This is a genomic window from Polynucleobacter sp. AP-Feld-500C-C5 (assembly GCF_018882265.1).
Classification (GTDB): Bacteria; Pseudomonadota; Gammaproteobacteria; order Burkholderiales; family Burkholderiaceae; genus Polynucleobacter.
The window spans coordinates 57,672-114,963 of sequence record NZ_JACVOW010000022.1 but is presented as its reverse complement, the minus strand read 5'-3'; the positions used below and the strand labels follow the sequence as shown (position 1 = coordinate 114,963).

The window sequence follows — 57,292 nt, the reverse complement described above, 5'->3', positions numbered from 1 at the left end:
GCAAATCCATTGCATGTGCACCAGCCAAAAATTCCTCAAAGGTCTTAAAGCCATATTGCAAGGCAATGGGTAAGCCTACTGCTGACCAAACAGAGTAACGGCCGCCAACCCAATCCCAGAATGGAAAGATATGATCATCTGCTATACCAAACTCTTTGGCAGCAGGTACATTAGCAGTTACCGCAAATAAGGCTTTAGCAATCTGACCTTTTGTGCAGTTGTTATCTTTCAACCAAGCGACTACTGCCTTGGCATTCATGGTGGTCTCTAGGGTCGTAAAGGACTTTGAAACAATAATCACGCGAGTGCTATTGGGTTGTGCGCGATCCAGAATTCGGGCTAATTCAGCGGTATCAATATTGGCTAGAAAATGCATCCGCATGCCACGACTCTCAATGTCGGGCACATGGGCTAGTGCTTCAATGGCCAAGCGTGGTCCAAAGTCTGAACCACCAATACCAATGTGAATAACATCGGTAACACCAACCCATTTATTGCAGAGCGCTTCAATCCTTCGCCAAACATCCGTCACGGCAGGCATGACATCTTGTCCGTCTAAGATAACTGGCGATTTTGAAAAGTTGCGCAGTGCTGAATGCAGAGCGGGGCGATCTTCGCTTTGGTTGATATGCTTGCCAGCGAACATATCAGCGATAAATTCTGGAAGCTTAGACTTACGCGCTAGCTTAAATAGATCAGACCAATTATCAGAATCAATCCCTTGATAGGCCGTATCTAAAACAACATCGACTGCAGTGTGCGCTCCATTCGGTATGCTGCCGTGGAGGTTTTGAGCACTGTGCACGTTGTTCGAATCTGGCTTTGAAGACATATCTTGATTTTATCAATAAGGGGGTCAAGAACCCCTAAAACACTGAAAATGTTAGGATTTCGGTATATTGTGTGTCATCAAATAGTCATAAATAGAGATAAATAGATCAGCAAGTAAGTAAATAGACAAAACGAATATAGGCGGGGATGGATGGAGCAGGTTGATTGTGTTGTAGTGGGTGCTGGTGTTGTCGGACTCGCTGTCGCCCGTGAAATGGCACTTCAAGGTCGAGAGACCATCTTGCTTGAGCGCGAAAGTGCGTTTGGCACTATCAGCAGCGCCCGAAATAGCGAGGTGATTCATGCTGGCATCTACTATCCCAAAGACTCACTCAAAGCCAAACTTTGTGTAGAGGGGAATCGCCTGCTCTATGACTATTGCCGCAGTCATCAAGTAGCCACTCAGCCCTACGGCAAGCTCATTGTCGCTGCTGATGAAACACAGATTGATGACTTGCAAGCGATTCTCTACAAAGCCCAAAATAATGGCGTACCAGAGATCAAAATGATTTCAGGTAACGAGGCAATAGCGCTAGAGCCCAAGCTCAGATGTGTGGCAGCGATTTTGTCTGCAACTACGGGTATTGTCGATAGCCATGGTTATATGCTCTCGCTGCTGGGTGGCTTTGAAGATGCGGGTGGCATGGTCGCTTATCAATCACCATTAATAAGCGTTAAGCCTGTTGGCAAAAATGCGGAAGGTGGATATGAATTACTTGTTGGTGCTGCCGATGGCGCTGATAGTATGAGAATTCAGACAAAGTTACTCATCAATTGCGCCGGTATGAGTGCGCCAGCAGTAGCTCACAAAATTGAAGGACTCATGCAAGAGCAAATACCTAAAGCCTATTTTGCAAAAGGTAACTACTTTTCTTTATCTGGTAAATCGCCATTCACGCATTTGATTTATCCCATTCCTGAGCCTGGAGGTTTAGGAGTTCATCTGACTTTAGATATGGCTGGCCAAGCCAAGTTTGGGCCTGATGTGGAATGGTTGGATATTGATGCTGAAGAGCAAATTGATTACACCGTTAACCCAAAGCGAGGAGAGGGCTTCTATGAGGCTGTGAGACGCTATTGGCCAGACCTTAAAGATGGTTCCTTGCAACCTGATTACTCTGGGGTAAGAGCCAAAATTGTTCCTGCTAATACTCCAGCAGGAGACTTTTGCTTCAATAGTCCGCAAGACCATGGCCTGCATGGGCTCTACAACCTATATGGCTTTGAGTCCCCAGGGCTCACATCTAGCCTTGCTATTGCGAAGCATTTAGAAGAGCAAATCAAAAAGTCTTTATAATATGGGGCTTGAATCAAATCTGATTCCAGCGAATGGAAGAGTGGCAGAGCGGTTGAATGCACCAGTCTTGAAAACTGGCGAGGATGAAAGTCCTCCGTGAGTTCGAATCTCACCTCTTCCGCCAAAATATCAAATGAAAAGGGGCTCAGTAGCCCTTTTTTGATTTAGAAACTGGCTGCCAAGCCAATTGAAGTGCCTCTCACATTCAGGCCGAACTGGTAGCGGAATACAAGACGTATCCTGCTGAATATGGGATCTGATGCACTTCGATCCAGCTCAATACCAGTTCCGAGAGACGACAGCGAGCTAAATCCGAGTGTTCCACGTAAATCGCCTAAAAATTGAGTATTGGCTACTTCAAAAACTGCTCTGAGCGGTCTGTCTAGTGCCATAAAAGGCGTGGGAATTCTGCTGCGTGCCCAAAACGATAGACTTTGTGAATCGGCGGATCCTTGAACTGCGGTGGAGCTATCAAAAGTTTGGATGCCAATATTGGTGTAACGCAATTCGATATCAATTTCTTGATCAGGTTTGTAGTTCTCATAATCAAGCATTACCGATCCTCCTAGTCCATAGGAGTTCATCCGACCACTATTAATAAACTGTAAATTGATGTCACGATTATTATTTATATAACGTGTGGCAATAGAAGCATCACTTTCTAAATGTCCAAGCATGACATTAGCTATGGGCCTAAAACGTAATTGATCTGTAATAGGGAAGTCCCAGCCGATACCGCCTGTTCCAGTGATGCTATTCCAATACATGGGTATGTTCACAGAGCTATTGCCAACCCCGTCAGTAAATGTTGGGTTATAGCGATTGAATGCTATTGTTCCTTCTATATAGAGTGGGAAATTGGCGCCAATACGATCTCCTCCGCCTAGTGAAGTCATTTGTAAGTCAGATCTACCACTGCTGCTTGAATTGATTTTTAGATTTCCTGTGGTGACATCTGGTGTCAGCGAGTATCCAGTGATCGTCATCAAAGCATCTGCACGCTTTTTTAAATAGTTGGTGCCCGCATCCTGAAGGGGTGTCTGAGCATTCACGGGATGCGTGATGCACAAAAGATATAGGGCTAATAAATATAAATGTTTCACTGATGGGTAAATATAAAACACCACAATCTATGGTTTAAATGCCCCGCCAGCTTCGAGCACCTTGAGTTCATCACCAGTAATACCCAGCTCTGCTAATAATTCACTAGTATGTTCACCCAATAAAGGGGGATGCTTATGAACTTGTTGCGGCGTACCCATCAGCTTGACTGCAAAACCAATATTAGGAACCTTGCCTTCAATTGGGTGATCAATTTCCATGCGCATATTACGATGGCGACCATGCTCGCTATTAAAGGCCTGCGGATAAGTATTGATCGGACCCGCTGGAATGCCTGCAGCTAATAAAGCACCCACCCATTCATCACTCGTTTTACTGATAAATGTTTTTTCAAGTTCAGCAGCCAACTCAAGACGATTGGCTAAGCGTAGAGGATTGGTTTTAAAGCGCTCATCCTCAAAGAGTTCTGAGCGTCCAATCTTTTCACAAAGAAGCTTCCAGAGTTTTTGATTAGTGGCACCCATCACGAAGTAGCCATCAGAGGCTTTCATGGCTTGGTAAGGAGCACTCATATGATTGGCTGTGCCCAATTTATAGGGCTCAACACCCGTTCCCCAGTATTGCGCCGTATCCCAAATGGAAAACGCTAATGCAGAATCGAATAGGGAGGCGTCAATAAATTGCCCCTCACCCGATTTGGTTTTGCCAATATAGGCAGACAAAATTCCATAAACCGCAAACAGAGCGCAACCGATATCAGCTACTGGCACGCCCGCCTTAACCGGCGGACCATCGGGGTAGCCGGTAACACTCATTACGCCAGACATGGCTTGCGCCATCAAATCAAAACCAGGACGATCTGCCCAGGGTCCTGTTTGTCCAAAGCCAGAGATGCTGGCATAGACCAAGCCGGGATTCATCTTTTGCAGCGCGGGGTAGTCAATCCCGAGTTTTTTCATCACGCCGGGTCGATAGTTTTCTACTAAGATATCGGCAGTTTTAACAAGCTCAAAGAATACTTTTTTCCCTGCTTCTGTTTTGAGATTGAGGGTAAGACTGCGTTTATTACGATTCATGTTCAGAAAGCCCATGCTATCTGAGCCTTTCATCTTAAATCCCATGGCACCACGAGTTTGATCACCAGTGCCCGGTGGTTCAATCTTGATGACATCAGCGCCCAAGTCAGCCAAGAGCATGCAGCAGTAGGGGCCAGCCATCACTTGGCTCACATCCAGCACTCTCACTCCAGATAGGGGGAGGGGTTTAGTGCCTGCTTTCGTAGGTGTTTTCGTCATTGTCTCGATGGTTTATATATGTTTAGAATGAAGTTCTAATAGTATCAAACACATTAAAACAATATTGGAGGCATTATGTTCCTGAAACCCTTGGCGCTTCGTAGCTTAGTGGCATTAGCGCTAGGAGCTTATTCATGGCTCGCTCTTGCACAAGCATCCTTTCCAACAAAACCGATTCGCTTGATTGTCGGTTTTGCTCCTGGTGGCGGCACTGATATTGTCGCTCGTGCCATTGCCCCAAAAATGAGTGAGATCCTTGGTCAGAGTGTGATTGTGGAAAACAAATCAGGTGCTGCGGGAACGATTGCTGCAGACCAGATCGCTAAATCTACTCCGGATGGCTATACCTTGTTAGTGGGGCATTCCAATTCCAATGCAATCGCACCATTTGTATTGACTAATGTGCCATACAACCCAGCGACAGATTTCACGCCAATTACCTATCTCGGTTATGTACCAAACGTTTTAGTCGTGAAGTCTTCATTGCCGGTGAACTCAGTAGCGCAGCTCATCTCATTAGCTAAAGCCAACCCAGGTCAAATGACTTACGGCTCCTCTGGTATTGGCAGTACTCAGCACTTAGCTGGTGCTTTGTTTGGAAAGATTGCAGGTATTCAGATCAATCATGTGCCATACAAAGGCAGTGGCCAAGCCATTATTGATTTACTCGGCGGTCAAATCACGATGAACTTTGACACTTTACCGCCGAACTTACAGCAAATTAAAGACGGTAGCCTAAAAGCCTTGGCAATCTCAACACCCAAGCGTTTATCGTTTCTTCCCAATGTTCCAACTTTCAACGAGGTTGGCATCACTGGTTTTGATGTGACTAACTGGTATTCCATCATGGCGCCAAAAGGAATGGATCCAGTAGTTGTGAATAAGATTGACCAGGCTGTTAAAGCGGCGATGGCTGATCCTCAAATTAAGAAAACATTGGATTCGCAAGGCTTGCAACCTGAAGGCCCAGTAACACCGGCAGCATTTAGCCTCTTTTTAACAGCTGAGCTTGCTAAGTACCAACGTTTGGTCAAGAGCCTGAACATCAAGGCTGAATAAGTTTCACGCATGACACAAAAAGAGCTGGATGCTAAGGTCGCACAAGTCACTATCGAGTTGCGCGACAAGATTGCGTACATTACCTTTGATCATGTCGCTGCGCGCAATGCGATGACGGTTGAGATGTACCAAAGTCTCAAAACAATCTGTGGGGATCTTGCCATGAATCCAAGCATTCGTGTTGCTATCTTTCGGGGTGCAGGCGGTAAGTCTTTTGTCTCGGGTAGTGACATCGCTCAATTCACTAGCTTTAAAGATGGGGAAGATGGTATTCGATATGAAGAGGCAATACATGACTATCTCAACCCCTTAGCATTACTTCCGATCCCAACCATTGCTGTAATTGATGGCATGGCAGTCGGCGGTGGCCTAGCAATTGCGACTTGCTGTGATTTTAGGATCTCCACGCCAGATGCCAAGTTTGGTGTTCCCATTGCTAGAACTCTTGGTAATTGTCTTTATCCCGGCAATATCGCCTGGTTAGCCGCTCATATGGGTATGAATATTGTTAGGCGCATGCTTCTCTTGGCTGAGATGGTTTCGGCTAGGGAGTTGCATGCTCAGGGTTACTTGCTGGCTACGCATGATGCTGATCGGCTTGGCAATGAAGCAGACATTTTAGCTGAGCGCCTATCTAAACTCGCTCCGATTACGCAAAAAGCCAGCAAGCTCGCGATGGCCAGGATTATTGCCAATCATCTTCCAGACTGCCAAGACCTGATTCGTGAAACTTACGGCAGCGATGATTTCAAAAACGGCGTCGCTTCGTTTTTAAAGGGTGAGCCACCAATTTGGGTTGGCAAGTAATTAGAATGTAAGTCAGATGAGCAAATCAGCTCAATCTAAAAATACCTCTTGCAGATTATTTAAGTAGCGCAAGCCTAATGCTGTGGCTTTGAGCTTGCTGGGGTTCTCATCCAACAAGCCTTTTTTGCTTGCTTCGGCTAAGCCTTTGCTAATGACGCTTAAAGGCAGACCAGTGCGCTCACTAAAGGTATTGGTGTCAACACCATCGGTCAAGCGCAGGGTGTTGAGCATAAATTCAAAAGGTAGATCTTTAGTCTCAATCTCCTTGGATTCAATCAAGGCATTGCCTTTGTCTTCCATGGCAGACATATAGGTATCTGGATGACGCTCTCTTACTTGACGGGTAATTTTGCCTAGGAAAGAAATTTTTCCATGGGCGCCAGCACCAATGCCAATGTAGTCACCAAAGCGCCAATAATTGAGATTGTGTTTGCACTCTTGATCCTTCTTAGCATAAGCAGAAACTTCGTAGCGCTTGTAGCCAGCCTTCGTTAGTAGATCGAGATTCTGTTCAAAGATGGCATCAATTTCATCATCATTGGGTAGCTTTGGCGGAAAGCTAGCGAAGTAAGTATTAGGCTCTAGTGTGAGATTGTAAAAAGATAAATGAGGTGTCTTGAAGGATAGGGCAGTCTCTACGTCAGCCTTTGCAGCCTCGAGACTTTGATTGGGTAAGCCATACATCAGGTCTAGGTTGACCGATTTGAAGTTATCTAAAGCAATCTGAATAGCCCGTTTAGCTTCTTCGCCATTGTGTATGCGCCCCAAAGCCTTGAGTTGCTCATCTTGAAAACTTTGTATACCTATAGATACTCGGTTGATGCCACACTTCGCAAAAGCGGCAAACTTATTAGCCTCAATTGATCCAGGATTGGCCTCCATCGTGATCTCAGCATCTGCATCTAAATTGATGCGAGCACGAATGGCAGAGAGTAATTCGTCCATACCTTCGGGTGATAAGAGGCTGGGTGTACCACCACCAATAAAAATACTGTGTACTTGTCGACCCCATATATTGGGAAGCTCAGTTTCTAGATCAGCAATCAATGCTTTGATGTAGCGCTGCTCATCAAAGCCAGACTTATTACCGGTCGCTTCTTTAATCTGATGGGAGTTGAAATCACAATAAGGACACTTCTTTTCACACCAAGGGAAGTGGATATAGAGGGATAAAGGAGGAAGTGCTGTTAGCGAAACAGCATTGGCTTGCAACTTAGGCACGACTAGATCGAGTCTGCAATTGAATAATCAGCTCGCGCAAGGCTTGACCACGATGGCTAATGGCATTCTTCTTCTCGGGTTCCAACTCTGCGGCTGTAAGGCCTAATTCTGGCAGAAAGAAATACGGATCATAGCCAAAGCCATTAGTACCTTTTGGATCGTCAATTAATGTTCCATACCACCGCGTTTGTAAGATCATGGGTTCTGGATCATCAGCGCTGATGACAAATACTAAAGCGCAAACATAATGTGCGCCGCGATTGATTTGCCCCTTTAATTCCTGAATTAACTTTTGATTATTAGCAGCATCATTCGCTGGCTCTCCAGCGAAACGCGCTGATAAAACGCCAGGTTGACCATTTAATGCATGTGCGCAAATGCCAGAGTCATCAGCCAATGCCGGCAGACCGCTAGCTGCGCTAGCGTGACGTGCTTTAGCAAGCGCATTCTCTATAAAAGTGTGATGAGGTTCCTCTGCAGAGGGGATACCCAATTCGCCTTGGGGAATGACTTGGAAATTTAAGGGTGCAAGAAGTGCCTGAAACTCCCGTACCTTGCCAGCGTTATTGGACGCGAGAACCAGCTTTTGGATCATGCTTGTTTATTCTCTATTCATTTCAATGCATCAATCTGTAATTGAGTCAGCTCTTGAATGCCTTGCTCCGCTAAATCTAATAGGGCAGTCAGTTCACTTCTAGAGAATGCTGCGCCCTCTGCAGTACCTTGTACCTCAATCATGCCGCCTTTACCGGTCATGACCACATTCATATCGGTATCACAAGAAGAATCCTCTGGGTAATCTAAATCCAAGACGGGAACGCCTTGATAGATGCCAACGGAAATTGCGGCTACGCTATCGATGATGGGGTCTTGAGTGAGTGCACCACTTTTGAGTAATTGATTGACGGCATCACGCGCAGCTACATAAGCGCCAGTGATAGAAGCGGTACGGGTACCACCATCGGCTTGCAAAACATCGCAATCTAAATGGATGGTACGTTCACCCAAGATTTCTAAATTAAAGATACTGCGCATGGCGCGACCGATGAGACGCTGGATTTCTTGAGTACGACCCGATTGTTTGCCACGAGCTGCTTCACGATCGCTGCGAGTATGAGTGGATCGAGGCAGCATGCCGTACTCCGCAGTGACCCAGCCTTCACCTGAGCCACGTTTGTGGGGCGGCACTTTATCGAGAATGCTGGCAGTACACAAAACCTTGGTATCACCAAAGGCAATCAGCACAGAACCTTCAGCATGCTTGGTAAAGCTTCTAGAGATCGTGACAGGGCGCAAGTCTTTGGGCTTACGACCGCTGGGACGAGAGATATTGGCTGAATTTGGGCTGCTCATGGGTTTGTCCTAAAGTGGCTATAAAGAATCTACAATGTCCATATGATATCGAGCATGACTGGTTATGGTAGCGCTTCTCGCCAAGTCTCCTTAGGGGCTGGCGTTGTGGCTGATCTGCAGGTGGAATGTCGGGCTGTAAACAGCCGCTTTCTGGATTTAGGCTTTCGTCTTCCGGATGAGTGCCGAGGAGCTGAACCTGCCTTACGAGAAATGGCGACCCATAGTCTTTCTCGGGGCAAGGTAGAGTTTCGGGCAGCATGGCGAGTCAATAGCGGTGCTGCTGGTGCGGCTAAGAGTAATCCTCATGCGCTAGGGGCGCTTCAGCAAGATCGCCTGGATGCACTCTACACCCTCCAAGAGAAAGCCCAGGAAGCATTTCCGAAAGCCCAAGGGCTTAGTATTGCCGAAGTCCTGCGTTGGCCAGGCATTGTTTCAGAGCCACGAGGTGAAGAAGAAGGTTGGATTGCTGCAACGGTGGAGGCGGGTCGTGCTGCCTTAGAGGCGCTGATAGAAAGTCGCAACTCTGAAGGTAAAGCGCTGGTTGGTGTGCTAACCAATATCACTAGCAAGATGCGCGAGATCGTGAAGGTAATTGAACCCAAGGTTCCAGAATACGTTTCTCAGTATCAAAAAAAGCTAACCGAACGCCTATCTGAAGCATTAGCTGCCCAAGAACAAGCTAAGTCTGGTACTCAGCTCATGGAGCGTATTCGACAAGAGGTCGTTCTCTATGCGGTGCGAATTGATATTGCTGAAGAGTTTGCAAGACTCAAGACTCATCTGCAAGCAGTTGATACTGCTTTGGCTGGTAAAGGTCCGGTTGGTAAGCGTTTGGATTTTCTGATGCAAGAACTTAATCGTGAGGCCAATACCTTAAGCTCTAAGTCTGTTTCGGAGGAATGCACCCAAGCTGCTTTAGAGCTCAAACTGTTGATTGAGCAAATGCGCGAGCAAGTGCAAAACCTAGAATAGTGAATAATTCGTAATCTACTCCATTGATTGATGACTAATTCTATTTTGACCCCTTCTTATCAAGGCAGCATGTTGATGATTGTTGCGCCCTCTGGCGCAGGCAAGTCATCTTTAGTGAATGCCCTACTAAAAGAAGATGCAGGTCTCAAGCTTTCTTTATCCACTACAACCCGCGCACCAAGGTCTGGTGAAGTCGACGGTAAAGATTATCGATTTGCTACTAAAGAAGAGTTCATTGCTGAAAGAGATCAAGGTCACTTTTTAGAATGGGCAGAAGTGCATGGCCATTTTTATGGAACTTCAAAACCTTGGATTGAATCTCAAATGCAAGCTGGTAGCGATGTCATGCTGGAGATTGATTGGCAGGGGGCGCAACAGATTCGAAAACTGATTCCCTCTGTACAGTGGATCTTTATTTTCCCTCCCTCGATAGAAGCTTTAGAAGAGCGTTTACGCAAAAGAGGGCAAGATGATGAAGCGACGATTCAGAGACGTTTAGCAGCAGCGCATATAGAGCTGATGCATGCCCACGAGGCAGATTACATTGTGGTGAATGATTCTTTTGACCAGGCCCTGATGGACCTAAAGCATATTTTGGCCTCCAGTCGCCTTCGTTCTGGACCCAGTATGGCTCGAAATCCAGCTCTTTTAAGGCGCCTTGGGGTCTAATCAGTTATCCTATAGGTATTGAAGCTAAATTAAGTGAGTTCAGCATGGCCCGTATTACTGTAGAAGATTGCCTTAAAACCATTCCTAATCGTTTTGAACTGGTATTGGCTGCGACCTATCGCGCACGTCAATTAGTTCAAGGTCACTCCCCACGTGTTGAGTCCAGAGATAAAGCTACGGTTGTTGCTTTGCGTGAAGTAGCCGCTGGTGTAACTGACCGTGACATGTTGACCAAAGTTCCTTTGTAATAAAGGAGTTCCGGTGTGGAGCTCCCTTTAGGAACGACCAAGACATCGGAATTAGTAGGAGGGGTCTCGCCCAATGAGGTCTCCTTAGGGGTAGTGCAAACTGATCTTCCTGTAGATCTTTTAAGTACCCCATCAGATACACCCATTATTGCCAGCAATCAAAACGGTAAGAAGTCCGTTATAGCGAGTTTATTGGCGCAATCTAGCCGCCATTTATTCGGGCCTACTTCGGCACCGAGTCTTCCTCTAAAGCATCAAGTAGTATCGATTGAGGGTCTGCTCTCTAAGTTGAGTTATCTCAAGCCTGAAGAAATCACGCAAGTTAAAAAAGCCTTTCAGTTTTCTGATGCGGCTCACTTAGGTCAATACCGTCATAGTGGTGAGCCATACATTACTCATCCAGTAGCGGTAGCAGAGCTTTGTGCTACATGGCGTTTAGATGCGCCCTCGATCATGGCTGCGCTCTTGCATGATGTGATTGAAGATACGGGTAGTACTAAAGCAGATCTGGTGGAAAAGTTTGGCACCAAAGTTGCAGAGCTGGTTGAAGGTCTTACCAAACTCGATAAGCTCGAGTTTCAGAGTCATGCAGAAGCGCAAGCGGAGAGTTTCCGTAAAATGTTCATGGCGATGGCGCGCGATGTCCGTGTGATTTTGGTGAAGTTGGCCGACCGCACCCACAATATGCGCACCCTAGACGCTGTACCGATGGAAAAGCGCCGCAGGGTAGCCGCTGAGACCATTGAGATTTATGCGCCGATTGCTCACCGTCTTGGTTTAAATATTATCTATCGAGATTTGCAAGATCTTAGCTTTCGTTATTCCATGCCGATGCGCTTTCGTGTCATTGAGGGTGCTGTTAAACGTGCCCGAGGTAACCGTAAAGAAATGGTTGAAAAGATTTTGCAGACCTCTCGTATGGCTTTTGCAAAAGCAAACTTAGACGTTGATCTTCGAGGCCGTGAGAAGACTTTATATAGTATCTATAACAAGATGCGTAGTAAGCATGTGAGCTTCTCGCAAGTTTTAGATGTCTATGCATTCCGTGTCACTGTGAGCAGTATTGACGAGTGTTATCGCGCGCTCGGAATCCTACATTCGCTATATAAGCCCATGCCTGGCAAATTCAAGGATTACATTGCGATTCCAAAATTGAATGGCTATCAATCTTTGCATACCACCTTACTCGGCCCATCTGGTGTACCAGTAGAGTTTCAGATACGTACAACCGATATGCATGCTGTAGCAGAAGCAGGTGTCGCGGCTCACTGGGCTTATAAAGACGGCTCTCCCGATATGAGCGAGGTACAAAATCGCGCTCACCAATGGTTACAGTCCTTGATTGATATTCAGGATAGTAGCGGCGACTCTCAAGAATTCTTAGAACACGTCAAGATTGATTTATTCCCTGATGCAGTTTATGTATTCACACCAAAAGGGCAAATTCGTGCGCTCCCGCGGGGTGCAACTGCCTTAGACTTTGCTTACTCTATTCATAGCGATGTAGGCAATACTTGTGTAGCAGTCAAAATCAATGGCTTGCAATTACCACTACGAAGTGAACTTAAGAATGGCGACATCATTGAGGTGGTGACCTCAGCCAATTCTCAACCTAATCCAGGTTGGTTAGCATTTGTTCGTACCGGTAAAGCGCGTGCTTCGATTCGCCATTCACTCAAAACTAAGCACTACTCAGAATCTCTCCAGTTGGGCGAAAGATTGCTTGCAAATAGTTTGCGTCAACAAGGAGTAGATGCTGGATTGCTGAGTCCTGAGGTTTGGGAGAAGCTCATGCATTGGACAGGCGATAAAACACGTGAGGAAGCCTGCGTCAATATTGCTTTGGGTCGTCGCTCACCCCAAGAGCTGGCGATTCGTCTCAAAATCTTGGCTGATGACGAGGGTGGCGGCGAGCAGATGCGTCTTGGTGCGTTAGATTGGGTGGCCCCCCATCAAGAAACACACCATCATCAGCTTCAAGCAATCCTAGTCGATGGTCGCGAAGGTAACTCGATTAGTTTTCAATCCTGCTGCCATCCTATTCCTGGCGACAATATTATTGGTTACCTTGGCAAAGGCGAAGGTTTACAAGTGCATATTAATGACTGTCCTATTGCCTTACGGATGCTATCTAAAGACGGTGATAAGTGGGTGGAAGTCGAGTGGAGTAAAGAACTCAATCGGGAGTTTGAGGTTGACTTAGCAATTGATACGCTCCAAGGTAAGGGGGTATTGGCCCGGGTGGCTAGTAGCGTGACTTCTGCAGATTCCAACATCATGAATGTATCTATGGATGATCGCTTCAAGGAAGACTCGGTCACCATTCGCTTTACGATCCAAGTTTATGATCGACTGCACTTATCTAAAGTCATGCGCAGTTTACGGGCTAATCCTGATGTCATGCGCGTTACCCGTACTCGCGCACTTTAAAAAGTTCACCTAGAGATATTGCACGTCTAGGATTTCTATTTCAGTAGGACCATTAGGTGTTTGAATCGAGACAGAGTCACCAAGCCTGGCTTTAATCAGTGCCTTAGCAATCGGCGAAACCCAACTGACATGATTTTTCTCTAAATCAACTTCATCAATACCAACGATGGTGATCGTAGTTTCTTTGCCGACATCTTTACCTTCCAGCGGTGAGTACGTCACGCTTGCTCCAAAGAAAATCTGTTCGGCATCCGCATCACCGGATTTTCGAGCAGAATTGTCGACTACTACGGCAAATTCAAGTCGTTTATTTAAGAAACGAATCCGCCGATCGATCTCCCGTAGTCGCTTTTTTCCATAGATATAGTCCCCGTTTTCTGAGCGGTCGCCGTTACTTGCTGCCCAGTGGACCACCTTAACAACCTCCGGCCTATCAAGGTTTAAGAGCTGCAATAGCTCGGCTTTGATCCGCTCATGACCGGCTGGGGTAATGTAGTTCTTCTCTTCCATGGCATAATTATGGCTGTTGCGGCTGTAGCTCAGCTGGATAGAGTACTTGGCTACGAACCAAGGGGTCGTGGGTTCAATTCCTGCCAGCCGCACCACCTCATATAGGGGCCTAGTTGAAAAACTGGGCCCTTTTTCATTTTGGCGCAATTCACAAAGCTTTCCTCTAGATACCTTATAGTCTCTAAATGAGCGTTTCTGACACTATTTCCACTGTTTCTGTAGCATCCAGCACTCCAGTGGCAGTCTGGTCACAAATTGATTCTTCTTGTGCCAAGATTGTGCTTAGTGGCATAGTCAATGTCTATAGCTTAGGTGGTGTATGGACTCAGATGCGCTCGGCGCAAAACGCTTGGTTAGCGCAAATCTCTCAAGCCAATATCAAAACGGCAACATTGACCTTTGATGCATCACAAGTAATCTCCTTAGATGGTGCGGGCATTGCTTTTTTGATTGGAATTGAAGAGGTGCAAAAAAAAGCCGGTGCACAGTTTGATTTAGTCGGATTAGACTCTCGTTACCAACCGCTGCTCAATGAGTTTGATCCGATCTCTCATTTATTTCCAGTTCCAGTAGTTAAGCCAAAACGAAGTTTCATTGTTAGCACTGGTATCGCTGCACAAAATATTATTGATGATGCACGTGGGCTCATCACTTTTACTGGTCACCTTGCTGCTGATTTAGTTTGGTCCATACGTCATATCAAACAAGTGCGCTGGGGCGATTTTGTAAATGCTGCTGTTGAGGCGGGTGTTGCTGCGCTACCTATTGTGGGGCTGGTGGCCTTCCTGATTGGTGTCATCCTTTCTTTTCAGGCTGCGATTGGCATGGAACAGTTTGGCGCTACCTCTTTTGTAGGTCCCTTGGCGGCATTGGGAATCGTCCGTGAAATGGGTCCTTTAATCACCGCAATCTTGTTAGCAGGTCGATCCTCTGCAGCATTTGCTGCTGAGATTGGCACGATGACAGTCAATAGCGAAGTCGATGCTTTGGTATCGGGTGGACTCAGTCCAATTCGTTTCTTGGTAGTTCCAAGAGTACTCGCTGGTATTTTAGTCGCGCCGATATTGACACTCTTTGCCGATATCGTGAGCATCTTTGCGTCGATGTTAACGATGTTGATATATGGCATCCCCTTTATTAATTTTTATAATGGCATGTTGAGCGCCATTGATGTAGAAGATATTCTTTCAGGACTGATTAAGGCTACTTTATTTGGTGTGGTGGTCTCTGCGATGGGATGTCTGCGGGGCATGCAAACAGGCACTGGTGCAGCAGCAGTTGGTATCTCAGCCACGCGCGCGGTAGTGAGTAGTATTGTGATGATCGTCTTGGTTGACGGTATTTTTGCTTTTATCTCGTATAAGACAGGTTTCTGATGAACGCACCAGCGACCACTTCAAAGAGCTCTTATGCTATTGATGTCCAAAACCTGACCGTCGGCTATGGCTCTAACGTATTAATGAAAGATCTCAACTTCACCGTGAATAACGGCGAGATTTTTGTGATTTTGGGTGGCTCAGGCTGCGGCAAATCTAGTCTTCTTAAGAATCTCTTTGGTTTATATCAGCCCTTGTCAGGTGACGTGTTGATTGAAGGGCAAAATATCACTGCAGCGCAGGGTGCTGATCGCCAAAAAATCATGACGAGCTTTGGGGTGATGTATCAACAAGGCGCTTTATTTGGTTCAATGAACCTGCTTGATAACGTCACATTATTCATGCAGGAATATACCCAATTAACGCAAGACCAAATGAATCTTTTGGCGCGGTGTAAATTAGATTTGGTTGGATTACTGCCTTATGAGGCTTACATGCCTAGTGAGATTAGTGGCGGCATGCAAAAGCGAGCAGCGATCGCACGAGCTATGGCACTCGACCCTAAGATACTTTTTTTGGATGAGCCCTCAGCCGGTCTCGATCCAATTACTTCGGCGGACTTAGATCAAACTATTATGGATCTATCTAAAAACCTTGGCATTACCTTTGTTATCGTATCGCATGAATTGGCTAGTATTTATGCCATTGCAGATAAGGTGATCATGCTGGATAAAGCCGCGAAAGGCATCATTGCCGAAGGTGACCCAAAAGTATTACGTGATACCAGCACCGATCCTCGCGTGCATCAATTCTTTAATCGCATTACGACTAAGGACGCAGCATGAGTAATAACTCCAATCCTAATTATTTCCGCTTAGGCGTTTTTGTGCTTGGCGCCATCGGCGTGCTCCTCACCGTGATTTTGATTTTTGGTTCAGGCCAAATTTTCAAAAAGTCTTTCATCATTGAGACTTATATTAAACAGTCGGTAACAGGTCTGGATACTGGTGCTCCAGTGAGATTTAGAGGGGTTAAGATCGGCCAGGTTACTTTTATTGGTTTATCTGGAGATCTTTATGAAAAGGAAGTGCCTTTTCATGATCGCCTGCAATATGTCGTCGTCCGCATGCAGATCTTTGGTGAAATGGTCAACGAGGATCTGATTAAGGAGTTTGTCAAAAACAGTTTACGTGCCCAGGTAAAGTCGCAAGGCATTACTGGTGTGAACTACATTGAATTTAATTTCACGCCAAACGTAGACACATTCCCGCCTTTGCCTTACAAATGGAAGCCAGAGTATCCTGTAATTCCGTCTTTGCCTAACCAGGCAGATCAAATCATTGGTGGTATTCAAAAGCTGATTGATGCCATGAACCAGATCAATATTGATGGTACACAACAAAAATTTGACGCTCTGTTAGGTAATCTCAATACATTAATGGCGGGTGACGGTAAAGATAATCAAGGATTAGTCCGCTCTGTGAAAGACATGAACGTGATCCTTGAGCGGATTGCTAAGGTGACCGATAAGGATGAGCTTAATATCCTCATGCGTGAGTTAGTGGGAACCATGGTTGCCTTACGCCAAACAGTTACCAGCATGCAGGGTGATACGCAATTGACTATTGAGAATCTCAAGCAGACTAGCGAGCAGCTAAATGAGTTTTCTCGCATTGCCAGTCAATCACCGTCAAGCTTGATATGGGGCGAGCCTCCCGCAAAAATTTCCTTACCCATGAATGGGACTCAAGGCCAGTCTGGAGTTCAAAAATGATGAAGCGCATTTTTCTGATTGCTGTTGCCCTTAGCCTAACTGCTTGTTCTTTACCAAGTAGGGCTCCTGTCACTCCCACTAGCTGGATGGTTTCGCCCGAGAGAACTGGTGTACCACGTCAGGCTAGAACAGATTTTTGGCTTAAAGTAGGGGCAGTCTCTGTTGCTGCTCCATATGATGGCAAGTCTTTGGTTTATCGTTTGGGTGATCAGCGCTATGAGAAAGATTTTTACAATATTTACTCAACCATTCCATCGGAGATGATCGGTAATGCCGAACGTCAATGGCTTAACAATGCCAATATTTTTGCTGCAGCAGTAGGACAGGGCAATAGTTTTTTCCCGTACTACACATTACAAACGAGTGTGAACGAGTTTTATGGCGACTATCGTGTAAGACCTGAAGCAGTAGTTAGCGTGGAATTCTTTTTGACTGTAATCAATGGCAGTAAAACCAATCCCTTGATTGGTGCAAATCGCTACACCAAGCGCATTCCTCTCAAAGACAATACTCCTGAAGCGCTTGTATTGGGTCAGCAACAAGCCCTTGCTGAAATTTTCAAACAGTACGAAGAACAGCTCTATCAATATGCTGGCAAACTACCGAAACCGATAGGACAGTAAGTTAATGAAATTCACTCCTTTGAGAGTCATACTGCAAAACGTCTTTGCAGCTTTATTTTTTAGCTTGTGCTTATTTTCAGGTGCCCAAGCACAGACTTTCCCTAATAAGCCAATACGCCTGATAGTTCCTTTTGCTCCAGGTGGCAGTACCGACATCATTGCGCGTGCGGTCGGTGATGCGCTGGGTCGTCAATTAGGTCAGCCGGTGATTGTCGAGAACAAAGCCGGTGGCGGAGGATCTGTGGGCGCGCTTGAAGTCATGCGCGCACCCAAGGATGGTTATACCATCGGCATGGCAACGGTATCTACTACTGCAGCTAATCCAGCGATTAATTCCAGAATTGGTTACGACCCCATTACCGATTTCACAGCAATTAGTAACATTGCAGCGACTCCGAACATCATTGCTGTGAATCCAGCTTTTCCTGCTAAAGACTTCAAGACTTTTATGGAGGTCTTAAAAGCAAACCCTGGTAAGTATTCTTATTCGAGTTCTGGTACGGGTGGTATTGGTCACCTGCAAACAGAATTATTTAAAAGCTTAACGGGCGTGTTTATTGTTCACATCCCTTATCGTGGGGCAGGTCCCGCATTAGCAGACACCGTGGGTGGTCAAGTCTCCATGATTTTTGATAACTTACCATCCTCTTTGCCTTTCATTAAGGATGGCAAGCTAGTGCCAATTGTGATTGCTGCTCCAAAGCGCTTGGCGCAATTACCTCATGTGCCAACGTTCTCTGAAGTAGGTTTGGCGCCAGTAAACCGCATGGCATATTACGGATTGTTGGGTCCGGCAGGCATTTCGAAGGATGTGGTGGATAAGTATTACGCTGCCCTTAAAGTGGTCACTGCCGATCCAGCAGTTAAAAAGCGTATTGAGGATACTGGCTCTATCATTAACGTTAATGGGCCGGAAGCTTTTGCCAAAGAAATGAAGGCGGAATACACCGTATACAAAGAAGTAGTTGCAAAACAAAAACTGACTTTAGACTAAGATTTGAATTAACGCATTAAATAGAACTTTATAGAACAAAATAGGTGGGGACAGTATGGATTTAGGGATCAAAGGTAAGGTTGCTTTAGTCATGGCTTCAAGCCGCGGACTGGGTCAAGCGATGGCAGTTTCACTTGCGCGCGAAGGTGTGAAGGTTGCTGTGACAGGCCGCAGTCCGGAGGGATTGCAAAAGTCTGTTGAGCTGATTGAGGCAGCTGGCGGCATTGCTCTAGCACTCCATTGGGACTTGTCAGACTCTTCTGTGATTGATAGCTTGGTCACTAGGGTTGAGAAGGAACTTGGCCCGATTGATATCTTAATTAATAACACTGGCGGACCTCCACCTACGCCCGCTGCTGGACAAGACCCAGCACTGTGGCAAAAGAGTTTTAACGATATGGTGCTGTCATTAATTGCTATTACTGATCGTGTTTTGCCTGGCATGCGTGAGCGTAAATGGGGTCGCATTATCACGAGTACTACCTCTGGGGCAATTGCCCCCATTAAAAACCTCGCAATCTCAAACACCTTAAGAGCTGCCTTATTGGCATGGTCTAAAACCTTGGCCGCTGAAGTAGCCAATGAGGGCATCACCGTCAATGTCATCATGCCTGGACGAGTTGCAACAGATCGTTTGCGTCAATTAGATGAGGCTAGAGCAAAACGTGAAGGTATTGCTTATGAAGAAGTTGTCAAAGCGAGTTTGCGCCAAATTCCGATGGGTCGTTATGGTGATCCAAAAGAGTACGGTGACGCCGCAGCGTTTTTAGCTAGCGAAAATGCTTCCTTTATTACTGGCACTGTCATGCGGATTGATGGCGGCCAGATTCAGGCAGTTTGATTTATTTTGACTAACTTCTTACGGGGCATTCAACAAGACCTTCGCTCAAAAGAGCTGAAGTGGTTATTAGTAGCGCTCATTATTTCTGTGAGTGCTTTAACCAGCGTAAGCTTTTTAGCAGATCGGATGCATCGCGCATTTGAATTTGATGCACGCCAGCTCTTAGCCTCTGACTTGCTCATTGCTGCTGATCAACCTTTGCCGGCGCAATTGATAGAAGAGGCGCAAAGTTGGCAACTGCGCATTGCTCAGACAGTAGTATTCCCAAGCATGGCAACTGCCGGTGAGCATAGTAAGTTAGCCTCTCTCAAAGCAGTCAGTCCAGAATATCCATTGCGTGGTTCCTTGCAAGTGGAGCAAGTCAATTCTCAAGCTCCGACTTTAAGTCCAGTAAGCGGCACTGTTTTTGTAGAGCCAGCGTTATTAACGAATCTACATACCAAAGTGGGTGATTCACTGCGCTTAGGTGATCGTCAGTTTCTGATTTCCGGAGTGTTAACGCGAGAATTGGATCGCGGTGCAGCGTTTATGAATTTTGCACCACGCGTGATGATGAGTTTGGATGACCTTAAGTCAACCGGTTTAATTAGTCTAGGTAGTCGAGTGACTTATCGATTGTTGTTAGCCGGATCCGATAATCAAATCGCCGCTTACCAACAGTGGGCTAACCGATATATCGAAACACAAAATTTTCGCGGTCTGAGAATTGAGACTTTAGAAAACGCGCAACCTACCATGCGCAAAACTCTAGAGAAAGCCGAGCAATTTTTATCTTTAATTGCTTTACTAACCGCCATGATTGCAGCTGTCGCCATTGGATTATCAGCAAGGCGTTATATGGTCGGTCAGGCAGATGCTTGTGCCGCTTTAAAGTGCTTTGGTGCAACTAGGGCTGCCATCCTTAAAAAACAAATCAAGACTCTGCTAACGCTGGGTGTGGTTGCGGCAATTGTGGGCTCTACGCTCGGTTATCTTGTGCAAGAAATACTTACCGGTTTATTGGGTAATTTGCTTTTGGGTAATTTGCCGTCGATTTCAATCGGACCCATTTTATGGAGCATCCTATTTACTTGGGTTCTATTATTTGGGTTTGCGGGGCCGCCATTGCTGGGTCTAGCGAATGTCTCGCCCATGCGATTGATCCGAAAAGAGTTTGAGCTAGCCACGCTAGCTACCGCTTGGGTCGCTTTATTAGCGATTACCACTTGCGCTTTTTTAATTTGGGTTGCTGCACGAGATTGGAAGTTGGCACTTTGGGTTGGACTGAGTTTTGCGGGAGCAATTGTGATTTTCTCCGCTGCTGCTCGCGGAGTTCTTTGGCTTTTATCCAAAATCAACCCGCAAAACTTCGCACTGCGATTCACGATCACAGCTATGGGACGTAGAGCGGGATTTGCAGTGATGCAGATTACCGCCTTGGGTATCGCTATGATGGCCATTCTCATGATTCTCTTATTGCGGCAGGATTTATTAAATGCTTGGCAAGGCAATATCCCAGTTGATGCGCCAAACCGATTTATGATCAATATTCAGGATGATCAAAAGGTAGGCATTACTCAGACACTTGAAGCGGGCGGAGTATCTAAACCGGATTTTTCTCCGATGGTGAGAGGGCGCTTAGTTGAGCTCAATGGCCGAGATATTTCTTCGGCAGATTATTCGGAAGAAAATGCCAAGCGCTTGATTGATCGTGAGTTTAATCTTTCGTATACGGACCAATTGCCTCTAGGTAATCGAATCGTCTCTGGCAAATGGATTTCTGGAGATAGTCCACAAGTATCGATAGAGACCGGCATTGCAAAGACACTCAAGCTAAAGCTAGGTGACCAAATGACCTTCGAAGTAGCTGGTGAAAAGATCAGCGCCCCCATTACCTCGTTGCGTAAACTCGATTGGGGATCAATGCGAGTGAACTTCTTTGTGATAATGCCGCCTTCTCAACTCAGTGCTTTGCCACAATCTTGGATTACTTCGTATTATCAAAATCCCAATAAAGAGACGCTTGATTTTCAATTGAGTCAGGCTTATCCGAATTTGACCCTGGTGGATGTATCAGCTTCATTGAAGCAGATACAAGATGTGCTCAATAAATTATCTGCTGCCTTAGGTTTATTATTTGCTTTCACCATCGTTGCCGCTATTTTGGTTTTGATTGCCGCGATTGCAGCAACGCAAGATGAACGCTATCGAAATGCCGCATTACTGAAGGCCATGGGCGCATCACGTGCAGTGCTGACACAGATCGCCAGAATTGAATTACTGGTGATTGGTTTTACTGCTGGTCTTTTAGCTGGTATTGCCTCAGGACTGGCTGCTTGGTCACTAGGACGCTTTGTTATGGAAATTGAATTTAATGCATTTGCTCAAGCGATCCTGATGGGCGTGGCCTTTGGCGTAATAGCCTCTATGGCTGCGGGCTATCGCTTTCAGAATCGTATTCAAGGCGCTACTGCGATCGAGTGTCTGCGAGAAGCCTAGTAGTCTTTAGGTCAGACTTACCAAGTTCTTTGGAAGCTCTACCAGTTTTGAGCCTGCAAGCCGATCCGGAAAGCTTTGGCGCAGACTAGGTTCACGGCGATCAACATAAATGCTGAGTGGCCATATAAAAAGAGCGACGGTAAACAGCATTTCAATAATTTGCCATTTCTCTAGATGAAACATCCATTGCAATACGACACAAGGAATAAGCCAGAGCGAGCCATAAATGTAGCGCCATAAAGCTTGCCGCTTCGTCAAAGCAAAGCCGCCGTTACCGATCATCCGGATACGCCAGGTTTGCATCGCCAGAGTTTGACCAGTCTTAGTCCAATACCAAACAAAATAGATTCCAAGAACGGCATACAGGTAGAGAAATGTCAGCCAACTTGGCAAGGAAACGCCAAACATGATTCCTAGACCTAAGTTTGGTAATAGAAAGGTCAGAGCAATCACACCCAGCAATACGAGTTGCTCATAGAGGCAACAAGAAACGCGCCGCCAAAAATGAGGCGAGGGTAAAACATTCAATTCTGCAGGTGTCATACAGCCGTAATCACTTATTGGGGCTCTGTGGCAGCAGGCGCAGGACTCTCTTCGGTGGTAATAGCTGCTCTGGGCTTTGCTGCTGGAGGGGGAGGGGTGGTATCTTGCTTGATAGTGTGTTGCTGAAGGGTAGGAGCATTAATAAGTTTCGGTTTTTTCTTGGTCTCCATTTCAGCCAATTTTTTCTTCTGTTCGTCACTCAGCTTTTGATAGGCACTCCATGCCTCTGCTTTTTTCTCGGCTGGAAACTTCAGGCTGGCCAAATAGTTTTCACGTGCTATGCGCCGATCCTTTTGCGATAAGTTTGACCAGCTAGTCATTCGAGACTGGAGTCGCTCTTGGTCCTGCGCGCTCATTTTGGGATAAATGTTAGAAACATAAATCCATTTCTTACGGCTATCGGGAAGCATGTAATCCCAATCGCTTTCGAGTGGCGCTAGAATTTTTTGCTGGGTGGGATTTAATCCATCCCATGTGCCATCAGGCTTTTTAGCTTGTATAGCTGTCGTTTTGCCATGAGGTGCGCCGCTAGAGGTTTGGGCAAAGGTTATAGATGAGTTGAGAAGCAGACCGAAGGCTGCAAGAACCACCAAGGCGTTGCCAGTAATTGACTTCAATGGATGACGCATCGAGCGTAACTAATGAGCGACGAGTTATTTACTTGAAGATAATTGAGATGCACTGTCTTCAGAATCAGACAATGGTCCATTCTTGAGGAAAGCTAAAAAGCCACTATCAGCGTAAGCGTCTGGTGGAACATCATCCGTCAGCAGTGCCGCATCTACTTCAGCAATATCAGTAATCCGGGAATCGTTTTGCCATTGGGCAATGCCGATCAGACCAAAGATGAGGACCAGCATAGGGGCAGCCCAACTCACGGTATCCCACATGCCATTGGAGCTGGATGAGAAGTTGCCAGCAATACCAGCGAATACCGGTTTTTGAACACGAACCTTTTCAGCCTTGCGCATAGACAAGGCTTTCATGCGAGCTGCATGAAGACGATCTTTAATGCCAGCAGGCAGGCTTTGAGCCCCTTGGGTTAAAAGGGCAGCACTGGCCCGGCCAAATTGGTCGGCTTGGGTCTGGTTTAGGGCTTCGTCAAGGTGTTTCACAGGGTAATTCCTTTTAATTTCAATGCTTTAGCTAAGGTTTGTGTTGCTCTAGAACAATGCGTTTTGACGCTACCTTCGCTACAACTCATAGCTTTGGCAGTTTCAGTAATACTTAGCTCATCCCAATAACGCATCAGGAAGGCTTCTCGTTGACGTACAGGTAATTTAGCAATTTCTGACTCCAAAGCCTGTAAAAGCTGACTCTGTTCTAGTTTTTGAGCCCCATCTTGGTGAATTTCGCTGTCATCAGGAGCAGAAAGGGACTCTAAAGGGTCAAAATCATCGTTTTCATCTGCTTTTTTGCCCATATTGGAAAACAGGGTGACCCAAGTATTGCGAACCTTTTGGCGTCGAAACCAATCATGAATCCGATTTTGCAAGATTCTAGTAAAAACCAGCGGTAGTTCTGCAGCAGGCCTATCACCATATTTTTCAGCTAGCTTGATCATGGCATCCTGAACAATATCTAAAGCGGCATCGTCATCACGCACGGCATATACCGCTTGCTTGAAGGCGCGCTGCTCGATGCTACTCAGAAAGTCAGATAGTTCTTGGGCTGATGCCATGCAATCGATTACACCTGAATCGGTAAGAATTGAGCCATTTTAGGGGATTGCTATAGAATATAGGGCTTACTACCTAGATTCTCATTCAAGAAGTGGTTATTCCGGTAGCAGCGCCGTTCGAACTCAGGCCATAAGCAGGAGACAGAACAGACCAAACAATTTTTTGCCGAAAATTGCAAAGGACGAAAGAAAATGAATACAAGCAGCGCCGAATTTTTAGCTTCGAAAGCTAATAAAGACTCAATCAATACAAATTCCGTAGTAGCGCCTCCAGAAATGATTGGTGCTGAAATGCTCGTGCAAGCACTGCACAAAGAGGGCGTTGAATACGTTTGGGGTTACCCAGGTGGTTCTGTTCTCTTCATCTACGATGAAATTTTTAAACAAGATAAGTTTGAGCACATCTTGGTTCGTCATGAACAAGCAGCTATTCATGCAGCCGATGGCTATGCTCGCGCAACCGGTAAGGTTGGTGTTGCCTTAGTCACTTCCGGTCCAGGTGTGACGAATGCGGTGACAGGTATCGCAACTGCGTACACTGATTCGATCCCGATGGTGATCATCAGCGGTAACGTGCCAACTTACGCCATTGGTGAAGACGCTTTCCAAGAGGCGGATACGGTTGGCATTACTCGTCCAATCGTTAAACATAACTTCCTCGTGAAGGATGTAAAAGATTTGCCGCTCGTATTAAAGAAGGCATTTCACATTGCACAAACGGGTCGCCCAGGTCCTGTCTTGATCGATATTCCTAAGGATGTATCAGCAGCCAAAGGCCCCTTTACCTATCCAGAAACTTTGGAGATGCGTTCTTACAACCCTGTGGTCAAAGGGCATAGCGGACAAATCCGCAAAGCAATTGCACTCTTGCAAGAAGCCGAGCGCCCTTACATCTATACCGGTGGCGGCATCATTTTGGCTGACGCAGCCCCTGAACTGAAAGAGTTTGCTGACTTATTAGGCTACCCCGTAACCAATACCTTGATGGGCCTTGGCGGCTTTCCTGGTACTAGCCCACAATTTGTTGGCATGCTCGGTATGCATGGAACTTACGAAGCCAATATGGCGATGCAACACAGCGATGTGTTGATTGCGATTGGCGCGCGATTTGACGACCGCGTGATTGGTAACACGCAACACTTTGCTAGTCACCCACGCAAAATTATTCACATCGATATCGATCCTTCCGTCATTTCTAAGCGCGTAAAAGTGGATGTGCCGATTGTTGGCAATCTCAAAGAAGTATTAGTAGAGATGACTGCGCAATTAAAAGTTTCTGGTCCACGCAAGAACGGCGACAAAGTTGCTGCTTGGTGGGATCAAATTAATGAGTGGCGCAAAAAAGACTGCTTGAAGTACGACGAAGCCTCACAAATTGTGAAACCTCAGTATGTAGTTCAAAAACTTTGGGAGCTCACTGGTGGGGATGCGTTCATTACCTCTGACGTTGGTCAGCATCAAATGTGGGCCGCTCAGTTTTATAAGTTTGATCAGCCACGTCGTTGGATTAACTCAGGTGGATTAGGCACTATGGGTGTAGGCTTGCCTTATGCCATGGGCATCAAGAAGGCATTTCCTGAGAAGGATGTCTTTGCTATTACTGGCGAGGGTTCCATTCAGATGTGTATTCAGGAGCTTTCAACCTGCAAGCAATACAACACGCCAGTGAAGATAGTGTCCTTGAACAATCGTTATTTAGGTATGGTGCGTCAGTGGCAAGAGCTTACCTATAACAAGCGCTATTCGAGCTCATATATGGATTCTTTGCCTGACTTTGTGAAATTGGCTGAGGCTTATGGTCACATTGGTATGCGGATTGAGAAGAAATCTGATGTTGAGGGCGCGCTAAAAGAAGCCATTCGTTTAAAGGATCGCACTGTGTTTATGGATTTCCAGACTGACCCAGAAGAAAACGTTTGGCCCATGGTTCAGGCGGGCAAGGGTATTACTGAAATGCTCTTGGGTAGTGAGGAACTCTAATGCGCCACATTATTTCTATCTTGATTGAGAATGAGCCGGGTGCATTGTCACGGGTTGTAGGTTTGTTTTCTGCGCGTGGTTACAACATTGACTCCTTAAGTGTTGCGCCAACAGAAGATCCATCGCTTTCACGCATGACGATTGTGACCTTTGGTTCTGATGATGTCATTGAGCAAATCACCAAACACTTAAACCGTTTGGTTGAGGTAGTGAAGGTGTTTGATTTAAGCGAAGGCCCTCATATTGAGCGTGAACTTATGATGATTAAAGTTCGCGCAGTTGGTAAAGAGCGCGAAGAGCTTAAGCGCACTACTGACATCTTCCGGGGACGCATCATTGATGTCACCGATAAGAGCTACACCATTGAGCTCACTGGTGATAGTGCTAAGTTGGATGCATTTATTGACTCGATCGATCGTGTTTCAATTTTGGAAACAGTTCGCTCTGGCGGATCCGGAATTGGTCGCGGTGAGCGCATCTTGAAGGTTTAATTTTTTTAACTGATTTATTAATCTAATAACGATATTTTCAACACAAGGAAAGAGTATGAAAGTTTTTTACGATAAAGACGCAGATTTGTCCCTCATTAAGGGCAAAAAAGTCACCATCATTGGCTACGGTTCACAGGGCCACGCACATGCATTGAATCTCAAAGACTCTGGTGTGAACGTGACTGTTGGTTTGCGTAAGAACGGTGCCTCATGGAGCAAAGCTGCAAACGCAGGTTTGAATGTTAAAGAAGTTGCCGAAGCTGTAAAAGATGCTGATGTAGTAATGATGTTGTTGCCTGATGAGCAAATTGCTGATGTTTACAGTAAAGAGGTGCACGGCAATATTAAGCAGGGTGCTGCTCTCGCTTTTGCACACGGCTTTAACGTGCACTACGGTCAAGTTCAGCCACGCGCTGACTTGGATGTGATCATGATTGCTCCTAAAGCCCCGGGTCATACAGTACGTGGTACCTATTCACAAGGCGGTGGTGTTCCCCATTTGATCGCTGTTTATCAAGATAAATCTGGTTCTGCTCGCGATGTTGCTTTGTCCTATGCAACTGCAAACGGTGGTGGTCGTGCTGGCATCATTGAAACTAATTTCCGTGAAGAAACAGAAACCGACTTATTCGGTGAGCAAGCTGTTCTCTGTGGCGGCGCTGTGGAGTTGATCAAGGCAGGATATGAAACCTTGGTTGAAGCTGGCTATGCACCTGAGATGGCTTACTTTGAGTGCTTACATGAGCTCAAGTTGATTGTGGACTTAATCTACGAGGGTGGTATCGCCAATATGAACTACTCCATCTCTAACAATGCTGAGTATGGTGAGTACGTTACTGGTCCACGCGTTGTGACTGAGGATACGAAGAATGCCATGCGTCAGTGCTTGAAAGATATTCAGACTGGTGAATATGCAAAGAGCTTCATCCTTGAAAACAAGGCGGGTGCTCCAACATTAATCTCACGTCGTCGTTTGAATGCTGAGCATGAGATCGAAGTGGTTGGTGCAAAACTGCGTGCCATGATGCCTTGGATTGCAAAGAACAAATTAGTTGATCAAACTAAAAACTAATAAAGCGCTAAGCATTTCATTTATAGCGTTAACCTAAAAGGCTCAGAATAAAGATGATGTATCCACACCCCATTATTGCAAAAGAAGGTTGGCCCTATTTGGCGCTAGTGGGGATAGTGACTTTGTTGGTCCACCACTTTGGTGGCATTGCATGGTCCTGGCCTTTATGGATCTTTTTTGTTTTTGTTCTGCAGTTTTTTCGTGACCCGCAGCGTATTCCTGCCTTAGGGCGCGATCTCGTTTTATCTCCAGCTGATGGGCGTATCGTTGTGGTTGAAACTGCAAACGATCCTTATGCTGGTCGCGAAGCCCTCAAAATCAGTGTCTTCATGAATGTGTTTAATGTGCACTCTAACCGCAGCGCTGTCAGTGGCACAGTAAAAGAAATTCAATATTTCCCAGGCAAATTTGTCAATGCAGATTTAGATAAAGCCTCTACGGAGAATGAGCGTAATGCAGTTGTGATTGATGCCAATGGTCAAACGATTACATTGGTTCAGGTTGCTGGCCTCATTGCGCGCCGTATTCTTTGCTACATCCATGTGGGCGATCGCTTAAAAGCAGGTGAGCGTTATGGCTTTATCCGTTTTGGATCTCGTGTAGACGTGTATTTACCCTTAACGGCAGAACCTTTGGTGTCTGTTGGTGATAAAGTCTTTGCAACCAACACTGCTTTGGCGCGTCTGCCAGGCTTAGATTGATTCGCATCTTTTACCAGGATATTCTTTGAGTACATTTCGCCGTCGTGGTCGCATTGATCGCAGTCGCCTCTCCAATAAACGTACAGATTCCACCCCAGAAGAGTGGGTTGACACTTTAGGAGATGGGGTTGATTACGAAGTAGAGGAATTACACGAAAAGCCTCGCCCTCGCGGCAAGGGCATCTATTTATTGCCGAATGCCTTCACTACGGCGGCTTTATTCAGTGGTTTCTTCGCAATTGTGAATGCGATGAACGATCAGTTTCAGGTTGCTGCGATCGCCATATTTGCTTCCCTCGTATTGGATGGTATGGATGGTCGCGTAGCTCGCATGACCAATACCCAAAGCGCATTCGGTGAACAATATGATTCCCTCGCAGACATGGTGTCCTTCGGCGTTGCGCCTGCCTTGGTTGCATATGAGTGGGCTCTGAAAGATTTAGGTAAGTGGGGTTGGTTAGCGGCGTTTACCTATTGTGCAGGCGCTGCCTTGCGTTTGGCTCGCTTCAATGTCAACACTGCAGTAGTTGATAAGAAATTTTTTCAAGGCTTACCAAGTCCTGCGGCCGGTTCTCTGATTGCTGGCTTTATTTGGCTTGCTGACGATAACAAGATTCCGGTACGCGACACTGCAATTCCTTGGATTACCTTTTTGATCGCGGTTTATGCAGGCTTAACGATGGTCTCTAATGCCCGCTTCTATAGCGGTAAGGCCTTAGATGTGCGCTATCGCGTACCCTTTGGTGTCATGGTTCTGATGATCTTGACCTTCGTGTTGATCTCTTCCAACCCACCTTTGACCCTATTTGGTTTATTTGTGGTGTATTCCATCTCGGGATATGTCATTTGGGCCTGGGAACGTCTTAGCGGCAAGCGTTTTAGCTAATTCCCTATTTTTGGGGTATATTGATTCCATGTTGATGAAATTCTCACCTTTAACCAGCCTTTTACTGCTAGCACTGAGCCTTAAGCTTGGGGCGGGTAAGGCCTGAGTTGATGAGATAGAAAAATTCATTAACCACCAATACCAGCCCCAGCAAATTGCTGGGGTTTTTGTTTTTGAGACTGCAATACAGAATTTTTTAAAAATTAGTTAAATCCAAACCGGAGAGTAGTGATGAGCGACAAAGTAATCATTTTTGACACCACCTTACGTGATGGCGAACAATCCCCTGGCGCATCGATGACTAAAGACGAGAAGGTTCGTATTGCTCGTCAGCTTGAGCGTCTCAAGGTGGATGTGATTGAAGCAGGATTCGCCGCGAGCTCTGAGGGCGACTTCCAAGCCATCTCCGCTGTTGCTGCTGCCATTAAGGATTCGATTGTATGTTCCTTGGCAAGAGCAAATGATAAGGACATCACACGCGCCTCAGATGCTTTAAAGGCTGCGAATGCGAAACGTATTCATGCTTTCTTGGCTACTAGTCCATTGCACATGGCCGTGAAGTTGCGCATGTCTCCAGAAGAGGTATTGGAGCAAGCAAAACGCTCCATTCGCTTTGCGAGGAACTTGGCTGCTGATATTGAATTCTCAGCAGAAGATGGCTATCGCTCAGAGATGGACTTCTTATGCAGAGTGGTCGAAGCGGTGATTAATGAAGGTGCCTCTACGATCAATATTCCAGATACTGTTGGTTATGCAACCCCAGAGTTGTATGGTGAGTTCATTAAGACCTTGCGTACCCGCGTGCCTAACTCTGATAAAGCTGTTTGGTCAGTGCATTGTCATAATGACTTAGGTATGGCTGTTGCGAATTCTTTGGCTGGTGTGAAGATTGGTGGAGCGCGTCAAATTGAGTGCACTATCAACGGCTTGGGTGAGCGAGCTGGTAATACTGCTTTAGAGGAAATCGTGATGTCTTTACGTACCCGTAAAGATTACTTTGATATGGTTTGCGGTATCGATGCGACACAAATTGTGCCAGCCTCTAAATTGGTTTCTCAAATTACTGGCTTTGTAGTTCAGCCCAATAAAGCCGTTGTTGGAGCAAATGCCTTTGCCCATGCCTCTGGTATTCATCAGGATGGTATTTTGAAAAATCGCGAGACCTATGAAATCATGCGCGCAGAAGATGTGGGGTGGTCAACCAATAAAATTGTGTTGGGTAAATTATCTGGCCGCAATGCATTTAAACAACGCTTACATGAATTAGGCATCACTGTCGAAGCAGAGGCTGATGTGAATGAGGCTTTTGCACGATTCAAAGCCTTGGCGGATCAAAAAGCAGAAATATTTGATGAGGACATCATTGCAATCATGTCAGATTCAGCCTCTGCTGAAGAGGGCGAGCATTACCACTTCCTCTCCTTGAGTCAACATTCTGAAACTGGCGAACGCCCTAAATCCCGTGTGACCTTCCGCATGGGTGATAAGGAGGTAAGCGCGGAGGCCGAAGGTAATGGTCCGGTAGATGCCAGCTTAAATGCCATTGAAGAGATGGCCAAGAGTGGCGCTGAACAATTACTCTACTCAGTCAATGCTATTACTTCTGGCACCCAATCTCAGGGTGAAGTCACAGTACGCTTGGCAAAAGGTGGTCGAATTGTGAATGGTGTGGGCACTGATCCCGACATCATTGCTGCTTCTGCTAAAGCCTATTTATCTGCATTAAATAAACTTCATGATCCTAGCCAAGTGAAGCTCAATGCGCAGATGACACCCTGAACTCGACATCATCTTTTAAGCTTATTTATTCAAGTCGGTATTTTTATAGTACTTAGTGCCTTTGCCCGTGATTTCTGCAGCAATACCTGAGTCTGTTAGTTGGTACATCAAGACGCCAGGAGCAACGACGGTGGCGTCTTGATAGGCTCCACCATCCTTGTCATATTTGGCCGCGGCAGTAACTTGACCTCCAAAAGTCCAGCCTGAATTGACAAAGTCATTGAGTGCTGCTTCAGTCTGGAAGATAAAAATATTTTGAAATGACTTAATACCAAGACCAATTCCTGCTTGAACTTCAGCCATATCCATGTAAATCGTTTTCTTGGATGCCTTATTAATAACAACCCCAGTTCCTGTTCCGCCTCCAGCAATCAATATCTTCATACCAAAGTTACTAAACGTAGCATACCCACTCGATTGCTCGATGAGATTTTTTGCTTTTGGCTGCGCCCGGTAAAGATCACTCAAGATCTCTTCATTCTTCTTTAGAATCTCTTGCTTTTGCTGAGCTACTGTTTTGCTGGGCCCAAAAATAGAAGAAAATTGAGCATAAGAATGTATCGGTAATAAAAGTATGACACCGCTTACAAGAAGGGAAAGTAATTTATTCATAGTGATGTATTGGTTAATGAAGATGAGTATTAATCAGCCGAGCCACCTAGGGCTAGGTAGAGATTAATTCGTTGGGCTAGGGCATCTACTTGGCCTTGGCGCCAGCTAATATCTGTAGTATTGGTTTTAATGCGTTGTTGCTGAATTTGGCGTTGATCAACTCTGCCAATCTGAAATTCAGATTCCGTGTTTTTCATGACTTGTTTTTGTTGCATCAATTGAGTTTGTAATTGCGAACTACGCTCACGCCAGGTAGCCTCGCCATTGAGCGCATTCTCTACATCATTAAAGGCTGCAAGAACGACTTTGCCGTAATTGGCTAAAGCTGCTTGCGCTTCAGCATTTTGATAAGCAATTTGGGCTTCAATTGCGCCACCTTGGAACAGAGGGAGCGCTACATTGGCACCAACGCCAAAACTGGTGCTGGCACCGTTCACCAGTGTAAAGATTTGGCTATTGATGTACCCATATCCCGCAGTCAAACTAATTTTAGGAAGCCGTGCGAGTCGTTTTTCATCAGCAAGATAGAAGGCGCTATTAACACGTGCTTCAGCAGCAATCAAATCCGGTCTGCGTTCTAATAAATCTGCTGGTAGTCCTGGCTCAACCGGTTTTGGAAGTGCTGGTAATGCAGTCGATTTCAAGGGCTCAGCCTTTGGATAGCGCCCCACCAGAGTCTCTACAGCGCGCAGTGCTTGGTCGCGGGCTAAGGCGCTATTGAGTGCCAGCTCCTGTGCTTGAGCCGCATTAATTTTGGTACTTGCCACATCATTAAAAGAAGATGCACCAATTTTTTCTCGAACTTGTGTCAAGTCGGATATTTTTTGAGATGCGTCAGCATTCTCTTTGGCTAACTGTGCTTGCTCTTGTAGGCTGCGCGCAAGCCACACTGATTTAGCTAAGGTCGCAATCAAAGACAGGCGGGCAGCATCTTGATCGGCATTAATAGCCTTAGAATTTTGTTCTGCGCCTGCAACGGATGTGCGTACGCGACCCCATAGATCCAGTTCCCAGTTGGCGCCGATGTAAAAACCAGTTAGACCAGTTCCACTAGAGCCTACTTTGCTACCGCTATTGCCGATGGCATTAATACCGGGGTACTGTGACCCGCCAGCAGCACTTATGAGGGCCTCAGACTGAGTTCTGCGTGCTGCGATGATACGAATGCTGGGATTGTTCTGTAATGCTTCGGCTACTAAGGCATTTAATTCAGGATCATTAAATTGTTTGAGCCATGCGTCATCTACTGTCACAGCATCTTGCTTGCTAGCTTGATTGGCCTGAAATTGCCTGGGAACGCTAGCATTAGTAATGGATTGATCAACCAGTTCCTGGTTGCTCTTAAGTGGGCTAATGGTGCAAGCACCCAATGCTACTGCCCCTAGCAAATAGAGTGAAGCTTTATGAAACGAGTTCATATGAAATTTATACATCTCTATTTTTAATGTAGTTTTGGAATGATGTAATTGAGCTTAGTGCTAATCCGCAACATCACCTTACGAATGATGTGTAAGAACGCAAGATGATCGGTGTAGACCGCACCATCTCCAACGGCCCCAGCAGGGAGTAATAACTCTGCATGTCGATCATCCATTAGTAACTTCACGGCAAATCGATTGACCGGAATTTCTCTCAAGCCTGTAGTAGGTAGATTGCCGCTCACACTGATTTGACCTTGACCTTCCGCTAGGATGATGGACTCAACCTTTGCCTTGAGGATCTTGCCCGGAAAACTAGGAATGTAAAACTCAGCCTCATTACCGACTTCAATTTGATGCAACTCATTTTGATTAAACAAGGCATAGATTTGCGGCGTGTCTTCCATGAAAGTCATGACTGAAGCTATCGGAAAAGCTGCGACAAAAGCTCCAGGGCGCAACTGCACGTTGACGACGGTGCCATCACTTGGTGCTCGAACAACGGTTTGCTCTAGATCATATTCAGAATGAATAGTTTGTTCGCTAAGTTCTGCTAAATCCGCTTGGGCTTTTTCTAAATCAAAGCGGTTACCCGAACCGCTCTTCACAAGCGCTTCATTTTCTTTTGCGCGCAACTTCGCTAGTTTCAGTTTGGCTTTGAGCGCATTCACTGAAGCTTGATATTGAGTGGGGTCGATCTTGAACAGGACATCTCCTTTTTTGACGCGTTGATTAACTGTTACAGGCACTTCAGTGACACGACCTTTTACTTGACTCACAATGCCAACAGAATTTCTGACAACGACTACATTGCTAGAGGAGGGTGAAAAGATATTCAGTAGCAAGATCAGCGTAATCATTCCCACAACAGGAATCGTAAAAACGATTACTTTTGCTACCGCATTCCAGGGGAGTAATTTGTATTTAAAAAAGATTAACCAAACAATGCCGGCATAGATGCCAAGAATCAGTGCTTCCATGCTTATTTCACCTCTGTATTCTGATCTTCCTGATGCTCTTTATCTATGGGCATGTATTTATCTGTCCCATAGGCAAGCTTGTACATCGTGGGGCGGGTGTACGCCCAAAGATAAGCAAAAGGCCAGAGGAGGCCTCCAAAAAAGAAGGAGAGCAGACACAGGGCATGAATCGCGTCTCGCTGGGGGTGCTCTCTGCGCTTAGCAATGGTATCGGGCAGGATATGGACATACCAAAAGCCAGCAATAAAGCCGACGGGCAGAATGATGAGCACTACCCAAGAGACGATATTGGCAAATCCATCAATCATTTCTGGTGGCAAAAAGGAGGCGTATGAGAGTGATGGCAGCAATAAAAAGGCTAAAAGAGGACTGATGATGAGGGTCTTTTTCATGATTTTGGGCATAAATGGCTAGATATGGGGTTCAAAATGCTGCTTGAGGGTCTAAATTGCTGATTTCTAAGTAATTTATCACGCATTTTTAAAAATGCTTATTAGCCCTGTAAGCAATAAAATCACTTCCAAACATTTCAGGGTCGCAATCCTTCCTCAAAAAAGAGGCAATCTGTTACAATTCGAGGGCTTTGATTTGTAAAGCTTTTTTGTTTTATTTTGTTAATAACGCACGACACAAATTGGGTGAAAGCTCAAGTGTTCGCAAGTAAGGAGTATTAAAAATGGCAGTTGCTGATATTAAAACGGCGGAAATCGTCAAAGAAAACGCGCGTAGCGCAAACGATACGGGTAGTCCTGAAGTGCAAGTTTCATTGCTTACAGCCCGCATCAATGAATTAACCCCCCATTTCAAGGCTAACGCTAAAGACCATCACAGCCGTCGCGGTTTGTTGAAGATGGTTTCACGTCGCCGTCGCCTCTTAGATTACCTCAAAGGCAAAGATTTGGATCGCTATCGCGCATTGATCGACAAATTAGGTCTCCGTAAGTAATTCTTATCAGTATTGCAATGCCATCTCACTTAGGGTTGTTTCTTTCCAGAATCAGTCTTAAGAAGGTGGCATGTTTTTTGAGCGCTTTTAGATTATTTGTGTAGGGGATCTTGTCATTCCAATGAGTTTCTGAATGTGATCAGAGTCTCCCTGGAATGGCATCCCTTGTGATCCGAAATCGCTCCAGTGTTGTCGTGACACTGCTTTATCCCACGACAAGCGTAACGCTCATGTGAGTGTTGCGTGAACAATTTGGAGAAGATCAGAATGACAATGTTTAAAAAAGCAGTAAAAAGTTTTCAATGGGGCAATCATCAAGTAACGATGGAAACTGGTGAGATTGCTCGCCAATCTGGTGGTGCCGTAATCGTCAACGTAGATGACACTGTAGTTATGGGTACGGTAGTTGCTTCAAAGTCTGCAAAGCCAGGCCAATCCTTTTTCCCATTGACAGTGGATTATTTAGAAAAAACTTACGCAGCAGGTAAGATCCCTGGTGGTTTCTTCCGTCGCGAAGGTCGTCCATCTGAAGGTGAGACATTGATTTCCCGCTTGATCGACCGTCCACTGCGTCCACTATTTCCTGAGGGTTTTTTGAATGAAGTTCAGGTTGTAGTGCATGTGTTGTCTATCAACCCAGACGTTCCTGCTGATATTCCTGCTTTGATTGCTGCTTCTGCAGCCTTAGCCGTTTCAGGCATTCCATTTGCTGGCCCAGTTGGCGCAGCACGTGTTGGTTACGCTAACGGTCAATACCTTTTGAATCCAACTCGTACAGAACAAGCTACCAGCGAACTCGATTTGATTGTTGCTGGTACTCAAGCAGCTGTATTGATGGTGGAATCTGAAGCAAACCAATTATCTGAAGATGTGATGTTAGGTGCAGTGGTTTATGGTCATGACCAAATGCAAACCGCGATTAACGCTATCAATGATTTGGTACGTGAAGCTGGCAAGCCAGAATGGGATTGGACTGCCGCCCCTAAAGATGAGCCATTTATTGCTAAGGTCACTGCCTTGGCTGAAGCCCCATTGCGCGAGGCCTATCAGATTCGTCAAAAGGGTGCTCGTTCAGACAAGCTCAAAGAGATTTCTAAAGAAGTTTTGGCGAAGTTATCTGAAGAAGGTGATGTTGATGCCGTTGCTGTTAGCGACATCATGTTTGAAATTGAAGCGAAGATTGTCCGTAGCCAGATTTTGAACGGCGAGCCACGTATTGATGGTCGCGATACACGTACTGTGCGTCCGATTGAAATTCGTAACGGCGTATTGCCGCGTACCCACGGTTCTGCATTGTTTACGCGTGGTGAAACACAGGCTTTGGTTATCGCCACCTTAGGTACTGCACGTGATGAGCAAATCATTGATGCGCTCGAAGGTGAATACCGAGATCGTTTCATGTTCCACTACAACATGCCTCCGTTTGCTACTGGCGAAACTGGTCGTGTAGGTAGCCCAAAGCGTCGTGAAATTGGTCACGGTCGTTTGGCTAAGCGTGCATTGATACCAGTATTACCTAGCCCAGAGGATTTTGCATACAGCATCCGTGTTGTTTCAGAAATCACAGAGTCCAATGGTTCTTCATCTATGGCTTCAGTCTGCGGTGGCTGTTTGGCAATGATGGACGCTGGTGTTCCAGTAAAAGCTCATGTTGCTGGTGTAGCAATGGGCTTGATTTTGGATGGCAATCGTTTTGCCGTGTTGACCGATATCTTGGGTGACGAAGATCACTTAGGCGATATGGACTTCAAGGTAGCAGGTACTGCAAACGGTATTACTGCGCTCCAGATGGATATTAAGGTTCAAGGTATTACAAAAGAAATTATGCAAGTTGCTTTGGCACAAGCAAAAGAAGGTCGTTTGCACATCTTGAGCAAAATGCAAGAAGCTATGGGTTCAGTTCGCACAGAATTGTCTGCTCATGCTCCACGCATGGTGTCATTCAAGATTCATCCAGACAAGATTCGTGAAGTTATTGGCAAGGGTGGCGCAACAATTCAGGCTTTGACTAAAGAAACTGGTTGCAGCATCGATATCAAAGATGACGGAACAGTCACGATTGCTTCCACTAGTGCTGAAGGCATGGCTGAAGCGAAAGCCCGTATCGAAGGTATCACTGCTGAAGCTGAAGTTGGCAAGATCTATGAAGGTCCAGTAGTGAAGTTGCTTGAGTTCGGTGCTTTGGTCAACATTCTTCCTGGTAAAGACGGACTCTTGCATATCTCTGAAATCTCCAATGAGCGTGTAAAAGAAGTTAAAGATTACTTAGCAGAAGGCCAAGTGGTTCGCGTGAAGTTATTAGCCGCTGATGAGCGCGGTCGTTTGCGCTTATCTCTCAAGGCTGCAATGGCTGATGAAGGTGGTTCGATTTCTCCTTTGGCTGGTGCTGCAACTGAAGCCGCTCCAACTGACGAAACTGCTTAAGTTAATTTCAGTCGGAGTTTTCAATGCGCGTAATTGAGATCAAAGAATTTGGTGCGCCAGAAATGCTGGTGCCTAGTGCTCGCCCAGACCCAGCGGTTCCGACTGCTGGAACTGGCGAGGTTTTGATTAAGGTCCTCGCAGCAGGAATTAATCGCCCTGATGTTTTACAGCGCAAGGGTCATTACCCAGTTCCTGCTGGTGCATCCGATATTCCTGGTCTTGAAGTTGCTGGTGAAATTATTGGTGGTGATTTAGTTCACGCAGATAATGCTTTCGGCCTCAAGGTAGGTGACAAGGTTTGCGCCTTAGTTCAAGGCGGTGGTTATGCTGACCTTTGTATTGCACCGATTGCCCAGTGCTTACCTTATCCAACCGGATTTACTGATCAAGAAGCGGCAGCATTGCCTGAAACTTTTTACACCGTCTGGAGTAATGTCTTCATGCGCGGTGAATTGTCAGTAGGTGAAACTCTCTTAGTCCAAGGCGGTTCAAGCGGTATAGGCGTTACCGCTATTTTGCTTGCTAAAGCTATGGGACATAAAGTGTTTGTTACTGCTGGTACCGATGAAAAGTGTGCCGCATGCATAAAGTTGGGCGCTGACCTCGCTATTAACTACAAGACACAAGACTTTGTAGAAGAAGTGAAGAAGGCTACTGACGGTAAAGGTGTTAATGTCATCCTCGATATGGTGACTGGCGCTTATGTGCAGCGTGAAATCGATTGCTTGGCTGATGATGGTCGTATTGTGATCATTGCGATTCAGGGTGGATCGAAAGCGGAAGTGAGTACCAATCAAATTCTGCGACGTCGTTTGACGATTACTGGTTCAACCTTGCGTCCACGCCCAGTATCATTCAAAAAACACATTACCAAACAGTTGCACGATCATGTTTGGCCATTACTTAATGCAGGTAAGTTAAAGCCGGCAATCTATAAAACCTTTACGCTGGATCAAGCGGCAGATGCGCATCGATTGATGGAGTCCTCTGAGCATGTTGGCAAAATAGTTCTCACGGTTTAATTCAATAAAACTTATGCGTCCACTCATCGTCATCGGTAACTGGAAAATGAATGGTAGTCTTGCAAGTAATCAAGATTGGGTTAAAACCGTTGCCCGGGGTATGGAAAGCGGCATGCCTGCTGGTCGCAAGTTTGCTGTATGCCCACCGTCTCCTTATTTAGCTCAGTGCGCTCACTTAATTAAAGAACATTCTTTGGCGTTTTTAAGCCTAGGCGCTCAAGATGTCTCGGCTCAAACTTCTGGTGCTTATACAGGAGAGACAAGCGCCGCTATGCTCAAAGAGCTCGGCTGTCAGTATGTCATTGTTGGCCACTCTGAGCGTCGTCAAATGCATCATGAGGTGGATGAGATTGTTGCAGCAAAGGCACTTCAAGTATTAGATAGCGGTATGACTCCCGTGATCTGTGTTGGTGAGACTGCTGATGAGCGCAATTCTGGCAGAGCTGAAGAGATTGTTTGTGGTCAGATAGCCAAGCAAGTCTCAGTGCTTCAGGATCGATTGGCTGATTGTCTCATCGCTTATGAGCCAGTGTGGGCGATTGGTACTGGCAAGGTTGCCAGTGCGCAGCTTGCTCAAGATATGCATCGTCATATTCGTTTGCAATTGGCTGAGTTTGATGAGGATGTCGCATCACATGTAGGAATTTTGTATGGTGGCAGCATCAAGCCTGACAATGCTGTTGAATTATTTGCCATGCCTGATATTGATGGTGGATTGGTGGGGGGTGCTGCGCTAGACCCTCAAGATTTTCTAGCCATCTGTCAGGCATAGATTTTTTATTTGGAGAGAAGCTGTGGAATGGTTTAAGACTTTATTAATCGTGTTGCAGGTAATTTCAGCTTTGGCTGTGATTTTGCTAGTGCTATTACAGCAAGGCAAGGGCGCTGATATGGGCGCTGCTTTTGGCTCTGGTTCCTCAGGGAGCTTATTTGGCGCTAGCGGTTCGGCCAATTTTTTATCCCATACAACAGCCGTCTTTGCTGCAGTCTTTTTTATCAGCACTTTGGGGATTACTTGGCTTGGTAACAAGAAGGAAGTCAGTCCTGGGGTTCTCTCTGGAACCGTGGCTCCTGCAGTAACGCCAGCTGCTCCGACCGTTCCTGCTCAAGATCCAAGCAAACCAGCAGTTCCTAAGTAAAAAAGTAGGTTTTTACTGATTTTTCTGCCCGATATTTAGGGTGGTTTAGTTGTGCAATGCAGTAGAATTGACAGGTTTTGCAAGATGCCGACGTGGTGAAATTGGTAGACACGCTATCTTGAGGGGGTAGTGGCTTAGGCTGTGCGAGTTCGAGTCTCGCCGTCGGCACCAAGAAATGATGTTTAGCTAGAGTTTTGCTCTAAATCAATAGGTTTAGATGTGGATTATTTGATAATTTGTTTTTTTTGAAGAATCGCCAGAAGAACGACTCAGGACCATTTTGAATCTCGCTAATTACTTTCCTGTTCTGCTTTTTATCCTTGTAGGTATTGGGGTGGGATTAGTCCCCATGTTCCTCGGAAAAATTTTGGCTCCCTCGAAGCCTGATGCCGAAAAACTCTCTCCATATGAGTGCGGTTTTGAAGCCTTCGAAGATGCCCGTATGAAGTTTGACGTGCGCTATTACCTGATTGCTATTCTCTTTATTTTGTTTGATCTTGAAACCGCATTCCTCTTTCCTTGGGGTGTTGCGTTACGAGATCTCGGCTGGTTTGGCTACGCCTCCATGGTGATCTTCCTGTTGGAATTCATTGTGGGATTTGTGTATATCTGGAAAAAGGGCGCTCTCGACTGGGAGTGATCGATATGGCATTAGAAGGCGTTCTCAAAGAAGGATTTGTTACCACTACTGCAGACCAGTTAATTAACTGGACTCGCAACGGCTCTTTATGGCCCATGACCTTTGGTTTGGCCTGTTGCGCAGTGGAAATGATGCACGCTGGCGCATCCCGCTATGACTTAGATCGCTTTGGTGTCGTTTTCCGCCCCTCTCCACGTCAATCTGACTTGATGATTGTTGCTGGTACCTTATGTAACAAGATGGCCCCAGCTTTGCGCAAGGTGTATGACCAAATGCCAGAGCCACGTTGGGTAATCTCTATGGGATCCTGCGCAAATGGCGGTGGTTATTACCATAACTCCTATTCTGTAGTGCGCGGTTGCGACCGCATTGTGCCAGTCGATATTTATGTTCCCGGTTGTCCTCCAACAGCAGAAGCCTTGATTTACGGCGTTATTCAATTGCAATCTAAGATTGCTCGCACCAGCACGATCGCGCGGAAAGCCTAAGCCATGTCAGATCGTTTAGTTCAGCTAGCAGCTAATCTCGAAAAGGTTCTTGGTAAACGCATTCAATCCGTTGAGCTTGCCTTAGGTGAGGTGACTGTTGTACTCAATGCGGAGACCTATTTTGAATCTGTGATGTTGCTGCGGGATGATGCATCATTAGCGTTCGAACAATTGATCGATTTATGTGGCGTTGACTATCAAGACTTCCGTGACGGCGCCTGGAGTGGGCAACGTTTTGGTGTAGTAAGCCATTTACTGTCTATCAAACATAACTGGCGCCTAAGAGTACGGGCTTTCGCTCCTGATGACAGTTATCCACTGCTAGCCTCTATCACCCCAGTTTGGAATTCAGCAAATTGGTTTGAGCGCGAAGCATTCGATCTCTACGGCATTATCTTTGAAGGTCATGAAGACTTGCGTCGCATCTTGACTGACTATGGCTTTATTGGCCATCCATTTAGAAAAGACTTCCCAATCAGTGGCAATGTAGAAATGCGCTATGACCCAGAGTTAAAGCGTGTTGTTTATCAACCAGTCACGATTGAAGCGCGTGAAATTACTCCCCGGATCGTTCGCGAAGAACAGTACGGAGGCCCGGTTTAAGCCATGGCGCAAATTAAGAATTACACCCTCAATTTTGGTCCTCAACATCCTGCGGCGCATGGCGTATTACGTTTAGTGCTTGAGTTAGATGGTGAAGTGATTCAGCGTGCTGATCCGCATATCGGTCTATTGCATCGTGCAACTGAGAAATTAGCTGAGACTCGTACTTGGATTCAGAATGTTCCTTACATGGATCGTTTGGACTATGTGTCCATGATGGCCAATGAGCATGCCTATGTATTAGCCATTGAGAAGTTATTGCAAGTAGACGTTCCATTACGTGCGCAATACATTCGCGTCATGTATGACGAGTTAACTCGTCTGCTAAATCATTTACTTTGGATCGGCTGTCATGGTCTAGACGTTGGTGCAATGGCGGTATTCTTGTATGCCTTCCGTGATCGCGAAGATATTTTCGATATGTACGAAGCGGTATCTGGTGCTCGTATGCATGCTGCTTACTATCGTCCGGGAGGCGTATATCGCGATTTGCCAGATCAAATGGCTCAATACGATAAGTCTAAGATTCGGAACACATCTGCTGTAAAACGCTTGAATCAAAACCGTAGCGGCACCTTGCTTGACTTTATTGAGCAATTTGCTAGCGGCTTTGATGCCAATGTAGATGAGTATTGCAATCTATTAACTGACAACCGCATTTGGAAACAGCGTTTAGTGAATATTGGTGTTGTCACTCCTGAGCGTGCATTGCAGCTGGGCTTTACTGGCCCAATGTTGCGTGGTTCTGGTATTGAGTGGGACTTGCGTAAAAAGCAGCCATATGAAGTGTATGACCGCCTTTATTTTGATATCCCAGTGGGCGTTAATGGCGATTCATACGATCGTTATTTAGTGCGTATGGAAGAGATGCGTCAATCTAACCGCATCATTAAACAATGCGTAGCTTGGTTAAAAGCAAATCCAGGTCCCGTGATGAGCGATAACCATAAGGTTTCTCCACCGAAACGCGTGGACATGAAAACCAATATGGAAGAATTGATTCACCATTTCAAACTCTTTACTGAAGGTATCCATGTACCCAATGGGGAAGCTTACTCTGCGGTTGAGCATCCAAAAGGTGAGTTTGGAATTTACTTGATTTCTGATGGTGCTAATAAGCCATATCGTATGAAGATTCGTGCCCCAGGATTTGTACATCTTTCAGCGATGGATGAGATGTCACGTGGTCACATGTTGGCGGATGCTGTAACCATAATTGGTACGCAGGATATTGTGTTTGGGGAGATTGACCGCTAATTAAGCGTGCCAAGGATGAATTAATGACAACAACTCTTCAACTATCCGACAAAACGCTGGCAGAAATTGCCCGTAACGTTGCTAAATACCCGCCAGAGCAAAAGCAATCTGCCGTGATGGCTTCCTTGATCGCCGCACAAACTGAGGTGGGCTGGGTCTCGCCAGAGGTGATTGCTATCGTTGCACAAATTCTAGAAATGCCGACGATTGCTGTAGAAGAAGTGGCCACTTTTTACAACATGTACAACACCAAGCCAATTGGTAAATATAAGTTGGTGATTTGCACGAATCTGCCCTGTCAATTAACCCATGGTGAAACTTCAGCCAATTACTTGAAAGAAACTTTGGGTATTGGCTTTAACGAAACGACGACTTGTGGCACCTTCACATTAAAAGAGGGTGAGTGCATGGGTGCCTGCGGCGACTCACCGGTTATGCTCGTCAATGACAAGCGTATGTGCAGCTTGATGAGTAAAGAGAAGATTGATACTCTTTTAAGTGAACTCCGTGCAGAAGGGAAAGCAGTATGACTAGCTTGCACGATCGTCACATTAAGCCCTTGATCCTTGCAGGATTGAATGGTGATAACTGGCGCTTAAAGGATTACGAGAGTCGTGGTGGCTACCAGCAGTTACGTCGTTTAATTAATGATAAGGTTGCGCCTGATGCAATCATTGCTGAATTAAAAGCGTCCTCATTGCGTGGTCGTGGTGGTGCAGGCTTTCCAACCGGCTTGAAGTGGAGTTTTATGCCACGTCAATTTCCAGGACAAAAATATTTAGTTTGTAATAGTGACGAAGGTGAGCCGGGGACTTTTAAAGACCGTGACATCATGCGTTACAACCCACATGCCTTGATTGAGGGCATGATTATTGGTGCATACACCATGGGGATTTCAACAGGTTATAACTATATCCACGGCGAAATTTGGGAAGTGTATTCACGTTTCGAAGAGGCTTTAGAAGAGGCGCGTGCTGCTGGTTACTTGGGCGACAAAATTCTAGACAGTGATTTCTCATTTCAATTGCATGCCACGCCAGGTTGGGGTGCTTATATTTGTGGTGAAGAAACCGCTTTGCTTGAATCCTTAGAGGGTAAAAAAGGCCAACCGCGCTTTAAGCCACCATTCCCAGCTAGCTTTGGCTTGTATGGCAAGCCAACTACTATTAACAACACTGAAACATTTGCTGCTGTGCCATTCATTTTGGCTATCGGCGGCCAAGCTTATTTGGATCTTGGTAAACCTAATAACGGTGGAACAAAGATTTTTTCTGTATCGGGTGACGTAGTGCATCCTGGTAACTATGAAATTCCATTGGGCACACCATTTGCAGAGCTCCTAAAGCTTGCTGGTGGTATGCGTGAAGGTAAGGCTTTGAAATCTGTCATTCCTGGTGGATCATCTGCACCGGTAATACCTGGTACGCAGATGATGGATCTGACGATGGATTACGACAGCATTGCGAAAGCAGGATCCATGCTGGGTTCTGGTGCTGTCATTGTGATGAATGAAACCCGTTGTATGGTTCGTGCTTTAGAGCGTCTTTCTTATTTCTATCACGAGGAATCTTGCGGCCAGTGCACACCATGTCGTGAAGGTACTGGATGGCTATGGCGAATTGTGCACCGGATTGAACACGGCCAAGGTCGCCCTGAAGATTTAGATTTATTAAATGATGTTGCTGCCAACATTCAAGGCCGTACGATTTGCGCTTTGGGTGATGCAGCTGCAATGCCAGTGCGTGGCATGTTGAAGCATTACATGGATGAATTTACGTATCACGTAGAACATAAGCGCTGCTTAGATTCTGTAAAACCTTTATAAGTTATTGAGCACGGGACATCTTAAAGTGAGCATGGTAGAAATCGAATTAGATGGTAAGACAGTAGAAGTTCCGCAAGGTTCGATGGTGATGCACGCTGCGAACAAGCTGGGTAGCTACGTACCTCATTTCTGCTATCACAAGAAGTTATCCATTGCTGCTAACTGCCGTATGTGCTTAGTGGAAGTTGAGAAAGCACCAAAACCATTACCTGCTTGCGCTACACCAGTAACCCAAGGCATGAAGGTATTTACCCATTCTGCAAAGGCAGTAGAAGCACAACGCTCAGTGATGGAGTTCTTGCTAATTAACCACCCACTCGATTGCCCCATTTGCGATCAAGGTGGAGAGTGCCAATTACAAGACTTGGCGGTGGGCTACGGTAAATCGAACTCACGTTATGACGAAGAGAAGCGGGTTGTATTTCATAAAAATGTTGGCCCCTTGATCTCGATGCAAGAGATGAGCCGTTGTATTCACTGCACCCGTTGTGTTCGCTTTGGGCAAGAAGTTGCTGGCGTCATGGAATTGGGCATGATTAACCGTGGCGAGCATTCTGAGATCTCGACATTCCTTGGGCAAACAGTGGATTCAGAGTTATCTGGAAACATGATTGATTTGTGCCCAGTAGGCGCACTCACTAGCAAACCATTCCGTTATGAAGCCCGAACTTGGGAGCTAGGTCGCAAGCGTTCAGTAAGCCCACACGATAGCCTGGGTGCCAATACAACAGTGCAAACCAAAGCTAACAAAGTCATGCGAGTGGTTGCTTTGGAGAATGAGGCGATTAATGAATGCTGGATTAGCGACCGTGACCGCTTTTCCTATGAAGGCTTAAATAGCCAAGATCGTATCACTACACCCATGGTCAAGCAGGGTGGTCAGTGGTTAGAAACTGATTGGCAGTCTGCTTTGGATTACGTTGCCCATTCTTTGAAGACGATTTCTGCTGAAAGTGGTGCTCAGTCTATTGGCGCATTAGCCCATCCAATCTCCAGCACCGAAGAATTACATCTCTTGCAAAAGATTGTGCGCGGTCTCGGCTCCGATCAAATTGAAACCCGTTTACGTCAGACTGACATTCATGGTGCAGCATCTGCTCCTTGGTTGGGTATGCCGGTTGCTCACTTAAGCGAACTTGATCGCGCTTTGGTCATTGGTAGCTTCTTAAGAAAAGATCAACCAGTACTTGCTGCGCGTTTGCGCACAGCATCTAAGCGTGGACTGCAGTTATCTCGGATTGACGCCGGTGGTGATGATTGGCTCATTTCAGCTACTGGCATTGCTGCTGCGCCAAGCGCATGGCTAAATACATTAAGTGAAGTAGCTTTGGCAGTTTCTAAAGCCAAGTCAGTCACCGCTCCAGATGGCATTCCAAATATTTCAGTTTCAGCTCAAGCACAAAAGATTGCTGATAGCTTGCTCTCTGGCACTAAGGTAGCGGTATTGATTGGGTCAGCTGCTATTGCCCATCCTCAAGCTTCTGATTTGCATGTCTTGTCACAATTTATTGCTCAGCAAACTGGCGCAACCCTTGGTTTCTTGCCGGTTGGCGGAAATGCGGTTGGCGCATCTTTAGTTAACGCCAATGGTGCAGGTGTTGAATCAGTATTGTCAGGCGATCGTCGTGCCGTGGTCTTGATGAATCTCGAGCCGGACTTTGATTTGCCTAATCCCGAACAGGCTAGAGCAGCTTTGGCTAAAGCCAATACTGTGATTGCCATGACTGCCTATAAATCAGCAGACTTATTAGAATTAGCTGATGTCATTCTGCCAATTACTCCATATACAGAGACCGTTTCTACATTTGTTAATGCGGAAGGTAGAGCTCAGACAGTTCAACCATCTGTTAAACCTTTAGGTGACTCCCGTCCAGCATGGAAGGTCTTGCGTGTACTTGGCGGTCTCTTGAATTTAGATGGCTTCCTCTTTAATTTGCCAGAGGAAGTTTTAGGAGAGGCATTAGGTGATCACTATTGCACCCGTTTGAGCAATCAATCTACTATCAATACAGTAGTAAATGGCAGCTTAGCACCATCCAATGGTCTTGAGCGTGTAACAGATATCAATATCTATGCTGGCGATCAAATTGTTCGTCGTTCATCTGCACTGCATTTAACCCGTGATGCAAAACGTGCCAATCAAGTTGGTTTAGGGCAAGCACTCTTCTCAGAATTTAGTCTGAAAGAGGGGGATGTTGTTCGTGTCACTCAGGGTAGCCAATCCATTGATTTGCCAGCGACTCTAGAATTGAATTTAGCCCCTGGTGCCGTCAGAATTTCTGCGGGTACCGTGGCGAGTACACGATTAGGATCTATGTTCGGTCCTGTTACGGTCAGCAAGGTATAAGGGGGGCAAGATGGGTGATTTCTTGAACCTCATTACCACCCAAGGGGAAGCTATTTTTGGTTCCTTGTGGCCACTCATTTGGGCCTTGGTCCGAATTGTGATTATCGTTTTGCCCATGTTTGCTTGCGTCGCTTACTTGACGCTTTGGGAACGTAAGTTAATTGGTTGGATGCATATTCGTATTGGACCTAACCGGGTTGGACCTTTAGGTTTGTTACAGCCAATCGCTGATGCATTAAAACTCTTGATGAAGGAGATTATTGCTCCTGCACAAGCTAGTAAGGTGCTGTATTTCATTGCGCCAATTATGGTGATCATGCCGGCGTTTGCTGCTTGGGCAGTGATTCCATTTCAAGCCAAGATGGTCTTAGCCGACGTCAATGCTGGCTTGCTTTACATTATGGCAATCTCATCGATTGGTGTTTATGGTGTGATTCTGGCTGGTTGGTCTTCAAACTCCAAGTATCCATTCCTTGGTGCCATGCGCGCATCTGCGCAAATGATTTCATATGAAATCGCCATGGGCTTTGCCTTAGTGACAGTATTGCTAACTTCAGGCTCTTTGAACTTGAGCACTATCGTAGCTTCGCAAGAGCAGGGCTATTTTGCGAGCCTAGGCTTGAATTTTCTCTCTTGGAACTGGTTGCCATTGTTGCCCATGTTCTTGATCTACTTTATCTCTGGCGTTGCTGAAACGAATCGTCATCCGTTTGACGTGGTTGAAGGGGAGTCTGAGATCGTTGCTGGACATATGGTTGAGTATTCCGGCATGTCATTTGCTATGTTCTTCTTGGCTGAATATGCCAATATGATTTTGATTGCAGCAGTAGCATCCATCATGTTCTTAGGTGGTTGGTTGCCAATCGTTGATTTGCCTATCTTGCGTGATATCCCAGGATTCTTTTGGTTGTTCGGCAAAACTTTCTTCTTGCTGTCTTGCGTTATTTGGTTGCGTGCGACATTACCTCGCTATCGTTATGACCAGATTATGCGTTTGGGCTGGAAGATCTTTATTCCCATCTCAGTATTTTGGGTGGTTGTTATCGGCGCGTGGGTCGTATCCCCATGGAATATTTGGAAATAAGTTGATCAATCATGTTTAAGAAAATTTCCCAATTCCTTGATAGCTTGATGCTCAAAGACATCTTGACTGGCATGTCAATTACTGGTCGTTATCTCTTTAAGCCCAAAATTACTATTCAATACCCTGAAGAAAAGACGCCTTTATCACCGCGTTTTCGTGGCTTGCATGCATTGCGTCGTTATGAAAATGGAGAAGAGCGTTGTATTGGTTGCAAACTCTGTGAAGCAGTATGCCCAGCATACGCCATCACTATTGAGACAGCAGAGCGTGATGACGGTACCCGTCGTACTTCTCGTTATGACATTGATTTAACGAAATGTATTTTCTGCGGCTTCTGTGAGGAGGCTTGCCCTGTAGACGCCATTGTCGAAACCAATATCTTTGAATATTTTGGTGACAAACGGGGTGATCTGTATTTCACGAAAGAAATGCTCTTGGCTGTAGGTGATAAGTATGAAAAAGACATTGCCGCTAACCGCGCTATTGACGCACCTTATCGCTAATCGAATCGAGCACCTATCACTATGACATTCGATCCCTCCACTTTATTTGCTGTTTTCTTCTATGGCTTTGCAGGCCTATTGGTTATTTCTGCATTGCGCGTGATTACAGCGCGTAACCCAGTGCATGCCGCTCTGTTTTTAGTATTGGCCTTCTTCTGTGCTTCTGGTCTTTGGATGTTGCTCAAAGCTGAATTCTTAAGCTTGGCTTTGATCTTGGTCTATGTTGGGGCGGTGATGGTCTTGTTCCTGTTCGTAGTGATGATGCTCGACCTTGATCTGGAGCATTTACGCCGTGACTTTAAGAAATATCTGCCGGTCGCTTTCTTAATGGGTGCAGTGATTGTGCTTGAGTTATCAATCGTCATTATTCGCAGCTTCATTGGCACTAATGCACCTGTGCAGCCAATGCCTGAAGAAGTGATGGCCAATAATACCCAAGCATTGGGTATGCTGATCTTTGGTGACTATGTCTACGCCTTCGAAGTTGCCGGTGTGATCTTGTTGGTAGCCATTATTGCGGCAGTTGCCTTGACTCTCCGTAATCGTAAAGACTCCAAGTCGCAGAATATTCATGAGCAAGTGAATGTGGTTGCTGCAGATCGCATGCGCATTGTCAAAATGGGTTCAGACATGGCAGCAAAACAAGACGTTAGAGGAGGGAAGTAATGAATATCACTCTAGCGCACTACTTGGTACTGGGTGCGATCTTATTCGCAACTAGTGTTATTGGAATTTTCCTGAACCGCAAGAACGTGATCGTGCTGTTGATGGCTATTGAATTGATGTTGCTTGCGGTCAACATGAACTTTGTTGCCTTCTCGCATTATTTGGGTGATATGGCAGGTCAAGTATTCGTATTCTTTATTCTGACTGTAGCAGCTGCTGAAGCAGCTATCGGTTTGGCAATTCTGGTTGTGCTCTTCCGTAAGGTTGACACCATTAATGCCGAAGACCTTGACCACCTCAAAGGCTAGTCATGCAATTGACCTTAAATATTCCTTTACTCTGCGCAATTCCATTGGCTCCTTTAGTGGGTTCAATCATTGCCGGCTTCTTTGGCACCAAGTTAGGTGGTAATCGCATTGGTCGCGGCGCAAGTCAGTTTGTCACTATTTTAGGCGTAACGATTGCTTTCATTCTGTCATGTAATGTTTTGTCGCAAGTCATGGATGGTTTCTACTTCAACGGCACCGTCTATCGTTGGATGCAATTAGGTGAACTCAATTTAGATATTGGCTTTCTAATCGATCCTTTGACAGCAACCATGATGTGCGTGGTGACCTTTGTGTCCTTAATGGTCCATATCTACACCATTGGCTATATGCAAGGCGAAGAGGGCTACAACCGCTTCTTCTCTTACATTTCCTTGTTTACTTTTGCCATGTTGATGTTGGTAATGAGTAATAACCTCTTGCAACTCTTCTTTGGTTGGGAGGCCGTAGGTGTTGTGTCTTATCTTTTAATTGGCTTCTATTTTGAGCGTCAATCAGCGGTATTTGCCAACATGAAGGCTTTCTTGGTGAATCGCGTAGGCGACTTTGGTTTTATTCTTGGCATTGGGCTATTACTAGCGAGCACAGGCTCAATGCAATATGACGTGATCTTCGCGCAAAATACTGCTTTAGCTGCGCAAACATTGCCTGGTACCGGCTGGAATCTGTTAACGGTTGCTTGTATTTGCTTATTCATCGGTGCTATGGGTAAATCAGCTCAGTTCCCATTGCATGTCTGGCTACCTGATTCCATGGAAGGCCCAACCCCAATTTCTGCTTTGATTCATGCTGCAACCATGGTAACTGCTGGCATCTTCATGGTCTCACGCATGTCACCATTATTTGAGCTCTCCGATGTTGCCTTGAGCTTCATTTTGGTTATCGGCTCTATTACCGCGCTTTTTATGGGTTTCTTGGGGATTGTGCAAAACGATATCAAGCGCGTTGTGGCGTATTCCACATTGTCGCAATTGGGTTACATGACGGTAGCTTTAGGTGTATCTGCATATCCAGTTGCTATCTTCCACTTAATGACGCATGCTTTTTTTAAGGCCCTGTTGTTCCTTGCTGCTGGTAGCGTTATCTTGGGCATGCACCATGAGCAAGATATGCGCAAGATGGGCGGTCTTTGGAAATATATGCCTGTTACTTGCCTGATGATGCTATTGGGTAATTTGGCTTTAATCGGCACACCATTCTTCTCTGGTTTCTACTCTAAAGATTCCATCATTGAAGCGGTTGCTGCAAGCCATATTCCTGGTTCAGGATTTGCTTACTTTGCAGTTATGGCAAGTGTATTTGTCACGGCTTTATATTCCTTCCGTTTGTATTTCTGGGTTTTCCATGGCAAAGCACGTTGGGGTCATGCCGATTCACATGATCACCATCACGATCATGCAGAGCAGGGTGATGATCACGCTCACCACGGATTATCCCCAGGTGAGAAGCCGCATGAATCTCCTTTAGTAGTGACCTTGCCTTTGATTCTTTTGGCTATTCCATCGGTGATTATTGGTTTCTACACTATTAGCCCATTATTGTTTGGCACTTTTTTTGGCGATTCCATCTTCATTGATTTGGCTCGTCACCCAGTAATGAAAGAACTTGAAGATGAATTCCATGGCCCAATCGCCATGGCAATACATGCATTTACTTCTCCTGTATTAGGTCTAGTAGTGCTTGGCGTTTTAACGGCTGCCATTGGTTATCTCTGGGCTCCGAAGTTGCCTGCAGTTGTTGCGCAAATATTTGCTCCACTCACAAAATTATTTGATAACAAATACTATTTAGATGATTTGAACCAAGCTGTATTTGCTAAAGGTCTGATTTGGATTGGTAGTGTCTTGTGGCATCGCGGCGATCAAAAGGTTATAGATGGATTTTTTGTGAACGGCAGCGCCTATACAGTAGGACGCTTTGCTGGCGTGATTCGTCATTTGCAATCCGGTTATGTTTACCACTATGCGTTTGCAATGATTGCAGGCCTTGCGGTATTACTAGCTTGGGTTTTGTATGCTTACCTGCCTTTTGTTCGATAGGCCTTTGTTACTTAAGTAGCCACTATGATTCTTTCTTACGCCATTTGGACCCCAATTGTTTTTGGACTCATTATTTTGTTTTATGGGTCTGAGAAACCGTCTGCTGGAGTACGGTGGTTAGCCCTCATCGGTTCTATTGTTGGATTTATTGCAACTCTTCCCTTGATTATTAATTTTGATATTGCCAATCCAGGGATGCAGTTTGTAGAGAAGATCAGCTGGATTCCGCGCTATGACATTAATTATTTCCTTGGTATCGATGGTATTTCCGTTTGGTTCATCGTACTGACTGCCTTCATCAATATTTTTGTCGTGATCGCTGCTTGGGAGGTTATTGATACTAAGGTTTCACAGTACATGGCTTCGTTCATGATCCTATCGGGATTGATGATTGGTGTTTTCTGTGCGCTTGATGCCTTATTGTTTTATGTCTTCTTTGAAGCAACCTTGATTCCGATGTACATCATCATTGGTGTGTGGGGTGGTCAGAACCGGATCTATGCGGCTTTCAAGTTTTTCTTATACACCTTGCTTGGCTCCTTATTGACCTTAGTAGCCATGCTTTATCTTTATAACGTCACCAATAGCTTTGATATTTTGGTTTGGCAAAATGCTCGGCTCGATATCGTTGAGCAAATCCTACTGTTCTTTGCATTCTTCATGGCCTTTGCAGTGAAAGTGCCCATGTGGCCACTGCATACCTGGTTACCAGACGTTCACGTGGAGGCACCTACTGGTGGTTCTGTAGTGTTGGCTGCAATCATGCTGAAACTCGGGGCTTATGGCTTCCTTCGTTTCTCACTGCCAATAGCGCCAGATGCAAGTCAATATCTTGGCCCCTTTGTGATATTCCTCTCTTTGGTGGCTGTGATTTATGTCGGCGCAGTGGCCTTAGTTCAAAAAGATATGAAAAAGCTGGTTGCTTATTCATCTGTGGCTCATATGGGATTTGTTACTCTCGGCTTCTTCCTCTTTAGCCCATTAGGTATTGAGGGTGGCATCGTGCAAATGATTTCACACGGTTTTGTGGCTGGTGCGATGTTCCTGTCTATTGGTGTTTTATATGACCGGATGCATACCCGTCAAATTGCAGATTACGGTGGCGTAGTACACCGTATGCCGGCTTTTACTGCTTTTGCAGTTTTGATGGCCATGGCTAACTGCGGATTACCAGCTACATCAGGCTTCGTTGGCGAATTCATGGTGATATTGGCTGCAGTTGATTACGACTTTGTGATCGGTGTCTTAGCAGCAACTGCATTGATCCTTGGAGCTGCCTATTCATTGTGGATGGTCAAACGCGTATTTTTTGGCACTATCAACAACGTACATGTTGAGGAACTCAAAGATCTCAATGCCCGTGAATATTTCATGATGACTGTATTGACGATCTGTGTGATTGGAATGGGTGTATATCCAAAACCATTTACCGACATCATTCATCCAGCCGTAATCAATCTGCTGCAGCATGTTGCTGTTAGCAAACTCTGAGTAAAAGCAAATGCAAGCATTCGACCTATACGCTATCCTGCCGGAACTCGTTTTACTGATTGCTACCTGCTTATTGCTGGTAGCCAGTGTTTATGTTCGCGAAACAGTCACTTCAACCCCTGGAGTTGAGCAAGATATTTTCCATACACCGCGTGGTGTAGGTTTTGTTTATTTCTTCTCTTTAATTCTGTTGATTTATTTGATTTTTGCTTTTGTGGGTCGTTTGGGTGACGTGTCTTTAGTGGCAATGAACGGCTTATTCCAGTCCGACCCTTTGTCAAATCTGCTCAAAGCATGTTCTTGTGCTGCGGTATTAGTGAGCTTGATTTATTCCAAGCAATATTTATCGGATCGCGCTTTATTCCGTCCAGACTTTATTGTGCTGGTGCTGTTGGCTCTATTGGGTCAACTGGTATTAATCTCAGGCGCGAATCTCTTAACCCTTTATCTTGGTCTCGAGCTCATGGCTTTGCCGATGTATGCCTTGGTCGCGATGCGCCATACTAGTGAGAAAAGTGTAGAGGCTGGTATTAAGTATTTCATCCTAGGAGCTCTTGCTTCAGGCTTTCTACTGTACGGTATGTCCATGCTGTATGGCGTGACGGGTTCTTTAGATTTAATTGAGATTTTCAAAACAGTTGCTGACCCTCGCGTTAACCATTTAGTCATGGCTTTTGGTCTGGTATTTATTGTTTCTGGTTTGGCATTCAAGTTAGGCGTTGTACCTTTCCACATGTGGGTTCCTGATGTTTATCAAGGTGCGCCTACTGCAGTTACCCTCATGATTGCTGCGGCCCCTAAGTTAGCGGCATTTGCATTGTTATTCCGTTTATTGATTAATACCTTATTGCCGTTGATGGGCGACTGGCAGCCAATGTTAGTACTGTTGGCTGTTCTATCCTTAGTTGTTGGCAACGTGACTGCGATTGCTCAGACTAACGTGAAACGCATGCTGGCTTACTCAGCGATTGCGCAGATGGGTTTTGTACTGCTTGGCATGTTGTCGGTGTTTGATGATCACGCCTTTAGTGCATCGATGTTTTACGCTATTACGTATGTTTTGACTACCTTGGGTACCTTCGGTCTCTTGATGGCGCTCTCGCGCAAAGGATATGACTGTGAGACCTTAGAAGGGCTCAAAGGTTTAAATAAGCAACATCCTTGGTTTGCATTTATTGGCTTAGTCATGATGTTCTCATTGGCAGGTATTCCGCCTACAGTTGGTTTTGCAGCTAAATTGGGCATACTAGAAGCCTTGGTGGATGCGGAGCATACCTTCTTAGCTGTCATTGCCGTAATGGCCTCTTTGATCGGTGCTTTCTATTACTTGAGAGTGGTAAAAGTCATGTACTTTGATGAACCATCTTACGAAGTTACAGTCTCAGGCTCTGCATTTGCCAAGGGATTATTGAGTCTGAACACGATCTTGGTTTTATTAATCGGTATTATTCCTGCCGGATTGATGAGTGTTTGCTTAGATGCAATGCGCCGAACTTTATTGGGCTCATAATTTCATTGGCTGGATGAATTAAAGGCTCCCATGGGGGCCTTTCTTGTTTTAGGTAGCTGGTATGACATTTGAATGACATAAGGCCTTTGTACGATTGCTTAATTATTGATTGAACCCATATTGAAAGATTCTCCATGACCGAAAAATCATTCAAAGACCTACCTGTAGGTGATGAGCATTTACGCGAAGATCGAATTTCTGGCGAAGATATCTATGGTGGCATCTTTTTAAATATGAAACGAGACCAAGTGCGTTTACCAGATGGTGAGTTAGCAGCTCGAGAGTATTTAACGCATCCTGGTGCTGTGGCAGTCCTTGCATTATTAGAGGATGGTAGGGTCCTGCTTGAGCGCCAGTACCGGTATCCAATTGCAAAAGCTTGTATTGAAATCCCAGCTGGAAAATTAGAAATTGGTGAGGATCATCTCTTGTGCGCAAAACGAGAGTTAGAAGAAGAGACTGGCTATACCGCTAGAAAATGGAGTTACATTCGCCGCATTCATCCAGTCATTTCGTATTCAACAGAATTCATTGATATCTATTTAGCGGAAGACTTAGTTCCCGGTAATAGCAAATTAGATGATGAAGAGTTTTTAGACGTCTTTGCGGCGCCTTTAGAGCAATTACTTGCTTGGGTGGAAGAGGGCGAGATTACAGACGTTAAAACCACGATTTCGACCTATTGGCTGGATCGTTATCGCCGTGGCTTGATTAGCCCTAGGCCTATTGAATAGGTCATTTTCAAATCCTATTAAAATAAGATCTATTGATTTTGGTAATTTTGCCCCTATATAGGTCTTATGAAAGTCTACAACCTCGCTTGCCCTTTGGATCATCGCTTTGAGGGATGGTTTGCCTCAGAGGACGATTGTCTTGCTCAGCAGGATAAAGGTATGCTCGCCTGTCCAGTGTGTGATAGCCCTGAAATCACGCGTATGCCTTCTGCACCTCACATTGCAAGGACTGCCTCTACAGCGCTAACTACTCCCAATGAGAACATTGGCTCTACTAGCGGTGATGTGGTTGCCTTAACAGGAAATGATCATTCCCATTTGGAAGCCCAGGTTCAGGCTGCCTTTTTGAAGGGAATGCGTGATTTGATGGGTAAATCTGAAGATGTTGGTACTTCGTTTGCTGAAGAAGCTAGGAAGATCCACTACAAAGAGTCACCGGAGCGGACCATTCGTGGACAAACTACCCTAGATGAGGCTGAGTCTTTAAGGGAAGAGGGTATTGAGGTCTTAGCCGTTCCTTTAATGCCGGCTTTCAAAAATACCCTGCAGTAATTTCTTGGCTGCAAGATAAAAAATAGCGATCCGAAGATCGCTATTTTTATTTGGATTGATGAGTATTTATTTTGAGGTCGGCATGACAAACTCTGCACCCTTGGCAATACTTTCAGGCCAGCGCTGCATGACACTCTTTTGCTTGGTGTAAAAGCGAACACCTTCTTTGCCATAGGCATGCATATCGCCAAACAGAGATTTTTTCCAGCCACCAAAACCGTGCCAAGCCATTGGTACAGGAATAGGCACATTGATACCAACCATGCCAACTTGCACGCGTCGAGCAAATTCACGGGCGATATTGCCATCACTAGTGAAACAAGCAACACCGTTACCAAATTCACAAGAATTGACGAGGTTTAGCGCCTCAGTGAAATTGGTCACACGCAAGCAAGAGAGAACTGGCCCAAAGATTTCCTCGAGATAGATCTTCATATCGGGGGTCACGTTATCAAATAAGGTGCCACCCAAGAAGAAGCCATTTTCATAGCCGGGAACTTTGAGTCCACGACCGTCTACAAGCAGTTTGGCTCCAGATGCAACGCCACTATCGATATAACCAGTGATGCGCTCTAAAGCGGCTTTAGTAACGATAGGGCCCATCTCAGCATCAAGCTCCATACCATTTTTCACTTTGAGTGTCTTGGTGCGCTCAATTAGCTTAGGCATGATCTTCTCAGCAGCATCACCAACTAAAACAGCAACAGAGATTGCCATGCAGCGTTCACCAGCGGATCCGTATGCTGCGCCTACCAAAGCATCAATGGCTTTATCAATATCAGCATCAGGCATGATTACCATATGGTTCTTGGCACCACCTAATGCTTGTGAACGCTTGCCAAAGTGGGCGCAACGCTCATAAATATAGTTCGCAATGGGTGTCGAGCCAACAAAACTGATGGCTTGAACGTCAGGATTTTCGATCAGGGCATCAACCGCTTCCTTGTCACCCTGGATCACGTTAAATACACCATCAGGAAGACCTGCTTCTTTTAGTAACTTCGCCATGAGCAAAGATGCGGAAGGGTCTGTTGGGCTTGGCTTGAGGATGAAGGTATTGCCGCAAGCAATCGCAACCGGGAACATCCACATCGGAACCATGACTGGGAAGTTGAATGGTGTAATGCCAGCAACAACTCCTAAAGGTTGGCGCATGACCCAGTTATCAATATCTGTAGAAACCTGTTCGGTGTATTCACCTTTGAGGAGTTCTGGAATCCCAGTAGCAAATTCCACGATCTCAATCCCACGGGTGACTTCACCTTGAGCATCTGTGAATACTTTGCCGTGTTCAGCGGTAATAATGGCTGCTAATTCATCGCGGTGAGCGTTGAGTAGATCAAGATACTTAAAAAGGATGCGTGCGCGACGCAGTGGGCTAGTTTGACTCCATGAAACAAAAGCCTTTTGGGCAACGGCAACGGCAGCGTCTACCTCCTTACGTCTAGCTAATGCAACCTTGCGAGCAACTGAACCCTTTGCTGGGTTATAGACATCCGCAAAACGACCATCTTTAGGGTTAACAATAGAGCCGCCAACAAAGTGGCCGATATCTTCTTTAGATTCAAAGGCTTGGGGTGCGTTCATAGTCTTTTTTGCTTGGTTTGGATAGTTTTTCAGGGTAGAAAAGCCGGATGCTAGGTAAGCCTGCGCGACTTTGCTGTCTCGTATATTCTGGTTTTTAGTATTCTATCGCTTTAAGGCATTTTTAGTATTTTGACCCATTTTTCGACCTTTAAGACATCTTTATGAGCCTGCTGTTTTCAAGCTATA

The 57,292-nt window shown here is 45.7% G+C and carries 58 protein-coding genes and 3 tRNA genes (2 of these 61 only partly in view); 45 read left to right on the top strand and 16 right to left on the bottom strand.

Going from position 1 to position 57,292, the window contains the following annotated elements:
* A protein-coding gene (gene pgi, locus ICN21_RS06950; protein WP_216177814.1) for a glucose-6-phosphate isomerase crosses the window boundary here: on the bottom strand, positions 1-832 show its 5' portion. The gene continues 701 nt to the left of window position 1, outside the view; 832 of the gene's 1,533 nt are visible here — the first part of the coding sequence; the start codon lies at positions 830-832; its stop codon lies off the left edge, out of view.
* Positions 833-982: 150 nt separating this feature from the next.
* On the opposite strand from pgi, the gene ICN21_RS06945 reads away from it, so the two are divergent.
* Together ICN21_RS06945 and ICN21_RS06940 are read left to right on the top strand one after the other, a co-directional pair.
* Positions 983-2,128 carry an NAD(P)/FAD-dependent oxidoreductase gene (locus ICN21_RS06945; protein ID WP_216177813.1) on the top strand — a complete coding sequence of 382 codons (1,146 nt, stop codon included), beginning with the start codon at positions 983-985 and terminating at the stop codon, positions 2,126-2,128.
* 34 nt (positions 2,129-2,162) lie between these two features.
* Positions 2,163-2,252 (top strand) — tRNA-Ser (locus ICN21_RS06940).
* Between the two features lie 40 nt (positions 2,253-2,292).
* Here the strand turns inward: ICN21_RS06940 and ICN21_RS06935 are convergent.
* Entirely contained in the window at positions 2,293-3,231 is a 939-nt protein-coding gene (locus ICN21_RS06935) for a hypothetical protein (RefSeq protein WP_370624072.1), read from the bottom strand.
* 27 nt (positions 3,232-3,258) lie between these two features.
* The gene (locus ICN21_RS06930) at positions 3,259-4,485 is read right to left on the bottom strand and encodes a CaiB/BaiF CoA-transferase family protein (protein ID WP_216177812.1); all 1,227 of its coding nucleotides are present in this window, start codon (positions 4,483-4,485) and stop codon (positions 3,259-3,261) included.
* Positions 4,486-4,560: 75 nt separating this feature from the next.
* Here ICN21_RS06930 and ICN21_RS06925 point away from each other — a divergent pair, with 75 nt between their 5' ends.
* A complete protein-coding gene (locus ICN21_RS06925) occupies positions 4,561-5,544 on the top strand; it encodes a tripartite tricarboxylate transporter substrate binding protein (protein WP_216177811.1) in 984 nt (327 codons plus the stop codon).
* Between the two features lie 9 nt (positions 5,545-5,553).
* Positions 5,554-6,351 carry an enoyl-CoA hydratase/isomerase family protein gene (locus tag ICN21_RS06920; protein WP_216177809.1) on the top strand — a complete coding sequence of 266 codons (798 nt, stop codon included), beginning with the start codon at positions 5,554-5,556 and terminating at the stop codon, positions 6,349-6,351.
* A gap of 30 nt (positions 6,352-6,381) precedes the next feature.
* On the opposite strand, the gene hemW is transcribed toward ICN21_RS06920, so the two are convergent.
* The 3 genes from hemW to rph are packed head-to-tail and all read right to left on the bottom strand — an operon-like array spanning position 6,382 to position 8,925.
* A complete protein-coding gene (gene hemW / locus ICN21_RS06915) occupies positions 6,382-7,572 on the bottom strand; it encodes a radical SAM family heme chaperone HemW (protein WP_216177807.1) in 1,191 nt (396 codons plus the stop codon).
* Positions 7,565-8,164 (bottom strand): RdgB/HAM1 family non-canonical purine NTP pyrophosphatase, encoded by a 600-nt coding sequence (gene rdgB, locus ICN21_RS06910; RefSeq protein ID WP_216177994.1) that lies wholly within the window; start codon positions 8,162-8,164, stop codon positions 7,565-7,567. Before rdgB ends, hemW begins: the two co-directional genes overlap by 8 nt.
* Positions 8,165-8,184: 20 nt before the next feature.
* Complete coding sequence (gene rph / locus ICN21_RS06905) at positions 8,185-8,925, bottom strand: ribonuclease PH (RefSeq protein ID WP_216177806.1); 741 nt, start codon at positions 8,923-8,925, stop codon at positions 8,185-8,187.
* Between the two features lie 42 nt (positions 8,926-8,967).
* Between rph and ICN21_RS06900 the strand changes: the two genes are divergently transcribed.
* From ICN21_RS06900 to ICN21_RS06885, 4 genes are read left to right on the top strand one after another with little or no spacing between them, the layout of a single operon-like run.
* Positions 8,968-9,897, top strand: a complete 930-nt coding sequence (locus tag ICN21_RS06900; protein ID WP_216177805.1) for a YicC/YloC family endoribonuclease — start codon at positions 8,968-8,970, stop codon at positions 9,895-9,897.
* A gap of 30 nt (positions 9,898-9,927) precedes the next feature.
* Positions 9,928-10,566 carry a guanylate kinase gene (gmk, locus tag ICN21_RS06895; protein ID WP_216127420.1) on the top strand — a complete coding sequence of 213 codons (639 nt, stop codon included), beginning with the start codon at positions 9,928-9,930 and terminating at the stop codon, positions 10,564-10,566.
* Between the two features lie 44 nt (positions 10,567-10,610).
* Complete coding sequence (rpoZ, locus tag ICN21_RS06890; RefSeq protein WP_011902918.1) at positions 10,611-10,814, top strand: DNA-directed RNA polymerase subunit omega; 204 nt, start codon at positions 10,611-10,613, stop codon at positions 10,812-10,814.
* A 15-nt stretch (positions 10,815-10,829) separates the two neighbouring features.
* Positions 10,830-13,244: a RelA/SpoT family protein gene (locus tag ICN21_RS06885; protein ID WP_216177804.1), complete on the top strand. Its 2,415-nt coding sequence runs from the start codon at positions 10,830-10,832 to the stop codon at positions 13,242-13,244.
* Between the two features lie 9 nt (positions 13,245-13,253).
* Here ICN21_RS06885 and greB read toward each other — a convergent pair whose 3' ends face one another.
* A complete protein-coding gene (greB, locus tag ICN21_RS06880; protein ID WP_216177803.1) occupies positions 13,254-13,754 on the bottom strand; it encodes a transcription elongation factor GreB in 501 nt (166 codons plus the stop codon).
* 18 nt (positions 13,755-13,772) lie between these two features.
* Here greB and ICN21_RS06875 point away from each other — a divergent pair.
* From ICN21_RS06875 to ICN21_RS06840, 8 genes are all read left to right on the top strand, one after another.
* Positions 13,773-13,849 (top strand) — tRNA-Arg (locus ICN21_RS06875).
* 90 nt (positions 13,850-13,939) lie between these two features.
* On the top strand, positions 13,940-15,130 hold the full coding sequence (locus tag ICN21_RS06870; RefSeq protein ID WP_216177802.1) for an ABC transporter permease: 1,191 nt from the start codon (positions 13,940-13,942) through the stop codon (positions 15,128-15,130).
* Positions 15,130-15,915, top strand: coding sequence for an ABC transporter ATP-binding protein (locus ICN21_RS06865; RefSeq protein WP_215296926.1), 786 nt, complete (start codon positions 15,130-15,132; stop codon positions 15,913-15,915). Before ICN21_RS06870 ends, ICN21_RS06865 begins: the two co-directional genes overlap by 1 nt.
* Positions 15,912-16,844: an MlaD family protein gene (locus tag ICN21_RS06860; RefSeq protein WP_216177800.1), complete on the top strand. Its 933-nt coding sequence runs from the start codon at positions 15,912-15,914 to the stop codon at positions 16,842-16,844. The genes ICN21_RS06865 and ICN21_RS06860 overlap by 4 nt, the downstream gene beginning before the upstream one ends.
* Positions 16,841-17,467: a membrane integrity-associated transporter subunit PqiC gene (locus ICN21_RS06855; RefSeq protein ID WP_216127430.1), complete on the top strand. Its 627-nt coding sequence runs from the start codon at positions 16,841-16,843 to the stop codon at positions 17,465-17,467. Before ICN21_RS06860 ends, ICN21_RS06855 begins: the two co-directional genes overlap by 4 nt.
* A gap of 4 nt (positions 17,468-17,471) precedes the next feature.
* Positions 17,472-18,461, top strand: coding sequence for a tripartite tricarboxylate transporter substrate binding protein BugE (locus tag ICN21_RS06850; protein WP_251370069.1), 990 nt, complete (start codon positions 17,472-17,474; stop codon positions 18,459-18,461).
* A gap of 55 nt (positions 18,462-18,516) precedes the next feature.
* Positions 18,517-19,302 (top strand): SDR family oxidoreductase, encoded by a 786-nt coding sequence (locus ICN21_RS06845; RefSeq protein WP_215320382.1) that lies wholly within the window; start codon positions 18,517-18,519, stop codon positions 19,300-19,302.
* A 6-nt stretch (positions 19,303-19,308) separates the two neighbouring features.
* Entirely contained in the window at positions 19,309-21,780 is a 2,472-nt protein-coding gene (locus ICN21_RS06840; protein WP_216861666.1) for an ABC transporter permease, read from the top strand.
* A 6-nt stretch (positions 21,781-21,786) separates the two neighbouring features.
* On the opposite strand, the gene ICN21_RS06835 is transcribed toward ICN21_RS06840, so the two are convergent.
* Genes ICN21_RS06835 through ICN21_RS06820 form a run of 4 tightly spaced genes read right to left on the bottom strand, consistent with a single transcriptional unit; the run spans position 21,787 to position 24,004 of the window.
* Positions 21,787-22,323, bottom strand: a complete 537-nt coding sequence (locus tag ICN21_RS06835; RefSeq protein WP_216177798.1) for an RDD family protein — start codon at positions 22,321-22,323, stop codon at positions 21,787-21,789.
* A 14-nt stretch (positions 22,324-22,337) separates the two neighbouring features.
* Positions 22,338-22,952: a DUF3106 domain-containing protein gene (locus ICN21_RS06830; RefSeq protein WP_216177796.1), complete on the bottom strand. Its 615-nt coding sequence runs from the start codon at positions 22,950-22,952 to the stop codon at positions 22,338-22,340.
* A gap of 24 nt (positions 22,953-22,976) precedes the next feature.
* Positions 22,977-23,438: a DUF3619 family protein gene (locus ICN21_RS06825; protein WP_216177794.1), complete on the bottom strand. Its 462-nt coding sequence runs from the start codon at positions 23,436-23,438 to the stop codon at positions 22,977-22,979.
* Positions 23,435-24,004, bottom strand: coding sequence for an RNA polymerase sigma factor (locus ICN21_RS06820; protein WP_216177792.1), 570 nt, complete (start codon positions 24,002-24,004; stop codon positions 23,435-23,437). Before ICN21_RS06820 ends, ICN21_RS06825 begins: the two co-directional genes overlap by 4 nt.
* Positions 24,005-24,196: 192 nt before the next feature.
* On the opposite strand from ICN21_RS06820, the gene ICN21_RS06815 reads away from it, so the two are divergent.
* From ICN21_RS06815 to ICN21_RS06790, 6 genes are all read left to right on the top strand, one after another.
* On the top strand, positions 24,197-25,984 hold the full coding sequence (locus ICN21_RS06815) for an acetolactate synthase 3 catalytic subunit (protein ID WP_216177790.1): 1,788 nt from the start codon (positions 24,197-24,199) through the stop codon (positions 25,982-25,984).
* Positions 25,984-26,475 (top strand): acetolactate synthase small subunit, encoded by a 492-nt coding sequence (ilvN, locus tag ICN21_RS06810; RefSeq protein WP_215296945.1) that lies wholly within the window; start codon positions 25,984-25,986, stop codon positions 26,473-26,475. Before ICN21_RS06815 ends, ilvN begins: the two co-directional genes overlap by 1 nt.
* A gap of 55 nt (positions 26,476-26,530) precedes the next feature.
* On the top strand, positions 26,531-27,547 hold the full coding sequence (gene ilvC / locus ICN21_RS06805; protein WP_216177788.1) for a ketol-acid reductoisomerase: 1,017 nt from the start codon (positions 26,531-26,533) through the stop codon (positions 27,545-27,547).
* Positions 27,548-27,600: 53 nt separating this feature from the next.
* Positions 27,601-28,248 (top strand): phosphatidylserine decarboxylase, encoded by a 648-nt coding sequence (locus tag ICN21_RS06800; RefSeq protein WP_216177786.1) that lies wholly within the window; start codon positions 27,601-27,603, stop codon positions 28,246-28,248.
* Between the two features lie 25 nt (positions 28,249-28,273).
* Complete coding sequence (pssA, locus tag ICN21_RS06795; RefSeq protein WP_215320394.1) at positions 28,274-29,134, top strand: CDP-diacylglycerol--serine O-phosphatidyltransferase; 861 nt, start codon at positions 28,274-28,276, stop codon at positions 29,132-29,134.
* A 231-nt stretch (positions 29,135-29,365) separates the two neighbouring features.
* Positions 29,366-30,913, top strand: a complete 1,548-nt coding sequence (locus tag ICN21_RS06790; protein WP_216177784.1) for a 2-isopropylmalate synthase — start codon at positions 29,366-29,368, stop codon at positions 30,911-30,913.
* Positions 30,914-30,934: 21 nt separating this feature from the next.
* Here ICN21_RS06790 and ICN21_RS06785 read toward each other — a convergent pair whose 3' ends face one another.
* From ICN21_RS06785 to ICN21_RS06770, 4 genes are read right to left on the bottom strand one after another with little or no spacing between them, the layout of a single operon-like run.
* A complete protein-coding gene (locus ICN21_RS06785) occupies positions 30,935-31,525 on the bottom strand; it encodes a YSC84-related protein (protein WP_216177783.1) in 591 nt (196 codons plus the stop codon).
* Between the two features lie 29 nt (positions 31,526-31,554).
* A complete protein-coding gene (locus ICN21_RS06780; protein WP_216177782.1) occupies positions 31,555-32,943 on the bottom strand; it encodes an efflux transporter outer membrane subunit in 1,389 nt (462 codons plus the stop codon).
* Positions 32,944-32,966: 23 nt separating this feature from the next.
* Positions 32,967-33,923, bottom strand: a complete 957-nt coding sequence (locus ICN21_RS06775; protein ID WP_215296958.1) for an HlyD family secretion protein — start codon at positions 33,921-33,923, stop codon at positions 32,967-32,969.
* A gap of 2 nt (positions 33,924-33,925) precedes the next feature.
* Positions 33,926-34,315, bottom strand: a complete 390-nt coding sequence (locus tag ICN21_RS06770; protein WP_215320404.1) for a DUF3302 domain-containing protein — start codon at positions 34,313-34,315, stop codon at positions 33,926-33,928.
* A gap of 284 nt (positions 34,316-34,599) precedes the next feature.
* On the opposite strand from ICN21_RS06770, the gene rpsO reads away from it, so the two are divergent.
* From rpsO to ICN21_RS06660, 22 genes are all read left to right on the top strand, one after another.
* Positions 34,600-34,869: a 30S ribosomal protein S15 gene (gene rpsO / locus ICN21_RS06765; protein WP_068948469.1), complete on the top strand. Its 270-nt coding sequence runs from the start codon at positions 34,600-34,602 to the stop codon at positions 34,867-34,869.
* A gap of 267 nt (positions 34,870-35,136) precedes the next feature.
* On the top strand, positions 35,137-37,293 hold the full coding sequence (gene pnp, locus ICN21_RS06760; protein ID WP_216177780.1) for a polyribonucleotide nucleotidyltransferase: 2,157 nt from the start codon (positions 35,137-35,139) through the stop codon (positions 37,291-37,293).
* A gap of 23 nt (positions 37,294-37,316) precedes the next feature.
* On the top strand, positions 37,317-38,315 hold the full coding sequence (locus ICN21_RS06755) for an NAD(P)H-quinone oxidoreductase (protein ID WP_216177778.1): 999 nt from the start codon (positions 37,317-37,319) through the stop codon (positions 38,313-38,315).
* Positions 38,316-38,328: 13 nt separating this feature from the next.
* Positions 38,329-39,087 carry a triose-phosphate isomerase gene (tpiA, locus tag ICN21_RS06750; RefSeq protein WP_216127463.1) on the top strand — a complete coding sequence of 253 codons (759 nt, stop codon included), beginning with the start codon at positions 38,329-38,331 and terminating at the stop codon, positions 39,085-39,087.
* A gap of 22 nt (positions 39,088-39,109) precedes the next feature.
* On the top strand, positions 39,110-39,454 hold the full coding sequence (gene secG / locus ICN21_RS06745; RefSeq protein ID WP_216177775.1) for a preprotein translocase subunit SecG: 345 nt from the start codon (positions 39,110-39,112) through the stop codon (positions 39,452-39,454).
* A gap of 86 nt (positions 39,455-39,540) precedes the next feature.
* Positions 39,541-39,625: transfer RNA gene (locus ICN21_RS06740), tRNA-Leu, on the top strand.
* A gap of 109 nt (positions 39,626-39,734) precedes the next feature.
* Complete coding sequence (locus ICN21_RS06735; RefSeq protein ID WP_068948474.1) at positions 39,735-40,094, top strand: NADH-quinone oxidoreductase subunit A; 360 nt, start codon at positions 39,735-39,737, stop codon at positions 40,092-40,094.
* A 5-nt stretch (positions 40,095-40,099) separates the two neighbouring features.
* On the top strand, positions 40,100-40,582 hold the full coding sequence (locus tag ICN21_RS06730; protein ID WP_215296970.1) for an NADH-quinone oxidoreductase subunit B family protein: 483 nt from the start codon (positions 40,100-40,102) through the stop codon (positions 40,580-40,582).
* A gap of 3 nt (positions 40,583-40,585) precedes the next feature.
* The gene (locus tag ICN21_RS06725) at positions 40,586-41,185 is read left to right on the top strand and encodes an NADH-quinone oxidoreductase subunit C (protein ID WP_216177773.1); all 600 of its coding nucleotides are present in this window, start codon (positions 40,586-40,588) and stop codon (positions 41,183-41,185) included.
* A 3-nt stretch (positions 41,186-41,188) separates the two neighbouring features.
* Positions 41,189-42,442 carry an NADH-quinone oxidoreductase subunit D gene (locus ICN21_RS06720; protein WP_216177771.1) on the top strand — a complete coding sequence of 418 codons (1,254 nt, stop codon included), beginning with the start codon at positions 41,189-41,191 and terminating at the stop codon, positions 42,440-42,442.
* Between the two features lie 23 nt (positions 42,443-42,465).
* On the top strand, positions 42,466-42,972 hold the full coding sequence (gene nuoE, locus ICN21_RS06715; RefSeq protein WP_216177770.1) for an NADH-quinone oxidoreductase subunit NuoE: 507 nt from the start codon (positions 42,466-42,468) through the stop codon (positions 42,970-42,972).
* Positions 42,969-44,267 carry an NADH-quinone oxidoreductase subunit NuoF gene (gene nuoF / locus ICN21_RS06710; RefSeq protein WP_216177768.1) on the top strand — a complete coding sequence of 433 codons (1,299 nt, stop codon included), beginning with the start codon at positions 42,969-42,971 and terminating at the stop codon, positions 44,265-44,267. The genes nuoE and nuoF overlap by 4 nt, the downstream gene beginning before the upstream one ends.
* A gap of 31 nt (positions 44,268-44,298) precedes the next feature.
* The gene (gene nuoG, locus ICN21_RS06705) at positions 44,299-46,614 is read left to right on the top strand and encodes an NADH-quinone oxidoreductase subunit NuoG (protein ID WP_216177766.1); all 2,316 of its coding nucleotides are present in this window, start codon (positions 44,299-44,301) and stop codon (positions 46,612-46,614) included.
* Positions 46,615-46,624: 10 nt separating this feature from the next.
* Complete coding sequence (nuoH, locus tag ICN21_RS06700) at positions 46,625-47,698, top strand: NADH-quinone oxidoreductase subunit NuoH (RefSeq protein WP_216177764.1); 1,074 nt, start codon at positions 46,625-46,627, stop codon at positions 47,696-47,698.
* 11 nt (positions 47,699-47,709) lie between these two features.
* Positions 47,710-48,201: an NADH-quinone oxidoreductase subunit NuoI gene (nuoI, locus tag ICN21_RS06695; RefSeq protein ID WP_215296983.1), complete on the top strand. Its 492-nt coding sequence runs from the start codon at positions 47,710-47,712 to the stop codon at positions 48,199-48,201.
* Between the two features lie 21 nt (positions 48,202-48,222).
* Positions 48,223-48,867, top strand: coding sequence for an NADH-quinone oxidoreductase subunit J (locus ICN21_RS06690; protein WP_215296985.1), 645 nt, complete (start codon positions 48,223-48,225; stop codon positions 48,865-48,867).
* Positions 48,867-49,175 carry an NADH-quinone oxidoreductase subunit NuoK gene (nuoK, locus tag ICN21_RS06685; protein ID WP_215291988.1) on the top strand — a complete coding sequence of 103 codons (309 nt, stop codon included), beginning with the start codon at positions 48,867-48,869 and terminating at the stop codon, positions 49,173-49,175. Before ICN21_RS06690 ends, nuoK begins: the two co-directional genes overlap by 1 nt.
* A gap of 2 nt (positions 49,176-49,177) precedes the next feature.
* Entirely contained in the window at positions 49,178-51,232 is a 2,055-nt protein-coding gene (gene nuoL, locus ICN21_RS06680) for an NADH-quinone oxidoreductase subunit L (protein WP_216177762.1), read from the top strand.
* Between the two features lie 24 nt (positions 51,233-51,256).
* The gene (locus ICN21_RS06675; protein WP_216177760.1) at positions 51,257-52,723 is read left to right on the top strand and encodes an NADH-quinone oxidoreductase subunit M; all 1,467 of its coding nucleotides are present in this window, start codon (positions 51,257-51,259) and stop codon (positions 52,721-52,723) included.
* Positions 52,724-52,733: 10 nt separating this feature from the next.
* On the top strand, positions 52,734-54,233 hold the full coding sequence (gene nuoN / locus ICN21_RS06670) for an NADH-quinone oxidoreductase subunit NuoN (RefSeq protein ID WP_216177758.1): 1,500 nt from the start codon (positions 52,734-52,736) through the stop codon (positions 54,231-54,233).
* A gap of 134 nt (positions 54,234-54,367) precedes the next feature.
* On the top strand, positions 54,368-54,967 hold the full coding sequence (locus tag ICN21_RS06665) for an NUDIX domain-containing protein (protein ID WP_216177756.1): 600 nt from the start codon (positions 54,368-54,370) through the stop codon (positions 54,965-54,967).
* A gap of 66 nt (positions 54,968-55,033) precedes the next feature.
* Positions 55,034-55,519: a DUF1178 family protein gene (locus ICN21_RS06660; protein WP_216177754.1), complete on the top strand. Its 486-nt coding sequence runs from the start codon at positions 55,034-55,036 to the stop codon at positions 55,517-55,519.
* Positions 55,520-55,585: 66 nt separating this feature from the next.
* On the opposite strand, the gene ICN21_RS06655 is transcribed toward ICN21_RS06660, so the two are convergent.
* The gene (locus tag ICN21_RS06655; RefSeq protein WP_216177752.1) at positions 55,586-57,106 is read right to left on the bottom strand and encodes a CoA-acylating methylmalonate-semialdehyde dehydrogenase; all 1,521 of its coding nucleotides are present in this window, start codon (positions 57,104-57,106) and stop codon (positions 55,586-55,588) included.
* Between the two features lie 161 nt (positions 57,107-57,267).
* On the opposite strand from ICN21_RS06655, the gene ICN21_RS06650 reads away from it, so the two are divergent.
* A protein-coding gene (locus ICN21_RS06650; RefSeq protein ID WP_216177750.1) for an NADH:flavin oxidoreductase/NADH oxidase crosses the window boundary here: on the top strand, positions 57,268-57,292 show its 5' end (the start). 1,097 nt of this gene lie beyond the right edge of the window; the window shows 25 of its 1,122 coding nt (coding positions 1-25); its start codon is at positions 57,268-57,270; its stop codon lies off the right edge, out of view.

Bases quoted from the DNA above. Each gene is read 5' to 3' on its own strand.
- ICN21_RS06690 (WP_215296985.1), top strand. From the start codon at position 48,223: ATGACATTCGATCCCTCCACTTTATTTGCTGTTTTCTTCTATGGCTTT.
- greB (WP_216177803.1), bottom strand. From the start codon at position 13,754: ATGGAAGAGAAGAACTACATTACCCCAGCCGGTCATGAGCGGATCAAA.
- pnp (WP_216177780.1), top strand. From the start codon at position 35,137: ATGACAATGTTTAAAAAAGCAGTAAAAAGTTTTCAATGGGGCAATCAT.
- nuoL (WP_216177762.1), top strand. From the start codon at position 49,178: ATGCAATTGACCTTAAATATTCCTTTACTCTGCGCAATTCCATTGGCT.
- ICN21_RS06720 (WP_216177771.1), top strand. From the start codon at position 41,189: ATGGCGCAAATTAAGAATTACACCCTCAATTTTGGTCCTCAACATCCT.
- nuoG (WP_216177766.1), top strand. From the start codon at position 44,299: ATGGTAGAAATCGAATTAGATGGTAAGACAGTAGAAGTTCCGCAAGGT.
- ICN21_RS06865 (WP_215296926.1), top strand. From the start codon at position 15,130: ATGAACGCACCAGCGACCACTTCAAAGAGCTCTTATGCTATTGATGTC.
- ICN21_RS06725 (WP_216177773.1), top strand. From the start codon at position 40,586: ATGTCAGATCGTTTAGTTCAGCTAGCAGCTAATCTCGAAAAGGTTCTT.
- ICN21_RS06870 (WP_216177802.1), top strand. From the start codon at position 13,940: ATGAGCGTTTCTGACACTATTTCCACTGTTTCTGTAGCATCCAGCACT.
- ICN21_RS06835 (WP_216177798.1), bottom strand. From the start codon at position 22,323: ATGACACCTGCAGAATTGAATGTTTTACCCTCGCCTCATTTTTGGCGG.
- ilvN (WP_215296945.1), top strand. From the start codon at position 25,984: ATGCGCCACATTATTTCTATCTTGATTGAGAATGAGCCGGGTGCATTG.
- ICN21_RS06785 (WP_216177783.1), bottom strand. From the start codon at position 31,525: ATGAATAAATTACTTTCCCTTCTTGTAAGCGGTGTCATACTTTTATTA.
- nuoF (WP_216177768.1), top strand. From the start codon at position 42,969: ATGACTAGCTTGCACGATCGTCACATTAAGCCCTTGATCCTTGCAGGA.
- ICN21_RS06900 (WP_216177805.1), top strand. From the start codon at position 8,968: ATGATATCGAGCATGACTGGTTATGGTAGCGCTTCTCGCCAAGTCTCC.
- rpoZ (WP_011902918.1), top strand. From the start codon at position 10,611: ATGGCCCGTATTACTGTAGAAGATTGCCTTAAAACCATTCCTAATCGT.
- nuoH (WP_216177764.1), top strand. From the start codon at position 46,625: ATGGGTGATTTCTTGAACCTCATTACCACCCAAGGGGAAGCTATTTTT.
- ICN21_RS06860 (WP_216177800.1), top strand. From the start codon at position 15,912: ATGAGTAATAACTCCAATCCTAATTATTTCCGCTTAGGCGTTTTTGTG.
- ICN21_RS06945 (WP_216177813.1), top strand. From the start codon at position 983: ATGGAGCAGGTTGATTGTGTTGTAGTGGGTGCTGGTGTTGTCGGACTC.
- nuoE (WP_216177770.1), top strand. From the start codon at position 42,466: ATGACAACAACTCTTCAACTATCCGACAAAACGCTGGCAGAAATTGCC.
- rpsO (WP_068948469.1), top strand. From the start codon at position 34,600: ATGGCAGTTGCTGATATTAAAACGGCGGAAATCGTCAAAGAAAACGCG.
- ICN21_RS06845 (WP_215320382.1), top strand. From the start codon at position 18,517: ATGGATTTAGGGATCAAAGGTAAGGTTGCTTTAGTCATGGCTTCAAGC.
- ICN21_RS06755 (WP_216177778.1), top strand. From the start codon at position 37,317: ATGCGCGTAATTGAGATCAAAGAATTTGGTGCGCCAGAAATGCTGGTG.
- gmk (WP_216127420.1), top strand. From the start codon at position 9,928: ATGACTAATTCTATTTTGACCCCTTCTTATCAAGGCAGCATGTTGATG.
- ICN21_RS06830 (WP_216177796.1), bottom strand. From the start codon at position 22,952: ATGCGTCATCCATTGAAGTCAATTACTGGCAACGCCTTGGTGGTTCTT.
- ICN21_RS06775 (WP_215296958.1), bottom strand. From the start codon at position 33,923: ATGGAAGCACTGATTCTTGGCATCTATGCCGGCATTGTTTGGTTAATC.
- ICN21_RS06660 (WP_216177754.1), top strand. From the start codon at position 55,034: ATGAAAGTCTACAACCTCGCTTGCCCTTTGGATCATCGCTTTGAGGGA.
- ICN21_RS06815 (WP_216177790.1), top strand. From the start codon at position 24,197: ATGAATACAAGCAGCGCCGAATTTTTAGCTTCGAAAGCTAATAAAGAC.
- ICN21_RS06730 (WP_215296970.1), top strand. From the start codon at position 40,100: ATGGCATTAGAAGGCGTTCTCAAAGAAGGATTTGTTACCACTACTGCA.
- ICN21_RS06850 (WP_251370069.1), top strand. From the start codon at position 17,472: ATGAAATTCACTCCTTTGAGAGTCATACTGCAAAACGTCTTTGCAGCT.
- nuoN (WP_216177758.1), top strand. From the start codon at position 52,734: ATGCAAGCATTCGACCTATACGCTATCCTGCCGGAACTCGTTTTACTG.
- ICN21_RS06820 (WP_216177792.1), bottom strand. From the start codon at position 24,004: ATGGCATCAGCCCAAGAACTATCTGACTTTCTGAGTAGCATCGAGCAG.
- nuoI (WP_215296983.1), top strand. From the start codon at position 47,710: ATGTTTAAGAAAATTTCCCAATTCCTTGATAGCTTGATGCTCAAAGAC.
- ICN21_RS06675 (WP_216177760.1), top strand. From the start codon at position 51,257: ATGATTCTTTCTTACGCCATTTGGACCCCAATTGTTTTTGGACTCATT.
- ICN21_RS06855 (WP_216127430.1), top strand. From the start codon at position 16,841: ATGATGAAGCGCATTTTTCTGATTGCTGTTGCCCTTAGCCTAACTGCT.
- ICN21_RS06800 (WP_216177786.1), top strand. From the start codon at position 27,601: ATGATGTATCCACACCCCATTATTGCAAAAGAAGGTTGGCCCTATTTG.
- ICN21_RS06790 (WP_216177784.1), top strand. From the start codon at position 29,366: ATGAGCGACAAAGTAATCATTTTTGACACCACCTTACGTGATGGCGAA.
- ICN21_RS06655 (WP_216177752.1), bottom strand. From the start codon at position 57,106: ATGAACGCACCCCAAGCCTTTGAATCTAAAGAAGATATCGGCCACTTT.
- rph (WP_216177806.1), bottom strand. From the start codon at position 8,925: ATGAGCAGCCCAAATTCAGCCAATATCTCTCGTCCCAGCGGTCGTAAG.
- ICN21_RS06665 (WP_216177756.1), top strand. From the start codon at position 54,368: ATGACCGAAAAATCATTCAAAGACCTACCTGTAGGTGATGAGCATTTA.
- nuoK (WP_215291988.1), top strand. From the start codon at position 48,867: ATGAATATCACTCTAGCGCACTACTTGGTACTGGGTGCGATCTTATTC.
- ICN21_RS06770 (WP_215320404.1), bottom strand. From the start codon at position 34,315: ATGAAAAAGACCCTCATCATCAGTCCTCTTTTAGCCTTTTTATTGCTG.
- ilvC (WP_216177788.1), top strand. From the start codon at position 26,531: ATGAAAGTTTTTTACGATAAAGACGCAGATTTGTCCCTCATTAAGGGC.
- tpiA (WP_216127463.1), top strand. From the start codon at position 38,329: ATGCGTCCACTCATCGTCATCGGTAACTGGAAAATGAATGGTAGTCTT.
- ICN21_RS06780 (WP_216177782.1), bottom strand. From the start codon at position 32,943: ATGAACTCGTTTCATAAAGCTTCACTCTATTTGCTAGGGGCAGTAGCA.
- ICN21_RS06920 (WP_216177809.1), top strand. From the start codon at position 5,554: ATGACACAAAAAGAGCTGGATGCTAAGGTCGCACAAGTCACTATCGAG.
- ICN21_RS06925 (WP_216177811.1), top strand. From the start codon at position 4,561: ATGTTCCTGAAACCCTTGGCGCTTCGTAGCTTAGTGGCATTAGCGCTA.
- ICN21_RS06930 (WP_216177812.1), bottom strand. From the start codon at position 4,485: ATGACGAAAACACCTACGAAAGCAGGCACTAAACCCCTCCCCCTATCT.